Here is a 57160-nt window from a genome sequence, read left to right on the forward strand (position 1 = left end):
TCGGCTCGCGTACCCGGAGGGTCGGCTCGCGTACCCGGAGGGTCGGCTCGCGTACCCGGAGGGTCGGCTCGCGTACCCGGAGGGTCGGCTCGCGTACCCGGAGGGTCGGCTCGCGTACCCGGAGGGTCGGCTCGCGTGATCAGGACCCGATCCCGTGTGATCGGCGACGTGACTCGCGTGATCGGAGGCGGGACTCGCGTGATTGAAGGCGGATCTCATGTGATTGGAGGGGCAATTCGCGTGATTGGAAGGGCCACACGCGTGATTGGAGGGGCATCTTGTGTGATTGAGGGGGTAACTCGGGTGAGTGGTGGGGTTGGTTGGGGTTGGGGGATCGTGGGGTTGGGTCATGCTGTGGCCTCGCGGAGCGAGGGGGCGGGGTGCGCTGGGGTGGCTTGGCCTGCGGAGTTCGGGAGGTGGAGGTCCGCGGATGTCGGACGGGCCGCCGCACCGCGGCCGTGGGCTCGGACCTGCGCCCGGCGTGACTCGAGGTGGCCGTAGCCCTGGGCCGGGCCTGACCAGGCCTCACGTCGGCACGACAGCTCCACGTCCGCGCCCGGCCACGCGCCCGCGGCCAGCAGCACCGCGCCGCGGTGGCGGGCCCGGGCCGACAGCCGCCGCGCCACGGCCGGCTGCAGCGTCTCCGGCTGGACCGCCACCACGTCGACGCCGTCCAGCAACGCCGCCACCACCGCCGGGAGCTCCGGGCCCGGGTGCCGGACCAGCGCCAGCCGGGTCAGGTCCACGCCGTACTCGGCCGCCGCCGCCAGCCCCAGCGACGGCATGCCGACCACGGCCGACCACGACCCGGCGGCGGTGGCCCCGGCCAGCAACGCCAGCAGCAGCGATGTCCCCCCGTGGACCGCCACCGTGCTCCCGCGCCGGAGCCCGGCTTCGGGCAGCAGCCCGGCCAGCGCCGGGACGACCGGGAGCACCCTTCCCGTCGCCCTGGCCCGCTCGGCCTTGGCCGCCACCCGGCTCGCCGTGCTGACCCCGGGCAGGGCCGCCAGCCGGGCCACCGGCGGCTCCACCACAGCGGTCACCGCACGCACCTCCCCACCACGGACTGGGCCGGCGGTCGGGCCTCTCCCAAAAACACGACCGACGGCACTGGTTCGCCGCGGGGAAGGCGGCGGTTCTAGGTCGAACAGGTGTTCGACCTAGAACCAGTCAACCGCGAACCACCCGGGGTGTCAAGTCACCCACTCGTGGGGTGATCCGGCCTGGCAGCAGCCCGGCCGCGCCGAGGACGAGCGAGCCGGTGCACACGGACGCCACCAGGCCGGCGTGGCCCGCCGCGGTGCGCAACCGGACGGGGAGCCGAAAGCGAGGAGCCCAAAGCCGGATCCGCTCGGACGGCCACCCTGTCTCCGGCAGAAGGAGGCCCGGACAGCTCCACGAGGGCAGCCGGCGGTAATGAAGTTGCCCGCACCCCGGCCGGTCACTAGACACACGAGCGTGGAGCCCACCGACGCCCGCCCCGAAGACGTCCCGGAACTGCTGGTCCTGCAGCGCTGCTGCTGGGTCCAGGAAGCCGTCCTCAACGACACCCTCGACATCCCCGCTCTGCACGAAACCCTCGAAGACGTGCGCGACTGGACGAAGACCTGGTCGGTGTGGGTGCTGCGGGCCGGCCACCGGCTGGTCGGCGCCGTCCGCGCCCGGCTCGACGGCGACACCTGGGAAATCGGCAGGCTGATGGTCGCGCCGGACCTCGCCGGGCGCGGGCTCGGCAGGCGGCTGCTCGCCCACGCCGAAGCGCACGCGCCCGCCGGAACCCGCCGGTTCGCCCTCTTCACCGGCGCCCGCAGCGCCCGCAACATCGCGCTGTACCAACGGGCCGGCTACCGGCTCACCGAGGCACCCGCGGCCCACGGCCACATCCGCGGCGCCGTCTACCTGGAAAAGGCCGTCACGCTGCGCGAAAAACCCGGTCCGGCCGCCTGACGCTGCGGCGTCAGGCTAGATTCCCCGGTGGACTTCGGGGGTGACGATGACCGGACCGCGGAGACGGCCGAAGCTGGCGATCGTCGGTGTGCTGGTGGCGGCGGGCGCGGTGGCCTGCGGGGTGCCCGGCGCCACGGCCGCCGCTCCGGCACCGACGACCATCGGCGCGGAGTGGCGCTCGTTCCGCGCCGACGTCACCGGCATCCGCCCCGGCTCGGACGACCACAGCCTCCTCGTGCAGATCGCGTTGCCCGGCAAGGATCCCGGCTGCGTCCGCGAGCCGCGGATCGAACAGGTCGTGGAGGGCAAGGCCGACATCCGCGCCGACGTCGTCTACTCGACCCGGCCCGCGGCGGGCGGCTGCCAGGACAAGGTGCCCGGCGAGCTGCGGCTGACGACGGCGGGGCCGATCGCGGACCGGACAGTCATCCTCAACGCCGACACCGGCAACGCTTGGCACAAGCTCGGCGCGGGCTGGGGCCACTGCGACAGCCGGGGCTCCTGCGCCCCGCCCGCCGACCACTGCGACCCCGCGTGGATCGGCGCCGCGGTGTCCGCCGCCGGCGCCGAAAGCCCGGGCACCACCCGCGCCTGCGATCCGGCGTGGCTGGTGCTGGACCTGCGGAAGCACCAGGGTGAGCCGCCGTCCCGCACCGCGTTCCGCTGGAGCGGCACCGGGTGGACGGCGTTCGCGCAGCCGCGGTCCGGCGGCTGCGCGGAGATCGTGGCCGCCGACCGGAAGTTCCCGGTCGCGCTCTGCCGGACGCTGCCCGCGCCCGCCTAGCGCGGCAGCTTCTTGACGACCTCGCCGGCCACCGCCTGCACGGCGGCGTCGACCTCCGCCTGCGGCATGGGCGAGTTCGAGAAGAACCCCTTGTCCCAGCCGGACACTTCGACCGTGACGACGTTGGTCCCCTTCAGCACGTGCACCTCGGCGCCGCTGAACGCGCTCTTCGTGACCAGGTGGACGAGCGCCGCCTTGTCGCCGAGGCCGCGCACTTCGGTCGGCGCCATTTCCGGCTTCGTCGGCATGAAGTTGTCGCGCGCCTGCTGCAGCGCGCCTGCTCCGGAGTATTCGACGATCCGGACGCTCATCGTGGCGTCGCGGACGTTCTCGTCCGGTCCCGGCTTGAACCCGCAGCCGATCTGCTTCAGCCCGGGCAGCGGCGAAGACGTGCTGACCGGGCTGGTGCCGGCGAAGCTCGGGAAACCCGCCTTCTCCAGCACCGCCGCCGGGACCTGGCACTCGGGCGGCACCGGCGCCGACGACGGTGCCGCGCCGGTGCTCGCGAAGTAGTCGCTCGCGAAGATGCCGAGCGGGATGCCCGCGCCGAGCAGCACCACGACACCGCCGACGATCCCGAGGACCAGTCCGGTCCGCTTCTTCTTCGGCGGCGGCACCGGCGCGCCGTACCCGGCAGGCGGGTGACCGGCGGGCGGATACCCGGGCGGATATCCAGGCTGCTGTGGATAGCCCTGCTGCGGGTAACCCTGCGGCGGTGGGTACCCGGGCTGCTGCGGATAGCCCGGGTACCCCGGCTGACCTTGGCCGTACGGCGGTTGCTGCATCGAGCCCTCCCTCTCGAAGCGCGGGTCAGTGCGCGAAGTGGCGCGTCCCCGTCAGGTACATCGTGACGCCCGCCTTCTCCGCGGCCGCGATGACCTCGGCGTCGCGGACCGAGCCGCCGGGCTGCACGATCGCCCGGACGCCCGCCTCGACCAGCACTTCCAGGCCGTCCGGGAACGGGAAGAACGCGTCCGACGCACCGACCGAGCCCTTGGCCCGGTCGCCCGCTCGCGCGACCGCGAGCCGCGACGAGTCGACCCGGTTGACCTGGCCCATGCCGACGCCGACGGTCGCGCCGTCGGCGGCCAGCAGGATCGCGTTCGACTTGACCGCGCGCAGCGAACGCCACGCGAACTCGAGGTCGCGCAGCGTCTGTTCGTCGGCCGCGGTGCCGGTGGCGAGCGTCCAGTTCGCCGGGTCGTCGCCCGGGGCGTCGATCGCGTCGGCGGTCTGCAGCAGGACGCCGCCGGAGATCGGGCGGAACTCGATCGGCGACGCCGGGGCCGCGGGCAGCTTCAGCAGGCGGATGTTCTTCTTGCGCTGCAGGATTTCCCGGGCTTCGGCGTCGAAGTCGGGCGCCAGCACGACCTCGGTGAAGACCTCGGCGATCTGCTCGGCGGCCTCGCGGCTGACCGGCCGGTTCGTCGCGATGACGCCGCCGTAGGCCGAAACCGGGTCGCACGCGTGCGCCTTGCGGTGGGCCTCGGCGATGTCCGTGCCGATCGCGATGCCGCACGGGTTCGCGTGCTTGATGATCGCGACGGCGGGCTCGGTGAAGTCGTACGCGGCGCGGCGGGCGGCGTCGGTGTCGACGTAGTTGTTGTAGGACATGGCCTTGCCGTGCAGCTGCTCGGCGTGGGCCAGGCCGGGCCGCTCGCTCTTGTACAGCGCGGCCTTCTGATGCGGGTTCTCGCCGTAGCGCAGGACGTCGGCGCGTTCCCAGGTGGCGCCGAGGAAGTCCGGGAAGCCGGCCTCGGCCGCGTTCTCATCGGGGGCGTACGCGCTGGCGAACCACGAAGCCACAGCCGTGTCGTACGCCGCCGTGTGCGCGTACGCCTGCGCGGCGAGGCGCTTGCGGTCTTCGAACTCGAAGCCGCCTTCGGCGACGCGCTCGAGCACCCAGCCGTAGCGGGCGGGGTCGACGACGACCGCGACGCTGCCGTGGTTCTTCGCCGCCGCGCGGACCATCGCCGGGCCGCCGATGTCGATGTTCTCGACGCAGTCCTCGAAGCTCGCGCCGGACGCGACGGTCTGCGCGAACGGGTACAGGTTCACCACGAGCAGGTCGAACGCCGCGATGTCCAGCTTGCGCAGCTGTTCGACGTGGTCAGGGTTGCCCTGGTCGGCCAGCAGCCCGGCGTGCACGTTCGGGTGCAGCGTCTTCACGCGGCCGTCCAGCGACTCCGGGAAGCCGGTGACCTGCTCGACCGGCGTGACCGGGACGCCCGCGTCGGCGATCGCCTTCGCCGTCCCGCCGGTGGAGACGATCTCGACGCCGGCCGCGTGCAGGCCGGTCGCGAGGTCCAGGAGGCCCGCCTTGTCCGAGACGCCGATCAGCGCCCGGCGGACCGGACGCCGTCCCAGGTCAGTGCTCACGAAATGTCACCTTTCGTCCGTCCACGGTGCAGCCACCGCGGCCGAGTCGCTCGATCGTTTCCACCAGCAGCCTGCGTTCGACGGCCTTGATCCGTTCGTGCAGGACGTTTTCGTCGTCGTCGCTTTCCACGACGACCGCTTCCTGGGCGATGATCGGCCCGGTGTCGACCCCGGCGTCCGCGAAGTGCACGGTCGAGCCGGTGACCTTGACGCCGGCTTCGAGGGCGTCGCGGACCGCGTGCATCCCGGGGAAGGACGGGAGCAGCGCGGGGTGGGTGTTGACCACCGTGAAGCGGCCGAGGAACTCACTCCCGAGGATCTTCATGAACCCGGCCGAGACGACCAGGTCGGGCCGGTACGCCGCGACGGCCTCGGTCAGCGCCTTGTCCCACGCGGCGCGGTCGGGGTGGTCGGCGACGCGGACGGTGAACGACGGGATGCTCAGGCGTTCGGCGCGGGCGAGGGCTTCGATGCCGGTGCGGTCGGCGCCGACGGCGACGACCTTCGCCGGGAAGCCGGACCGCCCGGTGGCGTCCAGCACCGCCTGCAGGAGGGTGCCGGAGCCCGACGCGAGCACGACGAGCTTCACCGGGGTGGGCAGCTCCAACCGTTGAGACAGAGCGGGCTCCTTGCCGCGGGCGGTGCGCAGCCGGGCGCACGGCGCTTCACCAGGTCACGTAAACCCTAACGGTCGCCCTCGGCCGGCTCGACGTCGCCGCAGGTCTCGGTGCCTCCGGTCACAGCGTCGCCGGCTTCGGGAGCCGTTCCGGCCGGTTCTCCGAGGCCGAGTTCGGCGTTGGCCTCGGCTTCGAACTGCGCGTTCTCGGCGGCAACCTGTTCGTCCTCTTCGGACGCCGCTGCGGCGGCTTCGAGCTCCTCGACGGCTTCGGACGCTTCTTCGGGGTCGATGTCGTCCGCGTCCTGGAAGGCTTCGTTCTCTTCGAGCGCTTCGGGCGGCGGCGCGGGCGGCTCGTGCTCGCCGGCGAAGAACGCGACGAACGAACCCGGGATGACGATCCAGCAGAACGCCACGACCGAGGCGACGCCGACGGGCACGCTCACCGGGTCGAACGGGCCGTTGCCGAGCCGTCCGCCGGCCAGCGTGCCCAGCACGACGCAGCCGAGCGCGACCACGGCGCCGGCGACCGCGACCGCGCGGATGCGCTGCGCCGGATCGGCGTCGGTCTTGCGCAGCGACCAGCCGGCCAGCGCGCCGGCCGCCGCGGGCAGCACCAGCAGCGCCGGCCACCACGCCGCGTGGTGCTCCGGCAGGCCGCCGAGCAGCGGGACGGCGGGCACGGCGCCACCGCGGTAACCGAACACGCCGACGCTCAGCGGCCCGATCGAGAACCCGGGCCCGGTGATGAAGGACAGCGCGGCCGTCACGGCGTTCGGCAGGTACAGCAGCGAAAGCAGGAAGAGCCCGAGACTGGTGCCGAGCCCGGGTTCGTAGGTGTCGGACACCGCCGCCCACGACAGGCCGGTCGCGACGGTGAACACCGCGGCACCGCAGGCGACCAGGACGGCGAGGCTCAGCGCGCCGACGCGCAGCCCCCGCCGCGCGAGCGGGTCGAGGCGGTCGGCGACGACGTCCGGCAGCCCGCACGAGCGGGTGATGCCCGCGCACGAGGCCGCGGCGGCGAACAGGCCCGGGACGAGGAACGCCGCGACCGGGTTCGCCGTCACCGCCGAGCCGCGCGCGCAGAGCGCGACGACGAGCCCGGACACCGCGTGCGCGCCCGTGATCGTGATCAGCACCGGCCGGGCCTCGCGGAACGTGCGGCAGCCGAGGCGGCGGGCGGCGCCGGCGGCCGTCCGCGCGGCCACGGCGACCACGCCCAGCGTCGGCAGCAGGGGCAGCATCCCGAGCGGGTGGCCGCCGAGGCCGAGCCGGACCTGGTGCGCGGCGAGCCAGCCGGGCCCGGCGGCCAGCAGCACGCCGGTGGCGGAGAAGGCCGCGTGTCCGGCGGTGAGGGCGATCAGCGCCAGCACGGTCGCGACGGCGGTATAGCCGGTGACCAGCGGACCGATGGCCGCGGCGAGCAGCACCCGCGCCCGGGACGCCGGAGCGGCTGCGACGCCGGCTTCGGGCTCGCCCACCGCTTCACCCGGCGGCTGGGGGTCGTCGGTGAGCACGTCCATGATCCGCACCCTGACATCCGGACTGCTCCGTCCGGGTGAGCCACGCCGCCGCCGGACGCGCCGGCTCACCCGGTCGGGTCACCGAAACGCAAAACACCCGCTGTGACAACCGGTGTCACAGCGGGTGTTCGAGAGCTCGGCGTCAGTTCGACTTGCCGAAGCCGCCGGGCGGCGTGCCCGGGTTCTCCGGCGGCGGCTGCTGGAAGAACTGACCCTGCTGCGGGGCGTACGTCGTGGCCTGCTGCCCCGGCGGCGGGGTGGTCGACGGCGGGTTGGGCGAGCCGTATTGGCCCGGCTGCGAGAACGGCGCCGGCGCCTCACCGCCCGGGGCGACCGGGCCCGGGCCGTGGCCCGGCTGGCCGAACTGCTGGCCGGACTGGCCGTACTGCTGCTGCTGGCCCGGCTGGCCGTACTGGCCGCCGTAGGACGGCGCGGCGGGCTTCGGGGCCGGCGGCTTGATGACGTCGTGCGCGATCAGCAGCGCGCCGACCGCGACCAGCATCTGCAGGATGCCCAGGATCAGGATGACGGTGACGATGCCCGGCGTGGTCTGCATGCCGATCAGCGTGTCCAGGACCTCGAGCGCGCCGAGGACGCTGAACAGCGCCGCGAACGGCAGCGTCCGCGGGCCCTTCGGCAGGGCGTGCATCGCGGCGAGCAGGCCGCCGCCCAGCAGGAACGTCCCGCCGAGGCCGACTTCGCCGTTGTCGGAGAAGCCGAGGAAGTACTGCACGAGGCCGAGGCCGGCGACGACCAGGGCGAGCAGCAGCGGCAGGTTCTGCGGCAGGCCCGCGGCCCCGGAGGGCGCTTGGTGCGAGTGCGGCTGCTGCTGCGCCGGGAAGCCGCTGGACGGCGGTCCGGGGGGCTGCTGGCCGCCACTCTGCTGGGGGTAGCCAGGCCCGCCGCTGGGGAAGGTCATCGGATGCACTCCTGTCGGGTCGACCGGCACTCCGGGCGCGCGGGCACCCGGGGAAAGACGAGGTGGCGTGTGTGCGCAGAACGCTAGCGCACTCCGCGGCCACCAGCCCACCAGACGCACGAATCCCCCGCGCGGTTTCGTTCCGGGACGAGGAAAGGCCGGGCACTCGTCGAGTGCCCGGCCTCACCAGGAGGTACTCCGGGGGATCAGCCCAGGTTGTTGTACAGCTCACGCGCGAGGACGGCGGTCTCGCTCGGGGTCTTGCCGACCTTGACGCCGGCGGCCTCGAGGGCCTCCTTCTTCGCGGCGGCCGTGCCGGAGGAGCCGGAGACGATGGCGCCGGCGTGGCCCATGGTCTTGCCCTCGGGCGCGGTGAAGCCCGCGACGTAGCCGACGACCGGCTTGGTCACGTTCTCCTTGATGTAGGCCGCGGCGCGCTCTTCGGCGTCGCCGCCGATCTCGCCGATCATCACGATGACCTTGGTCTCCGGGTCGGCCTCGAACGCCTCGAGGGCGTCGATGTGCGTGGTGCCGATGATCGGGTCACCGCCGATGCCGACCGCGGTCGAGAAACCGATGTCCCGCAGCTCGTACATCATCTGGTAGGTCAGCGTGCCGGACTTCGACACGAGGCCGATGTGGCCCGGGCCGGTGATGTCGGCCGGGATGATGCCGGCGTTCGACTTGCCCGGGCTGATCACGCCGGGGCAGTTCGGGCCGATGATCCGGGTCTTGTTGCCCTTCGCGACCGCGTGCGCCCAGAAGTACGCCGAGTCGTGCACCGGGATGCCCTCGGTGATGACCACGGCGAGCGGGATCTCGGCGTCGATCGCCTCGAGGACGGCGTCCTTGGCGAACTTCGGCGGCACGAAGATGACCGACACGTCGGCGCCGGTCTCCTTGATGGCCTCTTCGACGGTGCCGAAGACCTTGAGGTCCTTGCCCTCGATGGTGACGGTCTGGCCGGCCTTGCGGGCGTTGACGCCGCCCACGATGTTCGTGCCCGACTTCAGCATCTTGGTGGCGTGCTTCATGCCCTCGGAGCCGGTGAGCCCCTGGACGATGACCTTGCTGTTCTCGTTCAGGAAGATCGACATCTTCACGCACCTGCCGCGGCGAGCTCGGCAGCCTTGTCGGCCGCGTTGTCCATTGTGTCCACCACGGTGACCAGCGGGTGGTTCGCGTCGGCCAGGATCTGGCGACCCTCGACGACGTTGTTGCCGTCCAGGCGGACGACCAGCGGCTTGGTGGCCTCGTCGCCCAGGATCTTCAGGGCCTCGACGATGCCGTTCGCCACCGCGTCGCAGGCGGTGATGCCGCCGAAGACGTTGACGAAGACGCTCTTCACGTCGGTGTCGTTGAGGATGACGTCCAGCCCGGCCGCCATGACCTCGGCCGACGCGCCGCCGCCGATGTCGAGGAAGTTCGCCGGCTTCACGCCGCCGTGCTTCTCACCCGCGTACGCCACGACGTCCAAAGTGGACATGACCAGGCCCGCGCCGTTGCCGATGATGCCGACCTGGCCGTCGAGCTTGACGTAGTTGAGGTTCTTGGCCTTGGCCTTCGCCTCGAGCGGGTTCTCCGCGTCCTTGTCCACCAGTGCCTCGTGGCCCGGCTGGCGGAAGTCGGCGTTCTCGTCGAGGGTGACCTTGCCGTCGAGGGCGATGATCTTGTCCTGCGGGTCGCGGACCAGCGGGTTGACCTCGACCAGGGTGGCGTCCTCGGAGACGAAGGTCTCCCAGAGCTTCACCACGACGTCGGCGGCTTCGTCGATGATGTCGGCCGGGAAGTGGCCGGCCTTCAGGATCTCGAGCGCCTTCGCCTTGTCGACACCGGCGATCGCGTCGACCGGGATCTTCGCGAGGGCGTCGGGCCGCTCGACGGCGAGCTGCTCGATCTCCATGCCGCCCTCGGAGGACGCCATCGCCAGGAACGTGCGGTTCGCGCGGTCCAGCAGGAAGGAGAAGTAGTACTCGGACGCGATGTCCGAGGCTTCGGCCACGAGCACGCGACGCGTGATGTGGCCCTTGATGTCGAGGCCGAGGATGGCTTCCGCCTTCTCCTTAGCCTCGTCCGGCGTCTGGGCCAGCTTGACGCCGCCCGCCTTGCCACGGCCGCCGACCTTCACCTGCGCCTTGACGACGACCTGGTTGCCGATCTGCTCCGCGGCGGTCTTGGCTTCTTCGGGGGTGCTAGCCACCGAGCCCGGCAGAACCGGTACTCCGTGGGCGGCGAAGAGATCCCTCGCCTGGTACTCGTAGAGGTCCACTACTCCAGTCTCCTGACGACACGCCACTGTGGTGGTCCGCATGACCGGACCGCGCTGTCGGACCAGTCGAGGTTAGCGACCTGCGCAGACGCAGGGGACTCCGCACCTGGTGAAGTCGGTCACCGTCCGCGGTCAGACGGTGTTCCCGCAGTGTGAGACCGCCCACCGCGCAACCATTCCACGGTCGTTCCGGGGTCTCCGGGGTCACCGGCGGCGAAGACGCGAACGCCGTTCAAGACCTCGGCGAGCTCCGGCGGCGGTCCGTCGCCGAGCACGCCGACGGCGTCCGGGTCCTCCTGTTCGGCGGTCCGCCGCAGCTGCTCGAGCGTGTCCAGCCGGCCGGCGTGGACGACTTCCATGCCTTCGTCGCGCAGCACGCGGGCCAGCGCGACGGCGGCCGGATCAGGCCGTCCGAACTCGACGAGCAGCACCCGCAGGCGCTCACGGCGCACGGCGTCCCCCGGTGACCGCCACACCGGCGGCGACGAGCAGCGCGGCGGTGGCGGCGAGCGCGACCCAGAACCCGGTGGCCGGGGCGGCGCCGCCGAGCGAGCCGCCGACGAGCGGCAGTTCGCCGGCGTGCAGCGCGGTGAGCAGAGCGGCGCCGGTGAGCAGGGCGGCGGCGGGTTTCGGCCGGGACCGCGTCGCGAGCACGGCCGCGCCGACGACGACCACGGCAGCGGTCAGCAGGCCCCACGACGGCGTGTCGAGTTGGGACCAGAGACCGGCGGCGACGTAGCCGGGAACGGCGTAGACCGGCAGCCCGAACGCGGCGACGGCCAGGACCGCGCCGGCCGCGACGGGGGTCAGGACGTTGCCTTGAGTGCGGCTTTCGTCGGCGTCCTCGCGTTCGACGACCCCGGTGCCGACGGCGGCGAGGGCGGCCAGGGCGGCGAGCACGAGCGCGGCGAAGGTCCAGGCGGCGCCGGCCCCGAGGTCGTAGCCGAAGACCGGGGCGGCGGCGCCCCCGAAGCCGGCGAGGTTGCCGGCCTGGGTGGCGGTCAGCGCGGTGTTGAGGACGGCGGTGCCGGCCAGCACGACCCCGGCCCAGGCGACCCCGAGCACGGGCCGCGCGACGGCGGCGGTCTTCGGGACGAGCACCCCGGCGGCGGGAACGGCGAGCACGACGGCGGCGGCGAAGAGGAACCAGCGGGCAGGACTGTCCGCGGCGGCGCTGACGGGAGCGGTGGCGCCGGGGTTCAGCGCGGTGACGGCGACCTGCGGGGCGAAGGCACCGATGAGCGCGGCGACCGCGGTGGCGAGGCCGAGCAGGCCGGTGGTGAGCCGCCACCAGAAGAGACCGGGGAGGGTGGCGCTGCCGGTCTCGGCCTTGCGGGCGCTTTCGGTGAGCCGGGTTCCCGCGAGGCCGGCGACGGAGGCCGTCGCGACGAGAGCGAGGACGGGTCCCCAGGTGACGTGCAGGTCATCCCGGAACAGCCCGGCGAGCACGGGCGGCGCGGCCACCCCGAAGGCACCGGCGGCGAGCCCGCCGAGGGCGCCCCGGGCCGTCTGTTCGGCCGGCGCGGCGAGCGCGAGAACGGCGGCGAGCGGCAGTGCGGCGGCGAGCAGGAGGTAGCCACCGAGGGCGGGCCAGGGACCTTCGAAGGCGGCGCGGGCGAGGAGGAAGCCGTTGTCGGAGTGGACGGGCGCGGTCAGCAGCCCGGCCCCGGCGACGACGGCGAGCAGCGGGACGAGCAGCCGCCAGCGCCGGCGTTCGGGTTCGTCGTGGCTGCGCAGCGCCCGCCAGGCGACCACCCCGGCGGCCGCGGTGAGCAGCTGCCCGCCGACGAGCAGCCAGAACCCGGCGCCGACGGTGGAGCTGCCGAGGAACCGGTCGGGCAGGTAGAGCTCGGGCCGGATGGTGAGCGGGCCGTTGACGGCGAACTGGAGGTCGAGCACCAGCCGCCCGGGCGCGAGGGCGGCGAGGCCGAGCACGAGGCCGCCGCCGAGCCCGGGTTTCCCGGCGACGGTGAAGGCGATGGCCGCGGCGACGGGGCCGAGCGCGAGGAGGGCGAGCCAGGGCCAGCTGGCGAACCCGGGACCGGCGGAGGGTGAGACGGGGATGACGGCCGCGGCGGTGAGGCAGAGGGCGCCGAGGGTGGCCAGGGCCAGTGCGGCTTTCAGGGCGGTGGATGGAGTTTGGGTGTCGTCGGCCCAGGTCTCGGCCTCTTCGAGGGCTCGCGGCCTGCTGGGGCTCGGGGGCGCGGAGGTGCCGGGTCGGCTGGTGTCGGTGGGGGTTGACGCGGGTTTGGCGGGATTGCCGGATTTGCTGGTGTAGGTCGACGCGGGGTTGCGCGGGGATTCGGTGGAGTTTTCGGGCACGCCGGGTACACGTCCCGCGGCGGGCGCCGGGCTCGTCGCCGCGTCGGATCCGGCGGAAATTCCGGGCGAAAGTTCGGGCTGTGAGGAGCTTCCGGCGCCCGCGGCGGCCGCAGAGCTGTCGGCCGCACCACGCTCGCCACCCGAAGCGGCGGCAGGCCGCGACGAACCACCGGACCGGGCCTCACCCGGACCGTTCGCAGCGCTACCGGATTCGCCCCGCTCTTCACCCGAAGTCGGGGCAGGCCGCGGCGAACCGCCGGACCCACCCTGAGCCGGACCGTTCGCAGCGCTACCGGGCTCGCCCCGCTCTTCACCCGAAGTCGGGGCAGGCCGCGGCGAACCGCCGGACCGAGCCTCACCCGGACTGTCCGCAGAGCCATCGGCCGCACCACGCTCGCCAGCCCCTGCCGCGACCGGGGCAGGGCGGGACCAACCAGCGCGCGCGGGGCTGTCTGCAGCGCCTTCGGCCTCGTTACCCGCACCTTCGGCGGCCGGCACGGGCCGCGTCGGGGGGTCCGCCGGCTCGGTCTGGTGCGAGCCCTCGGGGGCCGCGGTCGGCTCGGCTGGGCTCGGGGCCGGACCTCGGGACTCCGGGTTCTGGCCGGGGCCGGGGGTGCTTCCGGTGGGGGGCTCTGCGCGTGGGGGCATATTGCCCGCGACGCTAGCAAGTTCGGGCCGCCCGGGAGCCGTCGGCGGGCGCGAGTCGTCGGATGCGCTTCAACCCGGCTTCGCAATCCGTTATTCCGGCGCGCGCAGCCCCCGGAGGCCTCGGTTACCCCCTTGCCGGGCTTTCACTACCCCGCATCCGTGTAAGACAAGTCACACCGAACGCCGTAAACCCCCTCTAACTTTCCGTGATTTGCACAGGTGAGCGTCGTGGCGACTCCACCCGATCGGCCGACAGCGGGGGCACGTCTTGCCGACAGCGGTACCCCTTCGTTACTGTCCCGGGGTCCCCATTACAGTCAGGTCACGAAGTAGGACGCCGAGCAAACCACCCCCGAGGTTGGCTCACCGGGTCCCCCCGCCCGCAGTCCTCGACCCGGCTCCCCGACGATGGAAGGCCCTGTCTTGGCTTCACACCGCTCCCCCGGCGGCCAAGCTCCTTCCCCGGCACTGAAGGACGCACTGCAAGGTGCGGTCGTTCGTGTCCGGGGTGCGCACCGCATCGCCCCGCCCTCTTCGGCCCTTCGCGGCCGTGTTGTGGTTGCCGCTGTCGCGGCTGGTGCGTTCGCCGCCGCCGCTGCGGGCTCGACCCTCAAGACGGTCACCGATTCCGACGCCGCCTTCACGCCCCTGGCCAACAGCCAGGACGCCAGCGCTTCGCTGACCGCGGGAGGTGCGGGCTCCGGGGGCGCCCCGGAACTCCTGCCGACCGGCCACACCGTCGACGCCTCCGCCGAGGCCGCCAAGCTCGCCGACAGCGCCTCCGTCACGCAGGCCCGCGAGCAGCGCGAAGCCGACGCCGCCAAGAAGGCCGCCGAAGAAGCCTCTCGTCCCAAGACCTGCCTGCCCGCGCACGGCACCTTCACCTCGGGCTTCGGTGCCCGGTGGGGCACGAGCCACCTCGGCATCGACATCGCCAACGCCATCGGCACGCCGATCTACGCCGCCTCCGACGGCACCGTGATCGAGGCCGGCCCCGCCAGCGGTTTCGGCCTCTGGGTCCGGGTGCAGCTCGACGACGGCACCATCCAGGTCTACGGCCACATGAACAGCTTCTCCGTGAAGGAGGGGCAGAAGGTCAAGTGCGGCCAGCAGATCGCCGAGATCGGCAACCGCGGCCAGAGCACCGGCCCGCACCTGCACTTCGAGGTGTGGCAGAACGGCACCAAGAAGATCGACCCCCGGCCCTGGCTGGCCGCGCGCGGCATCGTCGTCTGATCCACCCGCAGTTCGCCCCCGGCCCGGTGCCACCAGCGCACCCGGCAGCGGAAACCCGGCCGTAGAGCAGGCTCCTGCTCCGGCCGGGACGCCGCGGGCAGCCCTGGCCGGCCGAGGGCGCTGAAGGCACGCGCTCCGCCAAGGCGCTCGTGCGCTGGAACCGGTCACAAGATCAAGGTTCACCACCGCGGGCCCAACACAAACACCCTGATCGGGTACGTCTGCGTGATCCAGCCCAGGCGACCGGACGCCATCGGGCGGTTCCGGCGAGCTGATGGCCGCGCGAGAACCCGGCTCACTTCGGAGGCCGGGCGACACCGCAAGCGCCCCGGGCCAGGCCGACAAGCACCGGACGACCGAAAACTCCGGCAAGTCGGCGGCCACACGGGAACCCGGTTCACTCTGGAGGGCGGCCGACACCGCAGGCGTCCCAGGTCGGACCGAGAACCACCGGACAACCCGAAGCTCCGGCAAGCAGACGGCCGCGCGAGAACCCGGCTCACTCGGGACGCCGGGCAACACCGCAAGCGCCCCACGCCAGGCCGACAAGCGCCGGACGACCGAAAACTCCGGCGAGCAGGCAGCCGCACGAAAGCCCGGCTCACGCTGACAGCCCGACGACACCGCAAGCGCCCCAGGCCGGACCGAGAACTCCCGGGCGACCGAGACCCCTCCCGCGCCGGGAAGAACCGCCCACAGGCGCCTCAGCGCCCGCAACCACCTACCGCTGCCCGCCCGGCAACCGGCGGATGAAGTAGGCCACCGCGACCTGCCACACCGTGCACAGCTCCGCGGGCCGCCGCACCGGCAGCCAGCCCCAGGGCACAGCTGCCCCTGCGCCCCTCGCGGAGCGGACACGTCCGGCACTGCGGGCCCTGGTCGTCCAGCGGCGTCCCCGGCCGCAGGTGACACAACGCCCGTCCGCGCCGAGTTCGTGCTGCCTGAGCAGCGCTCGCCAGGCGGCGGCCAGCCGGCACGCCTCCGCTCCCGCACGCGAAGGAATTCCCGAAGCCCCCGAAGGCTCCCGACCCCGATCCGGAACCGTCGTCCCCAGGACTCCTCGCAGGTATTTCTGTACCCCTTCGGCCAACAGGCCAAACAGCACCGCGTCCACACCACACTACCCCCTCCGTCGAACCTTTGTTCGATCGCAGGGTCAGTTCTACCGGGTGGGTACGACGATTCCGGCGGCGATCGCGGAGATCGCCGCCGGATTCACTCGGACGAGTGGGGCTCGGGTCAGAGCTTCACCATCGGGACGCTGCCGATGAGCATCAGGCGGACCTTGCCCGCCGCGCCGAAGTCGATCGTGGCCGTCGCCCGCGGGCCGACGCCGTCGCAGGAGATCACCGTGCCGAGGCCGTACTTGTCGTGGCTGACGCGGTCGCCGACGTCCAGCTTCAGCGCCACCGTGTCCTTCCAGCCCTTGCCGAACGACGGTGTGCCCGCCGACGTCGGCGAAGCGGACCGGCGGCCGCCCCAAATGGTCGCCGCCCGGGGCGTGCCGCGCGAGCCGGAGCCGAACGAGCCGAAGCCGCCGCTGGACGGCTCGAGCCGCCGCCAGTCGACGAGGTCCGGCGGCAGCTCGTCGAGGAACCGCGAAGCCGGGTTCATCGACGGCTGGCCCCACGCCGAGCGCGTGATCGCGCGCGAGACGTACAACCGCTTCCTCGCCCGCGTGATCGCGACGTACGCCAGCCGCCGTTCCTCGGCCAGCTCGGTCGGGTCGCCCAGCGCCCGCATGTGCGGGAAGACGCCGTCCTCCCAGCCGGTGCAGAACACCACCGGGTACTCCAGGCCCTTCGCGGTGTGCACAGTCATCAGCGTGACCACGCCCGCGCCGCCGTCGCCTTCTTCGCTGCCGTCGGGCGAAGGCACCGAGTCGGCGTCCGCGACCAGCGACACGCGCTCGAGGAACGCCGGCAGCGAACCCGGCGCCGGAACGCCGTCCTCCACGACGAGCTCGGCGTTCTCGTCCGCGACGACCTCGGCGGTGATCTCGGTGAACTCCCGCGCCACGGTGACGAGCTCGTCGAGGTTCTCGACGCGCGTGTGGTCCTGCGGGTCTTCCGACTCCTCGAGTTCGACGCGGTAACCGGTCTTGTCCAGCACGGCTTCCAGGACGTCGTGCACCTCGGCGCCTTCAGAGACCAGCACGCCGAGCTCGTCGAGCATCGCGACGAACCCCTTGATCGCCTTGACCGAGCGCGGGTTCAGCAGCGGCACCTTGTCTTCGGTCGCGTCCCGCAGCGCCTGCGCGAAGGAGATCCGCTCGCGCTCGGCGTGCGTCGCGACGACGGCTTCGGCGCGGTCGCCGATGCCGCGCTTGGGCACGTTCAGCACGCGCCGCAGGCTGACCGTGTCTTCGGGGTTCGCCAGCACCCGCAGGTACGCGATCATGTCGCGGACCTCGCGGCGCTCGTAGAACCGCACGCCGCCGACGACCTTGTAGGGCAGGCCGAGCCGGATGAAGATCTCTTCGAACACGCGGGACTGGTTGTTGGTGCGGTAGAAGACGGCGACGTCGGAGTAGTCGGCTTCGCCCTTCTCCGCCAGCGCGTCGATTTCGCCCGCGACGAACGCGGCTTCGTCGTGGTCGTTGTCCGCGACGTAGCCGACGATCTTTTCGCCGTCGCCCGAATCCGTCCAGAGCCGCTTCGCCCGGCGATTCGGGTTGCGCTCGATGACGGCGTTGGCCGCGGACAGGATCGTCTGCGTCGAGCGGTAGTTCTGTTCCAGCAGGATGGTGTGCGCGTTCGGGAAGTCCCGCTCGAACTCCTCGATGTTGCGGATCGTCGCGCCGCGGAAGGCGTAGATCGACTGGTCCGCGTCACCCACGACGACCAGCTCGGCCGGCTTGATGCCCGCTTCGTTCGGCGCCGTCCCGGCCAGCTCGCGGACCAGCGTGTACTGCGCGTGGTTCGTGTCCTGGTACTCGTCGACGAGGACGTGGCGGAAGCGGCGGCGGTAGTACTCGGCGACGTCCGGGAACGTCTGCAGCAGCGAGACCGTGCGCATGATGAGGTCGTCGAAGTCGAAGGCGTTGGCCTGGTTGAGCCGCCGCTGGTACTCGCCGTAGACCTCGGCGACGCGGCGCTCGAGGTCGTTGCCCGCGTTCGCCGCCGCCGTCTCCGGGTCGGTGAGCTCGTTCTTCAGGTTCGAGATGTGCACGGCGAGCGTGCGGGCGGCGTAGCGCTTCGGGTCGATGTCGAGGTCCCGGGCCACCAGGGTGATCAGCCGCTTGGTGTCGTCGGAGTCGTAGATGGAGAAGCTCGACGACATGTCCAGGGTTTTGGCTTCACGGCGCAGGATCCGGACGCACATCGAGTGGAAGGTCGACACCCACATGGCGTTCGCGCGGCGCCCGACGAGCGCGGCGACGCGCTCGCGCATCTCGGCGGCGGCCTTGTTGGTGAACGTGATCGCCATGATTTCGCCGGGGTGCACCCGGCGCTGGCCGAGCAGGTAGGCGATGCGGCGGGTCAGCACCCGGGTCTTGCCCGATCCCGCGCCCGCCACCACCAGCAGCGGGCCACCGGCGTGGGTGACGGCTTCGCGCTGGGCGGGGTTGAGGTCGTCGAGCAGCTCGGCCTGCCCGCCGGCGGCGGGCTTGCGCACAGGGGTCGCGGCGGGGAGATCGAAGAGGGTGTCCATCGTGTGTCCACGCTACCCCGGGTGGGTGGAAGTGCGGCACAGCGTGCCGACGCAGGCGATCCGGTGTCGGGTGGGCGGGGGCGAATCGGTGGCGGAGAGGGCGTTGCCGGCGCGGGCGGTTCCGTCGCGCGCTGGCGGGCGGCGGCGATTCGGTGACGGAGTAGGGGCTGCCGGGCGGAAGGCTGGCGCGGGCGGTTCCGAGGCGCACGCGGGCGCGGCGGCGGCGGTTCGGCGGCAAAGCGGGCGGGCGGCGTTGGGGCGGACGCCGACGCGGTGGTTCGGTGGCACGTGACCACGCGGCTTCCCAGACGCGGCTACCGCGCCGGGCGTAGGTAGAGGTGTCGCCTGCCGTCCGACGCGGGGCGGGCTCGTGCCGCGGAGTATCGGCTGGCATGGAAGACACCAGTTCCGCCCGCATCCGGGCCGCCGACGCCGATCGTGAGCGCGTCGCCACCGCCGTCCAGACCGCCGGTTCCGAAGGGCGGCTCACCCTCGACGAGGTCGAAGAACGCCTCAGCCGCGTCTACGCCGCGCGGTTCACCGACGAACTCGGTGCGCTCACCGCCGACCTGCCGCGGCCGGCGCCGTCCCCGCCCGGGTTCCCGCTGAGCCGGGCGGCGCTGCGGCGGCATCCCGCGCTGCGCGTCCACCTCGGTGTGGTGGCCGCGGTCGCGGTGCTGCTGGTCGTCCGGTGGGCGGTGCTGGGCGCCGGGTTCTTCTGGCCCGCCTTCCCGCTGTTCTGGCTCGGGGTGAGCCTCTTGGTTCATGCTCGGGTGCGCTCGGTCCGGGAGCGGCCGCGCACCGCTGTGCCATACTGAGCGCATGCGGCACCACGCGAAGCGATTTTTTTACGGGACCCGGACTCCGGCTCCCGTGATCGCGTAGTGCCCGAACCGCCATCACGCCAGCCCCGGAGTCCACGGACCCGGGGCTGTCGCCGTCCCTGGGGCCGGAACCGGGTCTCGAGGAAGAGGTCCCGATGAACGCACACGCGACGAACGCCGACGGCCAGCCCGCCGAGCACACCCCCGCGGGCGACGACATCGCGTCGCTCCGCGAGGAGATCGACCAGCTGGACAAGGAAATCCTGCGGCTGGTCAAACGCCGGGTCGAGGTGTCCAAGACGATCGGCGCCGCGCGGATGGCCGCCGGCGGCACGCGCATCGTCTACAACCGCGAGATGGACGTGCTCGCGCGCTACCGCGAGCTCGGTCCGGACGGCCGGCAGCTCGCCATGGCGCTGCTGAACCTCGGGCGCGGGCGCCTCGGCCGGTAACGGTTGCCCGAATTCCGGGACTTCCCCGAGGCGTTCCCGGCCGCGGTGCGGGCAGACTGGGGTCATGGACTGGCTCGTGAACCTCATCGCCGTCATCGTCGCGCTCGCGAGCGTGCTGGCCGCGCTGGGCCATGTGGGGTATCTGGCGTTGCTCAACAACGCGGCGGGCAAGCGGGCCGGGGGTGCTCCGGTCGCGCAGTACGTCAAGAGCCGGTGGGCCGTGGCCGGCGGTACCACCGCGGCTTCGCTGTTCGCCTGGTTGCTCACGGCCGGGGGACCGACGCTGGACGTTCTCGCGATTGTCGTCGCCGCGGGTAGCGGGGTCGTGGCGACGAAGGCACTGCAGTCCACGCGGGACCGTTACCGCACGGGAGGCTGAAACCCCTGATCAGGGCCGATGGCGCTGCGTGAAACTTCGCAGCGTCACCATCGCCCGTTCAGTCGCGCCCGACCGAGTGAAACCTCTGCAACTTGCAGGTTTGGGGGCGACTTTCGCCACCGGATGCTCCTAGGGTTGGGGTTGTGAGGACCCTTGCGTCTGGGTCGGGCGATGCCCGCAGGACGCGCGGGGGCATCGGCCCCGCGCGCCCCCGGTCGCGTGCGCGTGCATTTGCGCAGGATTCCGAACGAGATTCCGCGCGTGAGGGTGCTCCGTTCGGGTCGTCCCGCCGCCGGTCGGCGTCAGGACCGAACGGCCGGGTGGTCGAACCCGCATGAGCCAGGGCACGGAATTCCACGGACGCGGCACCGCGCCCGCCCATCCGGGGCGGCACCGGCGCGGCGGCGCGGAAAGCTGGACGCCGCCGCTGCCGCAACACCGCCCGGTGCGCCACCACGCGGCCGGCGGGGCACCGGAACCCTTGCGGCACCACACGCCGGTCGTGCCGGTGGAGGGTGGTGTTCCTTCGGCGCGGCAGTACAGCGGGGTCGCACCGGACAGCGGATTCCGCCCGCGACCGCAGTACAGCCCCGGGGCCGACCGTGACGATGGGTTCTCACCGCTGCCGCACCACGGCGGCGGCCCCGCCCCGGCCCACAGCGGCGGGATCGCGCCGGACGGCAGCCAACTCTGGCGCTACTCGGCCGACAGCGCCGAAGGTGCACTGGGCGACAGGGCCCACCCGCTCCGGCGTTATCCCGACAGCCACCTTTCGGCCGACAGCACCGAAGGCCCACGAGGCGACCGGCCCCACACACTCGGGCACTATCCCGGCAGCCCCGCCTTCACCGAAGGCGCACCAGGCGACCAGCCCCACTTACTCCGGCGCTACCCCGGCAGCTCCACCTTCGCCGGCACCACCGAGGCCATCCCCGGCGGCGGATTTCTCCCGCTGCCCAACCCCACCTCGGCCGGCCCGGCGATGGCCGCCCCTCAATTCCTTCGGCACCACGGCGTTCTCGGGGAAGCCCCCGGCCAAGAGGTGGACAGCCGCCCTTTTCGGGGGCTGCTCTCCGATTCCGCCCTCGGCGATCCGCCCGTTTCCGGGCTTCTGCCGCTCCCCCAGCCGCGTGATCCGCGACCCTCGGCGCCGCTCTTCCCCGCCGCGCACGGCAGTCTTACGCTCGGCGAACGCGCCGAAGGCCACGGCGGAGATCTCGCCGAAGACGAAGCCGAGGCGCCCGCCACCGAAAGCCACGCCGAGCAGGCCGCCCGGCGCACCCGCGTCTCGCTGGCCGCTCCCGCTCCACAGTGCGTCGACCTCGACGAGGACGATGTCCGCATCTACTCCGCTCCACCCATCGACGGGCTGGGCGGCTTCACCATCGGCTCGGTTCCCGCGTCCGTGACGCCGCCGAAGACGTGGAAGAAGGCCGCCTGGTTCGCCACCGGTGCTTCCGGTGCCGTCGTCGTCGGGCTGCTGTGCGCCGGCTCCTTCCTCGTCGGGAAGCCGCCGATGGACCAGGCCGTGCAGGGCTCCTGGCCCGGCTACCAGGGCGTGCCGACCGTCGCCGACCCCACCGGGGAGCACCGGCCGCCCACACAGGGCGGGTCCGCCGCCGGGCCGGAGAAGAGCGCGTCGCCGACGGATGACACCGGGACGCCCCAGAGCGGTGGCGGGGCCGGGCCGGTCGACGGCGTGCCTCGCCCGCCCGCCGCCGAGGACACCGGTGCCGCTCCGGAGACCGCGACGACCGGCACCGGCACCACCCGCCCGGCCACCACCACCGCCGCCGTCCCGCGGAAGCCGCCGGTCACGCCCGCCCAGCGCGAAACGCCCGTCAAGTCGCCGTGGTGGTACTCCTTCCCGCCGGACGCCCAGACCATGGGGGACAACTCGGAGAAGTTCTTCAACACCGTCACCACCGACCCGTCCGCGGCGTCGTCGGTGACCACCGGCCGCCTGCACGACCAGGGCCCGCAGGCGCTGGCCAAGCGGTACGCCGGCATCGCCTACTTCGAAGTCAAGAAGGTCAGCATCGACCAGCAGCGCGGCGTCACGATCAACACCGTCGAAGTGACCCACACCGACGGGACCAAGACCGTCGAGGAGCGCACGCTGACCTTCGGCGACGGCGACAAGATCACCGCTGACGGCCAGTAGCCGGACCTGCACGTGCGGTTCGCCCGTTCTGATGCACGTGCGGTGCGCCGAGCGGTTATGCCTGGTCCGGGTGGGTGACATAAGCTGCCGCTCGTCGTGTGGCGACGGCATTCCGGCGACAGAGCCTGGTGATCGCCGCCCGCACAGGGTTACCTGACGACAGCGGAACCGGAAACCGGCCACGAGCCGGCCGTCCGGACCAACGGCACCCCGGCCGAACGGCCGAGTGGCCGCCCCGGCACCCAGAGCGAGGACTTTCGTGCTTGATCGGCAGCGCACACGGCGTGAGACACCCCACGCCGTCCGCGTCGAGGACGTCATCCCGGCCGAGATCCTGGACGGCGTCGCCGACGCCGAACGTGACCATCTCGAGCAGGTCTTCCGTGACCCGCAAAAGTTCCTGCCGGCGCGGACCGAACCGGCCCGCGAGCCGGAGCAGGCCGACGACGCGGGCGAGCCGGAAAGCCGGTTCGCGCGCCGCGCCAAGCTCACCGGGCTCGTCGCCGCGGGCGCGCTCGTCGCCGGTGCGGTGATCGCCGCGCCGATGCTGACCAGCTCGCACCGCGCCGCTTCGCCGTCCGGCGGCCAGTCCACGCCCGCCGGCTTCACCGGTGCGGCGGAGCTCGGCGGCCTCGCCGTCCCGCAGCACCAGGCCGGCGGCAGCGCGCCGGAGCAGCACAGCCCCGCCACGGCGGGCGCGCGCTCCGAGGAGTCGTCGCCGGCCCAGCCGTCGAACGGCACCTCGCGGACCCGGCCGGCGCCCGCGGCGGCCACCTCGGTCCCGGACAAGGCCGCCGACGCGCGCAGCGCGAGCCGCAAGATCCAGGCCGTCAAGGACTTCTACGCCAAGATCGCCCGCGACTCGGCCGGCGCGCTGGCGCTGCTGAGCCCGGCGCTGGCCGACGGCACCGCCGGCGAGCTGGTCCGCACCTGGAGCTCGATGGACGCCATCGACGTCCAGGAGGCCGACACGCAGATCAAGCCGGACGGCTCGATCCTCGCGGTCGCCACGCTGCACCGGCCGGACGGCGCGCTGGTGCGCGTCACCCAGCTGTTCCGGGTGGCCGACACCGGCGGGCTGATCACCGAAGCCGAGCTCGTCTCGGCCCAATACATGTAGCCCACGGCGACCACCCCTTCACCCCTGGTTCAAGTGCCCGTGCCGGATTCGTGTGCGCAGAGTGAGCGCCTAGCCTTGTCACGGGCCGGTCTCGGGAAGACCGGCTCAGAGCCCACGACATGTGCATACGCTCCAGCGAAGCGGCGTGCTCGTGGCCGCGTCACCAGGCACCCGTCCACACGCCCTGGTGAAGCCGGAGCCCAAAGGGAGGTCGCGTGAGCGACGAGGGTCGTCTGGTCGCCGATCGGTACCGCATCGTCGGCCGGATCGGCACGGGCGCGATGGGGGCCGTCTGGCAGGCGCACGACGAGGTCCTGGGCCGCACCGTGGCCATCAAGCAGCTCCTGCTCCAGCCGCACCTGGACGAGCACGACGCCGAGGACGCCCGCCAGCGGACGATGCGCGAGGGCCGGATCGCGGCCCGGCTGCACCACCCCAACGCGATCTCCGTGTTCGACGTCGTCACCGACGACAACGGGCAACCGTGCCTGATCATGGAGTACCTCAACTCCACCAGCCTGGCCGCCGTGCTGCAGGACCGCCGCACGCTGCCGCCGACCGAGGTGGCGCGCATCGGCGCCCAGGTCGCCGCGGCGCTGCGCGAGGCGCACGCCGTCGGGATCGTGCACCGCGACATCAAGCCGGGCAACATCCTGCTCGGCGCCAACGGCGTCGTGAAGATCACCGACTTCGGCATCTCGCGGGCCAAGGACGACGTCACGGTCACCAAGACCGGGATGATCGCCGGCACCCCCGCCTACCTGGCCCCCGAGGTCGCCATCGGCGGCGAGCCCGGGCCGGAGTCCGACGTCTTCTCCCTCGGCTCGACGCTGTACGCGGCGTGCGAAGGCCAGCCGCCGTTCGGGCTGTCCGAGAACACGCTGAGCCTGCTGCACGCGGTCGCGGCCGGGCAGATCAACCCGCCGCGCCAGTCCGGTCCCCTGGCCAGCGTGCTGGCCGTGCTCCTGCACCCGGAGATCGAGCACCGGCCCACCGCCGAGGAGTGCGAAGAGCTGCTCGCGGCCGTCGCGCGCGGCGAGACGCCGCTCGGCGGCCCGGCGGAGGAGACCATGCTGGCCCCCTCGGCCGGCGTCCTCGGCGCGGCCGGTGCCCTCGGCGCCGCCGGTGCCCTCGGTGCGGGGGCCGCCGACCCGAACGCGACGCAGATGTTCGACGAGATCCCCGCGGGCCACTCGGGCACGCTGCTGAGCGGCGCGGCCCCGACGCAGGCCGTGCCGTACTACGACGAGGACGACTACCCGGAAGCCACCGGCTACCCGGAGGACGACTACGACGGGTACGGCCACTACCGCGAGGACGACCACCACGCGGCCGGCGGCGTGCCGCCCGGCCTGGCCGCGACCCGCGCCGTGCCGGTGCCCCCGCACGAGCAGGGCGGGTACGAGGACGACTACGACGATTACGACGACGAGCCCGCGCCGCCGCCGCGGTCGCGCCCGCAGATGAGCCCGGTCGACGACGAGGAAGACCGGCCCGGCGCGTGGAAGCGCCCGGCGATCATCGGCGGGATCGTGGTCGTGGGCTTGGTCGCGCTCGTCGTCTGGCTGCTGAGCCCGAACAACCCGGAGGCGCCGGCCGCGCCGGTGTCCAGCAGCAAGCCGTCGCCCGTCGCGACCTCGCAGACACAGCCGTCCACGACGGAGGACACGTCGTTCAGCACGGCCGACGTGCCGCCTCCGGTGACTGAGGCCACCTCGTCGACGAAGCGGGCGACGACTGCGCGGAGCTCCGAGCCGCAGGAGACCACCACGCCGAAGACGACGCCGAAAACAACACCTCCTTCGGAGTCGACGCCGAAGACGACACCGACCGACACGACGACCGGCGGCGCGTCCTCCAGCGCTGCCGCCGGTGGATGATCGAGGACCGACTTGAGTTCTGAAGGAACCATCGTCGGCGGCCGGTTCCGGCTGGACCAGCCGATCGGCCGCGGTCGCGCGGGCATCGTGTGGCTGGCGTTCGACACGCGGCTGTTCCGCACCGTCGCGATGAAGCGGATGTACCTGCCGGTCGGCGCGGGTGAACGCGCCGAGCAGGCGCGCGCCGCCGCCATGCAGGAGGGCAAGGACGCCGCCCGGATCGAGCACCCGTGCGCGATCAAGGTGTTCGACGTGCTGCCGGACGGCCAGGACGTCTGGCTGGTGATGGAGTACATCCCGTCCCGCAGCATGGCGACGTTCCTCGCCGAGCACGGCAGGCTCACCCCCGACCAGGCGGCGCAGCTGGGCATCCAGCTCGGCAACGCCCTGGCGGCCATCCACGCGGCCGGGTTCGTGCACCGCACCCTTGAGCCGGGCACCGTGCTGCTGGCCGACGACGGCGGCGTGAAGCTCACGGACATCGGCATCAGCGGCGGCGGCCCGAGCCCGGCGTACGTGGCGCCCGAGGTCGCCCGCGGGCTGCCGGGCACGCCCGCGGCGGACGTCTTCTCCCTCGGCGCGACGCTCTACACGTCCGTGGAGGGTGTGCCGCCGTTCGGGGACGACGGCCAGTCGTCCGAACGCCCGCCGCGGAACTCCGGCGTCCTGACCGAGGCGCTGCGCAAGATGCTGCGCACGGACCCGAACACGCGGCCGACCATGGCGGACACCGTCCATTCGCTCAAGGCGATCACCGAGGGCCGCGAGACGGCGTTCATCCCGCCGACCGCGCCCGGGATCCCGCCGCCTCCGCCGCCGCCCTTCAACCCGGGGCTGGCGCCCGCGGGACCGCCGATGCCGCCGTCGGGACCGCAGTTCCAGCAGTCGATGCCGGTCGCCGCGCCCGGCTACTCCGCGGCGGAGGAGACGCAGCGGATGCAGCCGGTGCCGCCGCCGACGCAGTACGCGCGACCACCCGCACCGGGCGCCCGGCCGCAGGCCCAGGAGTGGAACCTGCCGGTGTCGAAGAAGACGCTGATCACCGTGGCCGCGATCCTCGCGGCGGTGCTGGTCGGCATCCTCGTCTCGGAGCTGTTCTTCGTCTAGGCCACCTTGGCGGTCGCCGCGCGCATGGCCGCGAGCAGCGTGCGGACGGCCGGGTGCCCCGAGGCGCGGGACGCCACCGCGGCGTGGATCGCGCGGACCGGCTCGGGGTTGCGGATCCGGCGGACGACGACCCCCGGGTGCTGCGCGCCGAGCCCGAGTTCCGGGATGAGCCCGACGCCGATGCCGGCGGCGACGAACCCCATCGCCGTCTGGTAGTCCTCGGACTCGACGACGACGTTGGGCGCGAACCCGGCGGAGGCGCAGGCGCTGTCCAGGATGTCGCGGCAGACGCCCGGCAGGCCGTCGACGCCCACCCACGGCTCTTCCGCGAACTCCGTCAGGTCCAGCACGCGCTTGCGGGCCAGCGGGTGCGCCTTCGGCAGCACCGCCCGGTACGGGTCGTCCAGCAGGTGCACCAGCTCGACCCCCTTGGCGGGCGGGGTCCTGCGCGGGAACACCGTGATCGCGACGTCGGCGTGGCCCGCTTCGACGTCGGTCATCGGGTCGTCGGGCTCCACGAGCTTGAGGTCGAGGCGGACGCCGGGGTGCTCGCGCCGGACCGCGGCGATGGCGGGCGGGACCAGTGACGCGCCCGCCGTGGCGAAGTAGCGGATCGAGACGCGGCCGATGCGGCCCTCCTTGAGCTCGGTCAGCGCCGCTTCGGCCTTGGCGAGCTCGGCGCTCAGCCGTTCGGCGTGCTCGGACAGCAACGCGCCCGCCGGGGTCGGCCGGACGCCGCGTCCGACGCGTTCGAGGAGTTCGGTGCCCGCCTCTCGTTCCAAGGCGGACAGCTGCTGGCTGATCGCGGACGGCGTGTAGCCGAGGTTGCGCGCCGCGGCGGTGATCGACCCGCTGGTGATGACGGCACGGAGGACCTGCATGCGGCGGACGTCGAGCATGCCGCGATCGTACAGCTGAGCTTAAGTGTTCCTGCAGTTAATTTCGCTTGTCCTTACGTCTGGTCCGGGCGAAGCTGACGTCGGCTGTCGAAGGAGGACTGCGGGTGGGCGAGACGAAGACCCTGCTCAGGATCGGTGCGCTGGCGCTGATGTGGGGTTCGAGCTTCTTCTGGATCAAGCTGGGGCTGGGCATGTTTTCGCCGGTGCAGCTGGTGCTGGCGCGGCTGGTGCTCGGCGCCGCCATGCTGCTGGTGCTGTGCCGCCTGCAGCGGGCGCGGCTGCCGAGGGACCGCCGGATGTGGGGACACCTGGCGGTCGCGGCGTTCTTCCACAACGCGCTGCCGTTCCTGCTGTTCGCGATCGGCGAGACGACGGTCGATTCGGGGATCACCGGCGTGCTCAACTCGACGACGCCGCTGTGGGTGCTGCTCGCGGCGCCGCTGATGGGGACGTCGTCGCGGATGACCGGCGCCCGGCTCGCGGGCCTGCTCATCGGGCTCGCCGGGATCCTGCTGATCTTCGCGCCGTGGCAGGCGTCGGGCCTGCTGAGCTGGGGCGCACTGGCGTGCCTCGCGGCGGCGGCGAGCTACGGCTTCGCGTTCGTCTACGAGGGCAAGTACCTGTCGGACGCCTCCTTGTCGCCGTACGCGACTTCGGCGGGTCAGATGCTGCTGGCCAGCGGGATGCTGGTGCTGGTCCTGCCGGCCGGCGGGTTGACGCCGGTGCACGTGTCCACCGGGCCGCTGCTCGCGGTGCTGGTACTGGGCATCGGGTCGACCGGCATCGCGTTCGCGCTGAACTACCAGCTGCTGGCGAGCGAAGGCGCGGTGGCCGCGTCCGTGGTCGGCTACCTGCTGCCGGTGGTTTCGGTGCTGCTGGGTGCGGTGTTCCTCGGCGAGCAGCTGCACCTGCGGGTGATCGCGGGCATGGTGGTCGTGCTCGGCGGCGTGGCGCTGACGCGCCTCCAGAAGCCGGAGCGAGGGGCTCTGGACGTGGCCGGTGACCAGGCGGATGGGCTTGGTGACGACACCGCCGGCAGCACGCCCCGGCCTCTCGCTCCTCTGGCGGACTGAGCCGTCGCGGGGGCGGCCGCGGAATGAACGATCTGGTTAGTACGGTGCTGGGTCCGGTTAACTGTCTGGTTCGTTAACCGGTCCGGCGCCAATGAACGATCTGGTTCGTTTGCGGCTTCTCGTTATCTCCCCGCACTGATGGCACCGACGTAACGGATCTACTGACGAATCCGACTCCCGTCTCGCCCGTCTTCCGCATCAAAGTGGTGAACCTGAGCCGCCGTGCTGCCATGGATCTCCGGTTCGACGCTCATCTCGTGACACCCGTTGGTGCCAAGGGGGGCGCCATCAAGCGCCGAACTCCTCTCGAGTGCGGTAACGCGCCGCTGTTGCTTCCCCGCCGCGATCGATCCGACGCCGACTACGACAACGCCTATCGTCTGCGCATCAAAACCGACATCCGGCAACTGCTGTCGGACAACCCGGCGTCCTTCATCAGGCTGCAGGTATTCGCGCGCCACGAAGTTTCCGGCATGGGGAAGATGTTCGAGCGGCGCTACTACGACCCGGGTTCCGAGATCGTCACCGGCAGCTACGCGCACGGAAAAGACCTGACCGTCGTTCCCGAAGGCCGTCAGACGAGGCGGCGGTCGGAGGCCCAGCGGGAGAGCTCGTAGCGGTTCGACAGCTGGGTTTTCCGCAGGACGCTCGACACGTGCGTCTCCACCGTCTTCACCGAGATGAACAGCTCCGACGCGATTTCCTTGTACGCGTACCCGCGGGCCAGCAGCCGCAGGACGTCCCGCTCGCGGGGGGTCAGCAGGTCCAGCTCGGGGTCGTTGATCGGCGCGGAACCGGGGCGGTCGGCGAAAGCGTCCAGGACGAACCCGGCCAGCCGCGGCGAGAACACCGCGTCGCCGTCCGCGACGCGGACCACCGCGCGGACCAGTTCCTTCGACGAGATCGTCTTCGTCACGTAGCCGCGGGCGCCCGCGCGGATGACCGCGATGACGTCCTCCGCCGCGTCGGACACCGACAGGGCCAGGAACACCACGTCCGGCAGCTCCGGACGGACCCGGCGCAGCACCTCGGCGCCGCCGCCGTCGGGCATGTGGACGTCGAGGAGGACCACCTGCGGCTTCGTGCGGGCGATGCCGGCGACGGCCTCCGCCACCGATCCGGCCTCGCCGACCACGCGGACCTCGTCGGTGATCGAGTCGAGCTCGGTGCGCACCCCGGCGCGGAACAGCGCGTGGTCGTCGACGAGGAACACCTTGACCGGTTCACGCTGGTTGTCCGTCACGTCGTCGAGCATAGCCGCCTCACGCCGCTCCCTTGCCCGCTTTCACCGGCATGGCGAGCTGCACCTCGGTGCCCTCGCCGGGTGCCGTCCGGACCTTGCACGTGCCGCCGTGGCGGGTCATCCGGCCGCGGATCGAGTCGGCGAGGCCGTGGCGGTCGTCGGGGACGAGGTCGGGGTCGAAGCCCTTGCCGCGGTCGCGGACGAACACCGTCACCGACGTCGGCTCGACCTCGGCGTAGACGCTGACCTCCTCGACGCCGGCGTGCTTGGCGGCGTTGACGATGGCTTCGCGCGCGGCCTGGACCAGCGCGACCAGCGATTCGTCCAGCTCGGCGTCGCCGACGACGACCTGGCCGACCGAAATCGCGAAGGTGTCCTCGACCTCGCCGCACGCCGTCGCGAGCGCTTCGGACAGCTGGCCGGTGGCTTCCTCGATGTTCTCGGCGGGCTTGCCGTAGCCGTTCGGGCCGTAGAGCCACCCGCGCAGCTCGCGTTCCTGGCTGCGGGCCAGCCGCGCGACCTCGCGGGGCTGTTCGCTCTGCTTCTGGATCAGGGCGAGCGTCTGCAGCACGGAGTCGTGCAGGTGGGCGGCGATCTCGGCGCGTTCGTCGGTGCGGATGCGGGCCTTGCGCTCGTCGGAGAGGTCGCGGACCAGCCGCAGCCAGAACGGCACGGTCAGCACGGCGACCCCGATCAGCGTCGCGAGGACCGCGATCAGCGCGAACTGGACCTGGTCGAGGGTGCCGCTGCGCAGCACGACGACGGTGATGCCGGTGATCACCAGCGCGACGCCGGCGACGATCCGGATGGCGGCCGACCAGCCGCCCCCGCCGAGGAGCGCCCCCGCGAATCCGTCCTTGGCACCGGCCCGCCAGCGCCGGCGCTGCGACTCGTCGGCCTCCCGCCAGACGACCGCGAGACCGATCATGGCGACGGCCAGCGGCACCGCGACCCAGCCGCTGATGAACCCGGTGAGCGTCCCGCTGGCGACGGCGAGGCCGACGCCCAGCGCGATGAGGCCGAACGCCTGCTGGCGCTCCTTCGGGGTCGGCGCCTCGGTGGCTTCCTCGGACCGCTGCTGGACGAACACCCAGAGGAGGCCGTAGGCGAGCAGCCCGGCGCCGTTGAGCGCGGCCAGCAGCGCGAACGCCGTCCGCACCCAGAGGACCGGCACGCCGAGGTGGTCGGCGAGCCCACCGGCGACACCGGCGATGGCCCGCCCGGACCGGCGCCGGAACATCTTGGGCGCGGCCGGATCCGTGGTGGCGATCGCCTGCTCGGCGGTGACGTGGTCGAGGGACTCCTGCACGCCGTCCATGGTCACACGCACCGCTGTCCGGTTCCATCGGGGAAACCCCTGATCCACCCGGGGGTCAGCGGCGCGTTCCGGCCACCGGCACCCACCGTGGCAACGCCCGCAGCACGCGAGTTCCGGCCCCAGTCACGCGAGTTCCGTCCGGCAGGGGCTGCCACCCCCGGCCGTATTCGCGCCACCGCCCCGGTTCCCCTCGGGGAAACCTCAGGGACCATCCCGGATGTCCCGCCGCCGCCGGTGAAGCATGCTTCTCGGTATGAGTGGTGCGAGCGAGAAGCCGGGGGTCCTGAACGGCTTCGAGGAGACCGTCAAGGACTTCTGGGTCAGCCGGCCCCGGCGGCCGCACGCCGGGCGGAAGGTGGCCGGGGTGGCCGCCGCCATCGGGCAGCGGTACGGCCTCGATCCCGTCGTCGTGCGGATCGCGCTGGTGGTCACGACCGTCTTCGGCGGCTTCGGCGTTCCCTTCTACCTGCTGGGGTGGCTGTTCCTGCCCGGGGAGAGCGACGAGGTCTCCGGCTTCGAAAGCCTCATCGGACGCGGCCGGTCTTCGGTGTCGCCCGCGTTCGCCGTGGTCCTCGTGGTCCTCACCGTCGTCAGCGCCGGGGGCTCGGTCACCGGGTCGTGGTTCGACGGCGGCGGGCTCATCAGCTGCGCCCTCGTCGCCGCCGCGCTCTACCTGCTGCACCGCAGCCGCGGCCACGAGAACCGTCCCGCGCCGGTCACCGCGCGGAAGTCGTCACCGGCCTTCACCGGAAACGGAGCCTTCACCATGACCGAGACCGCCGAGGCGCCTTCGCCGGCGCGCGGCTGGGACCCCCTCGCCGCCGACCCGGCCGGCTGGGATCTGCCCGACGCCCCGCCCGCCCCGGACCCGCGGCCCACGCCGCCGCGTCCGTCCTTCCAGGCGCCGCAGCGGCGGCACCGGTCGAAGGTCGGCTCGGCGACGTTCGCGCTCGCCGTGGTGACCGCCGGGGCCGGGGTGCTGGCGGCCCTCAACGGCGCCGGCTGGTTCTCCGCGCAGCACGTCGTCGGCCTGGTCCTCGGCGTGGTCGGGATCGGCCTGGTGGCCGGCGCGTTCGCCGGCGGCGGGCGTGGCCTGATCGGGCTCGCGGTACCCCTGGCCATCGCCGGGATGGTGCTGACGAGCGCACCGTTCCACGACATCGACCTCCGCGGCGGTCTCGGTGATCTCCGGGAGACGCCGCAGGCGGTGGGCGACCTGAAGCCGGTCTACCAGCACGCGGCGGGCGACATCCGGCTCGACCTGACCGAGCTGCCCGAGGGCGCGCCGTACTCGACGACCGTGTCGAACGGCGCGGGCGACACCACGGTGGTCGTGCCGGCGAACGCGGACGTCACCTACGACTGCCACACCGGCGCCGGCGAGGCGTCCTGCTTCGGGCACTCGAGCGACGGGGTCAGCCAGCCGGCCCTGACCGGGACGGACACCGGCGCCGACGGCGCCGGCGGCCAGAAGATCACCCTGAAGGTTTCGAACAGCGTGGGCAACGTGGAGGTGCGACGTGGCTGAGCAGAACCCCTACGCCTACGACAACCCGGACAGCGCCCCGCCCGCCCGGCGCGGCGGAGTGGACGCCTTCACCCTGATCGTCGGCGTCGCGACGCTGCTGGTTTCGGCCTACGTCCTCTCGGACGGCGCGAGCTGGCTGCCCTCGTTCGACTTCCGCTGGGTCATCGCCGGCGGAGCGGTGTTCGTGGGGCTGCTGCTCCTGGCCGCGTCGTTCGGCAGCAAGCGGCGCCGCTGACCCGGCGCACCACCGAAGACCCTCGAGGCCCCGGATCCCACGCCGGGGCCTCGAGCCTTGTCCACACCGGACTCATTCCCACTCGATGGTGCCCGGCGGCTTGGACGTCACGTCCAGCACGACCCGGTTGACCTCCGCCACCTCGTTGGTGATGCGCGTGGAAATCCGCTCCAGGACCTCGTACGGCAGGCGCGTCCAGTCCGCGGTCATCGCGTCCTCCGAGGACACCGGGCGCAGCACCACCGGGTGGCCGTACGTCCGGCCGTCGCCCTGGACGCCGACGCTGCGGACGTCGGCCAGCAGCACCACCGGGCACTGCCAGATGTCGCGGTCCAGCCCGGCCGCGGTCAGCTCCTCGCGGGCGATGAGGTCGGCCGCCCGCAGGGTGTCCAGCCGCTCCTGGTCGACCGCGCCGATGATCCGGATGCCCAGGCCGGGGCCGGGGAACGGCTGGCGGTGCACGATCGTCTCGGGCAGCCCCAGCTCCACGCCGACCCGGCGGACCTCGTCCTTGAACAGCAGCCGCAGCGGCTCGACCAGCTCGAACTGCAGGTCGTCCGGCAGGCCGCCGACGTTGTGGTGGCTCTTGATGTTCGCCGTGCCCTCGCCGCCGCCGGACTCGACGACGTCCGGGTAGAGCGTGCCCTGGACCAGGAACTTGTAGTCGCCCTGGGCCTTGAGGTCGCGCTCGGCCTGTTCGAAGACGCGGATGAACTCCCGGCCGATGATCTTGCGCTTCTGCTCCGGGTCGGTGACGCCGGCGAGCGCGTCCAGGAACCGCTCGCGCGCATCGATGGTGACCAGGTTGACCCCGGTGGCGGAGACGAAGTCCTGCTCGACCTGGGTGCGCTCGCCGGCCCGCAGCAGGCCGTGGTCGACGAACACGCAGGTCAGCCTGTCCCCGATCGCGCGCTGGACCAGCGCCGCCGCGACGGCGGAGTCGACGCCGCCGGACAGGCCGCAGATCGCCCGGCCGTCGCCGATCTGGTCGCTGATCCGCTTGACCTGCTCCTCGACGATCGACGACGTCGTCCACTGCGGCTCGATGCCGGCGATGTCGCGCAGGAACCGGCGCAGCACCTCCTGGCCGTGCGGCGAGTGCGCCACCTCCGGGTGGTACTGGACACCGGCGAAGCGGCGCTGGACGTCTTCGAAGCCGGCGACCGCGGCGCCGTCGGAAGACGCGGTGACGACCGCGCCTTCGGGCGCCTTGGTGACGCTGTCGTTGTGGCTCATCCAGGCGGGCTGGTGCGCGGGCAGGCCGGCGTGCAGGACACCGCCGTCACCGGTGACGCGGACCTCGGTGCGGCCGAACTCGCGGACCCCGGTCGGCTCGACGACCCCGCCGAGCGCGCTGGCCAGCAGCTGGTGGCCATAGCAGATGCCGAACATCGGCACGCCCGCTTCGGTGAGCTTCGGGTCCATGCCCGGCGCGCCTTCGGCGTACACGCTCGAAGGGCCGCCGGAGAGGATGATGGCCGAGGGGTTCTTCGCGAGGATCTCTTCGGTGGACGCGCTGTGCGGCACAACCTCCGAGTAGATCTGTGCCTCGCGGACGCGCCGGGCGATCAGCTGCGCGTACTGCGCCCCGAAGTCCACGACGAGAACCGGACCGGTGGGGTTGGGCACCTGACGACCTCCTGGCGACGTTGGGTTGACCTCCATCGTCCCAGGTGGGCCCGGTCACCCGGGATTCAGGGCCGTCCCTGTCCGCGATCGGGCCTACGGTGCGCGGTATGGCCGTGAACTGGACCAAGGAACTGACCGACCAGCTCGACTTCCACTGGAAGGTGCACACCCGCCCGCGGCTCGACGGGCTGACCGACGAGGAGTACCGCTGGGAGCCGGTCGCGGGCTGCTGGACCGTCCGGCCCCGGAAGTCGGACGACGAGCCCGGCAGCGGCGAGTTCACGATCGGCTGGGCCTACCCCGAGCCGGTGCCCCCGCCGGTCACGACGATCGCATGGCGGCTCGCCCACGTGCTGGTCGGCGTGCTCGGGATGCGCACGGCGTCGCACTTCGGCGGCCCGCCGATGACCTACGACGACTACCCGTACCCGGGGACGGCCGCGGAGGCGCTGTCCCGGCTCGACGAGTACTACGCCCGGTGGATCGCCGGGGTGGCTTCACTGGACGAAGCCGCCTTGGCGCGGCCGTGCGGCCCGGCGGAGGGCCCGTACGCGAAGTACCCGATGGCGACGCTGGTGCTGCACATCCACCGCGAGGTGATCCACCACTGCGCCGAGGTCCTACTGCTGCGCGACCTGTACCGGAGCCGGTAGCAGCAGGAAGCCCAGCGCCAGGCCGAGCAGGGCGGGCAGGCCGTGGTTGTCGTGCACGACCGTGTCGACCACGGCCAGCACCGGGACCGCGAACGCCATGACCCGGAACTGGACCGGCAGGACCACGCCGTAGCGGCGCGAAGCCGCCATCACCACGGCCGCGAGGGCGCAGATCAGGCCGGCGGTGCACATCGAGTTGCCCGCGCCGACCGGGTTGAGCCAGACGTAGCTGACGAACTGGCCGAACAGGCCGCAGCCGAAGTAGAGCAGCAGCCACTTCGGCCGGCCGAAGACGCGCTCGGCGAGCGTGCCGAACACCGCCAGCCAGACCAGGTTCGAGACCAGGCCGAACGCCTGCGCGTCCTGGAAGAACATGCCGGTGACCAGCCGGTACCACTCGCCGGCGTCGATGCGGGCCGCGTCGCGGTGCACCGCGTCGTAGAGCGGCGGGTGCACCAGCTGCGCGATCCCGCAGGCCAGCGTCACCGCGAAGACCACGGCGGTGAGGTAGGGGCGGCGGCGCACCGGGGCCAGCGCCGCGAAGGGGTTGCGGGATGCGGTGGGCGTGGTCATGACCGAAAATCTAGGCGCGCCGCCGCCGTCGCACCCCCGACGTTTGTCACGAACCTCCACGGGAAGGCCCCAGTATGCGAGCGACAGTCATCCACGGTGCCGGTGACGTGCGGGTCGAGACCGTCCCGGACCCGAAGCTGGTGGAGCCCACCGACGTCATCCTGCGGGTCGTGCGGTCCTGCATCTGCGGCAGCGACCTCTGGCCGTACGCCGACATGGCGCCGAGCGAGCACGGCCGCCGGATCGGGCACGAGTTCCTCGGCGTCGTCGAGGATGCCGGTGCCGACGTCGGTACCGTCACCAAGGGCGACCTCGTCATCGCCCCCTTCGTGTGGTCGGACAACACCTGCGTGTTCTGCCGCGAAGGACTGCAGACGTCCTGCCTGCACGGCGGTTTCTGGGGCGCGAAGGGCGTCGACGGCGGCCAGGGCGAGGCCGTGCGCGTGCCGCAGGCCGACGGCACGCTCGTCAAGGTGCCGCCCACCGAGGACGACGCACTGCTGGCGTCGCTGCTGACGCTGTCGGACGTCTTCCCGACCGGCCACCACGCCGCGACGAAGGCGCGCGTCACGAAGGGTCAGAACGTCACCGTGATCGGCGACGGCGCCGTGGGCCTTTCCGCCGTGCTCGCCGCGAAGCGCCTCGGCGCCGAGCGGATCGTCCTCATGGGACGCCACCGGTCGCGGACCGACCTCGGCCGCGAGTTCGGCGCGACCGACGTCGTCGCCGAGCGCGGCGAGGAGGGCATCGCGAAGGTGCGCGAGCTGACGAACGGCGAGGGCACGCACGCCGTCCTCGAGTGCGTCGGCACGAAAGCCGCCTTCGAGATGGCCGTCGGGGCCGTGCGCCCGGGCGGCGCGGTCAGCCGCGTCGGCGTCCCGCAGTACGAAGAGGGCCCGATCGGCCCGGCGCTGTTCCGGCGCAACATCACCGTCACCGGCGGGGTCGCGCCCGCCCGGCACTACATCCCCGAGCTGCTGCCGGACGTCCTCGACGGCAAGTACCAGCCCGGAAAGGTCTTCGACCGGACCATCGACGTCGAAGGCGTACCGGACGGCTACCGCGCGATGGCGGACCGCGAAGCGCTCAAGGTGCTCATCAAGCCGTGACCCGTCCGGGTGGGTGTCACCCTGCCGGGCACCTCGCCCGATTACGTTGGTGCGCATGGACATGATCACCCCCGAGCCGCGCCCCGCCTGGATCGCCGGCCGCCCCGAACCGGGCGCCACCACGCTCGTCGTGCACCACCCGTACGACGGCAGCGAGGTCGCCACGGTCGCCGTGCCGGGGCCGGACCAGGTCGAGCGCGCGGTCGCCGCCGCCGCGTCGGTCGCCAAGGAGTTCCGGCGCAGCCCCGCCCACCTGCGTGCGGGCGCGCTCGAGCACGTCTCCCGGGTGCTCGCCGCGCGGGCCGAGGAGATCGCCGAGGTGATCACCGCCGAGAACGGCAAGCCGCTCAAGTGGGCCGAGGCGGAGGTCAAGCGCGCGGTGTCGGTGTTCCGCATCGCCGCCGAGGAGGCCCGCCGCTTCACCGGTGAGGTCCAGCGCCTCGACACCGACCCGGCGGGCGAGGCGCGGCTGGCGCTGACCCGCCGCGTCCCGCGCGGGCCGGTGCTCGGCATCGCGCCGTTCAACTTCCCGCTCAACCTGGTGGCGCACAAGGTCGCGCCGTCGCTGGCGATCGGCGCGCCGATCATCGTCAAGCCCGCGCCGCGGACGCCGTTGTCGGCTTTGATCCTCGGCGAGATCCTGGCCGAGACCGACCTGCCGGAGGGCGCGTTTTCCGTGCTGCCGCTGGGGAACGAAGAGACGCAAGCGCTCGTCGCCGACCCCCGGCTGCCCGTCGTGTCGTTCACCGGCTCCGGCCCGGTCGGCTGGTCGCTCAAGGACGCCGCGCCGCGCAAGCACGTCGTGCTCGAACTCGGCGGCAACGCGGCCGCCGTCGTGCTGCGCGACTGGCCCGACCCCGAGGGCGCCGCGCACCGGATCGCCACCTTCGGCAACTACCAGGCCGGCCAGTCCTGCATCGCGGTGCAGCGGGTGATCGTGGACGCCGCCGTGGCCGAGGAGTTCGTGCCCGCGCTGCTGGAAGCCGTCGAGGCACAGCGGACCGGCGACCCGTACGACCGCAACACCGACGTCGGCCCGGTGGTCGACGAAGCCGCCGCCGAGCGGATCGTCGCGTGGATCGACGAGGCCGTCGCGGCGGGCGCGAAGGTGCTCACCGGTGGCACCCGCGAGGGCGCGACCGTCGCCCCGACGCTGCTGACCGACGTCCCGGCGGGTACCAAGGCCTGGGACGAGGAGATCTTCGGGCCGGTGCTCGCGGTGTCCGTTGTGGACGGTGTGGACGACGCTTTCCGTGCGGTCAACGACTCGGCGTACGGGCTGCAGGCGGGCGTCTTCACCACCGACGTCCAGCTGGCCTTCCACGCGTCGGCCGAGCTGGAGGTCGGCGGCGTGATCATCGGCGACGTCCCGTCCTACCGCGCCGACCAGATGCCCTACGGCGGTGTCAAGGGCTCCGGCGTCGGCCGCGAAGGCGTGCTGGCGGCGATGCACGACCTGACCGAAGAGCGCGTCACGGTCTTCACCGGCATCGACCTCTAACCGACGACACCCTGCCCGAACCGGAAGACGTTCTGCGGGTCGTACTTCTGCGAAACGTCCTGCAGCCGCTTGGCGTTGTCGCCGTAGTAGGCGGTCTTCCAGTCGGGCAGGGCGGGGTCGATGTAGTTGACGTACCCGCCGCCCGCGCCGGCCGCGGCCAGCCCCGCGACGACGTCGCCGACCGCCTGCGTGACCTTCGCCCGGGTCTTCGCCGTCGCCGGCGCGTAGACCTGCACGCTGGCCAGCGCGTCGCGGTGCCAGAACGCGGTGGCGTCCTTGGCCGGCCCCGCCACCGCGCCGCCGAGGCCGTCGATGAGCAGGTCCATGCCCGGCTTGCCGTCGGCGGCCGCGACGACCTTCCCGGCGTCGACCGGGGTGGTGATCATCCGCGACGACGCGACGAACGACTGGCGGTCCGAGCTGCCCTCGAAGTACTTCATGGCGCCGGGGTAGTCGAAGGTCTTCACCGTGCGCTGCGTCGGCCGGACCCCGGCGTTGGTGGTCAGGTTGTTCAGCAGCGTGTTCAGCCCGGCGGTGCCCCCGACGTAGCAGCCGCCGACCCGGCACTGCACCGGCGAGCCGCCCGAGAGCACCAGGTTCGCCCACAGCTCCGGCGGCATCGCCGAAATCCACTGCTGCCATGCGGCGAGCACACCGCTCGCGGACCCGGCCGGGAAGCGCAGCGAGAACACCGTCAGCTCCTCCGGCGCCGGGTCGGTGTCGAAGGTGAACTCGGTGACGACGCCGAAGTTGCCGCCGCCCCCGCCGCGCAGCGCCCAGAACAGGTCCGGCTCGGAAGCCGCGGACGCCGTCAGCGCGCGACCGTCGGCCACGACGACCTGCGCGGAACTCAGGTGGTCGCAGGTCAGGCCGTACTTGCGGGCGAGCACGCCGATGCCGCCGCCGAGGGTCAGCCCGGCGATGCCGACCGTCGGGCAGGTTCCGGCGGGCAGGACGCGCCCGGCCTGCGCCAGCGCGGCGTAGACGTCCTTCAGCTTCGCGCCGGCGCCGATCACCGCCTTGCCGCCCTGGACGTCGATCTTGTTCAGCCCGGCCACGTCGATGACGAGACCGCCGCCGGGCACGGAGTACCCGGCGTAGCTGTGCCCGCCGCTGCGCGCGGCGATGGTGACGCGCCCGGCCGCGGTCCGCAGGCAGGTCTGGACGTCCTGCACGGAGGACGTGGTCGCGACCGCGACCGGGTTGTTGCCGTCGAAGAGCGGGTTGAAGCCGCGCTTGGCGGTGTCGTAGCCGTCGCTGCCCGGGCGCAGCAGGCCGCCGGCCAGCTGGCTGCGCAGGTCGTCCCAGTTCGGCGGCGCGGTGGGCAGCCTGCTGGCGGGCGGTGTGGACGCCGTGGTCGCCGGGGCGGTCGACGCGACCGGGGCCGAAGGGGTCTCCGGCCCGCACGCGGCGGCCACGGCCCCGGCGGCCGAGACGCCCGCGATCCGCAGGAACGCCCTCCGGGGGACGCCGGGCCGCCCCTGGTCGTGCTCACTGTCCACAGCGGACTCCTCGGTGCCGGGAACGACCAGTGTAGAGCGGCCGCAAAACGCTCACCGGGCGGAGCGAGCCGGTCACGCCCAGGCCGGGATCCGGGGCACGTCCCCGTCCAGCGCGCTGCCGTCGGAGCGCCCGCTGAGCCAGGCCAGCAGCGCCCCCGCCGACCCGCGGACGGTCGTCTTCGGGGCCGCGCCCATCGTCCATTCGAACCCGCCGGCGACCAGGTGCAGGGCGGGCAGGTGGGCCCCGCGCGAGGTGACGGCGTGCTGGACGACGTCCTCGGTGAGCGGGCCGAGCAGCGCCAGCACGCGGTCGAGGTCGTAGCCGCGGTCGAGGTCGGCGAGGTGGATGGTCAGTTCGGACAGCCGCATCCGCGCCACGACGGCCCCGGTGACGGGCGCGCCCTGCCGGTTGCGGGCCTCCCGCGCCCAGGCGTCGTCCGGCATCGCGGCGGCGTAGCGCTCGAACCGCCCGGCGGAGGCGACGAAGTCGGCGAGCAGCTCGGCGGCGGCCTGCTGGGAGCCGGTCTCGATGTCCCGCTCCCGCGCTTCGGCACTCGGGTACATCGGCGTCTCGGCACCGGTGTTCGCCCAGGTCAGCAGGTTGCACAGGCCATCGGCGTTGCGGGCGACGTGCGCGAGGACGTGCGCACGCGACCACCCGGGGAGCGCACTGGGCGCGCGCAACTCGGGTTCGCCGAGGCCACCGATGGCCAGCGCCCATTCGTCGTCGAGCTTCCGGATGCCGTCGAGCAGCGCGTGTGCCTTCTCGGGTGCCGTCACGGCCCCGAGTCTAGGAGGAACGGCGCAGCGCATGTTCCGGCTTTCGAGCCGACGGGCGGCGGTGGGCGTTTCCCGGCGCGGTCACCGAGCCGGGCGTGGGTGCGGGTCCCAAGCGCCCCAATGTGGCCTTGGTTGCGTTGAATCGGCACTGCGGCGCGAAGCGCCTCCGTTGAGGGTGGTGGTGGGGGCATGGATGGAGCGCCCAAGGCGGCCTTCGGTGCGTCAGACGCAACCAAGGCCGCCTTGGGGCGCTTGAGCCGGGCCGTTGTCGACGAAACTCAGACACGCGACGCTGGGAGGAACGGCCTACGAGGATCGGCGCAGCGCGGCGGGAGCTTCGGCGGGGACGGCCGGGTTCTTCGGCGCGATCGGCTCCAGCCGCACGTACCCGGCGTCCTGGGCCGGCCGCAGGTCCTCCTCGCCCTTGTTGGGCCAGAACGAGAACGCGCGCTCGGCCTGGGCGGTGATCGTCAGGGACGGGTTCACGCCCAGGTTGGCCGTGATCGCCGCGCCGTCCACCACCGACAGGCCCGGGTAGCCGAACACGCGGTGGTACGGGTCGATCACGCCCTCCGCCGCCGTCGCCCCGATCGGGACGCCGCCGATGAAGTGGGCCGTCAGCGGGATGTCGAAGATCTCGCCCCACGTGCCGCCCGCGATGCCGCCGATGCGGTCGGCCGTGCGCTCGTTGGCCTCGTGGCCGGCCGGGATGAAGCTCGGGTTCGGCTGGCCGTGGCCCTGCTTCGACGTGTACTTGCGGCGGCCGAACAGCCCGGGCCGAGTGTACGTCGTGATCGAGTTGTCCAGGCTCTGCATCACCAGCAGGATCACCGTGCGCTCGCTCCAGCGGTAGCCGTTGAGCAGCTTCGCCGCCTGGATCGGGTGCTTGACCATGAAGCTGACGGCCTGCCGCCAGCGCGGCACCGGCGAAGCGCCGTCCGTGGCGATCGTCTGCAGCAGGCTCATCGCGTTGCTGCCCTTGCCGTAGCGGACCGGCTCGATGTGGGTGTTCTCGTCCGGGTGGATGGACGACGTGATCGCGACGCCGCGGCTGAAGTTCCGGCTCTCGTCGACCTCGGTCCGGGCGGCACCGATGATCGCCTCGGAGTTCGTGCGGGTCAGCTCACCGAGGCGGCCGGACAGCCGGGGCAGCGTGCCGGTGTCCTTCAGCTTGTGCAGCAGGTTCTGCGTGCCCCACGTCCCGGCGGCGAAGACGACCTTCTCGGCCGTGATCGTCGTCCGGAACTTCTTGGAGGTCGTCCCGGTCTTCTTCAGGTCGACTTCGTACCCGCCTTCGACGGGCCGCACGGACGTCACCGTCGTCAGCGGGATGACCTTCGCCCCGTCCTGCTCGGCGAGGTACAGGTAGTTCTTGACCAGCGTGTTCTTCGCCCCGACGCGGCAGCCGGTCATGCACGAGCCGCACTCGGTGCAGCCGACGCGCTCGGGGCCGGCGCCGCCGAAGTACGGGTCCTTCGCCCGCTCACCGGGCTTGCCGAAGTACACCCCGACCGGCGTCGGGTGGAAGGAATCGGCCACCCCCATGTCCTTCGCGACGTCGCGCATCACGACGTCCGACGGCGTGAGCGTCGGGTTGGTGACGACCCCCAGCATCCGGCTCGCCTGGTCGTAGTGCGGCGCGAGCTCGGCCTCCCAGTCGGTGATGTGCGCCCACTGCCGGTCGCGGTAGAACGGCTTGAGCGGCCGGTACAGCGTGTTCGCGTAAACGAGCGAGCCGCCGCCGACGCCGGCGCCCGCCAGCACCATGACGTCGTTGAGCATGTGGATGCGCTGGATGCCGTAGCAGCCGACCTGCGGCGCCCACAGGTAGCGCTTGAGGTCCCACGACGTCTTCGCGAACTCGTCGTCGGCGAACCGGCGGCCCGCCTCGACGACGGCCACCCGGTAGCCCTTCTCGGTGAGCCGCAGCGCCGCGACGCTGCCGCCGAACCCCGACCCCACCACGACGACGTCGTAGTCGGGGCCACCCGCACTGGTGGTGTTACTGGCAGTCACACCTTGAGCGTAACTCCGGCTCCGCGTTCTGACCAGAGGTAAGTTACTCGTCGGTTATGGTTGTCCGACGACAACAGTGGGTAATCTCAACAGTGGTCGATGTCCACGTCGGCGAATCACCGCCGGTCGGGGCACAAGGGCGGGAGTCACCACGATGAGCCCACGAACGCTCACCGGTTGGCGCAAGTCGAGCCACAGCCACTTCGAAGAGAACGCCTGCGTCGAGATCGGCGGCGGCCCCGGCGTGGTCGGGGTCCGGGACACCAAACAGGCGGTGCCCCGGCCGGTCCTCGTCTACTCCGCGGCCGCTTTCGCCGCGTTCCTCCGCCACCTCACCGCCGGACGGTGAGGCCCACCCGCTGGAACTCCTTGAGGTCCGAGTAACCCGTCTTCGCCATCGCGCGGCGGAGCGCCCCGAAGAGGTTCACCACGCCTTCCGCGTCCGACGACGGCCCGAACAGCAGGGTCTTGAGGTCGACGGCGTAGTCGGGGCCCGCCGCCACGCGTGAGCGCGGCAGCGACGGGTGCGCCGCGGCCGCCGTCCAGTACAGGCCCTGACCGGGCGCGTCGGAGGCGGCGGCCAGCGGCGAGCCGAGCATGACGGCGTCGGCGCCGCACGCGATGGCCTTCGCGATGTCACCCGAGGTCGTCATGCCGCCGTCCGCGAGCACGTGCACGTACCGGCCGCCGGTCTCGTCGAGGTAGTCGCGGCGGGCGGCCGCGGCGTCGATGATCGCGGTGGCCATCGGGACGCCGATGCCGAGCACGCGGTCGGTGCTCGTCACCCCCGGCGTGTAGCCGTGGCCGACGATGACGCCGGCCGCGCCGGTGCGCATGAGGTGCATCGCCGTGCGGTAGTCGCTGACGCCGCCGGCGATGACGGGGACGTCGAGGCGGCCGATGAACTCCTTGAGGTTCAGCGGCTCGGCGTCGCGCTGGACGTGCTCGGCGGAGATGATCGTGCCCTGCACGACGAGGATCTCGACGCCGGCCGCGACCAGGTCGGGGGTCAGCTCGGCGGCGTGCTGCGGGCTGACGCGCGCGGCCACGGTGACGCCGGATTCGCGAACGGTCTTGATCGCCTCGCTCAGCAGGTCCAGCCGGATCGGCGCGGCGTGCAGCTCCTGCAGCACCCGGCCGACCGCGGTCGGGTCTTCGAGGTCCTCGGCCGCACGGACCAGCTGGAAGATGGCGTCCTCGACGTTCGCGTGGCGGGCCCAGAGCCCTTCGGCGTTGAGCACGCCCAGCCCGCCCAGCTCGCCGACGGCGACCGCGGTGCCGGGCGAGACGATCGCGTCGGTCGGGTGCGTGACGAGCGGCAGGTCGAAGCGGTAGGCGTCGATCTGCCACGCGGTGGACACCACCGCGGACGAACGCGTGCGCCGCGAAGGCACGATCTCCACGTCGTCGAGGTCATACGCCCGCCGCGCGGTGCGGCCCATCCCGATCTCGACCAGGTCCCGCACGTGAAGCCTCCTCGAACGACGACGATCTGCCGTGCCCCATTGTCGCTAGGCCGCGTGGGTGACCCGCGCACGGGGGTCTACACGCGCACGAAGACGGCGACCGGCGCCAGCACCGCGCCCAGCGCGAGGGCGAGCCAGGTCGCCACCGGCGGGTAGACGTGGAGCCGCACCGCGCCGAAGTACACCGCGCCCAGCGCCAGCAGGCTGGCGACGATCAGCAGGACCGGCCGGACCACGCCCGGCCGCAGGTCGACCACACCGCCGCCGGCCTGGAGGTAGGCGATGGCGCCGTCCGCCGTGGAGATGTCGAGCGCGACCGGCTGGCCCGCCGGGAGGTCGAGACCGGGGTCGACGGCGGTGACGTGGTAGCGCCGGCCGGCCGCGCCGACGTCGATCGTCTGGCTGACGGCGTCTTCGTTCCCGCCGACCGGCAGCTCGCCCCGCTCGTGGAAGAGCACGTACCCCTCGACGCGGTACGTCGGCGCGTCCCGGCCGGCCAGCACCTGGCACATCAGGCACACGACGCCGCCGAGGGCGAGAGACAGCAGGGCCACGGCCGTGAAGAAGGCCTTGCGCAGCAACCGGCCGATCGTCATGCGTCACAGTGCACACCACGACGGCCACGCAAGGCGATAGACCGATCACGCTACGCACGCTAGGTCACGGTGACACAGCGAGAAGCCCGCACTTCGGACGCTTCCGGAGTGCGGGCCTCGCTGCCGGCGGTAGTCAGCGGGTCGTGTAGTTCGGGGCCTCGACGGTCATCGTGATGTCGTGCGGGTGGCTTTCCTTGAGCCCGGCCGCGGTGATCCGGACGAGCTGCGCCTCCTGCAGCTGCGCGATCGTCTCGGCGCCCGCGTAGCCCATGCCCGCGCGCAGGCCGCCGACGAGCTGGTGCACGACGTTGGCCAGCGGGCCGCGGAACGGGATCCGGCCCTCGATGCCCTCCGGGACCAGCTTGTCCTCGTTCAGCACGTCGTCCTGGGCGTAGCGGTCCTTCGAGTAGGACTTGCCCTGGCCGCGTGACTGCATCGCGCCCAGCGAGCCCATGCCGCGGTAGACCTTGAACTGCTTGCCGTTGACCAGGATCAGGTCGCCCGGCGACTCGGCGGTGCCGGCGAGCAGGCTGCCCAGCATCACCGTGGACGCGCCGGCCGCGATGGCCTTCGCGATGTCGCCGGAGTACTGGATGCCGCCGTCGCCGATCACCGGGATGCCCGCCGGGCGCGCGGCCTGGTCGGCCTCGTAGATCGCCGAGATCTGCGGCACACCGACACCGGCGACGATCCGGGTGGTGCAGATGGAGCCCGGGCCGACGCCGACCTTGATGCCGTCCGCGCCCGCGTCGACCAGCGCCTGCGCGCCGGCCCGGGTCGCGACGTTGCCGCCGACGATGTCGACCGACTCGCCCAGCTCCTTCTTCAGCAGCGAGACCGTGTCCACGACCGCGCGGGAGTGCCCGTGCGCGGTGTCGACCATCAGCACGTCGACGCCGGCTTCGGCGAGCGTCATCGCGCGCTTGTGGCCGTCGACGCCCACGCCGACCGCGGCGCCGACGATCAGCCGGCCGTCCGGGTCCTTCGTCGCCTTCGGGTACTGCTCGGTCTTCACGAAGTCCTTGACCGTGATCAGGCCGCGGAGCTTGCCCGCGCCGTCGACGATCGGCAGCTTCTCGATCTTGTGCCGGCGCAGCAGGCCGAGCGCGGCGTCCGCCGAGACGCCGACCTGGGCGGTGACCAGCGGCGCCTTCGTCATGACCTCGGACACCGGGCGGCTGTGGTCGACCTCGAACCGCATGTCGCGGTTGGTGATGATGCCCACCAGCGTCCCGGCCGCGTCGGTGACCGGCACGCCGGAGATGCGGAACTTCGCGCACAGGGCGTCGACCTCGGCCAGCGTCGCGTCGGGCGCGCAGGTGACCGGGTCGGTGACCATGCCGGCCTCGGACCGCTTGACGACCTCGACCGCGGCGGCCTGCTCGTCGATCGGCAGGTTGCGCTGGAGGACCCCGATGCCGCCCTGGCGGGCCATGGCGATGGCCATCCGGGCTTCGGTGACGGTGTCCATCGCCGCGGACACCAGCGGGATGCCGAGGGTGATGTTCCGGGTCAGCCGGGAACTCGTGTCGACGGTGCTCGGCACGACGTCCGATTCGGCCGGCAGCAGCAGCACGTCGTCGAAGGTCAGGCCGAGCATGGCGAACTTGGCCGGAACGGGGGCGGTGATGCCGTCGCTGGTCATAGCGGGTGAAGGGCCTTCCTGGCGCGGGATGGGCGTGTCGCTGTGTTTTCGGATCAAGATCAACGGCGACTCGGAGCCTTCCCCTCATGATATCCGCCGCTCGCCGCGCGCCCCGGGCGGTGGGCGGGCCGGCGGGGCCGCCCGGTACCGTGCAGGCCGTGGCGCACGATGTCCTGCCTCCAGACCCGTTCGCGGACGACCCGGACGACCCGGCCCGCGCATTCGGAGACCCCGAGGACCGGCTGGACGAGCCGATCAGCGACTCCGAACGCACCGAACTACTGGCCGATCTCTCGGATCTGGCCGTCTACCAGGCCCTGCTCGAACCCCGTGGTGTCCGCGGGATCGTCGTCGACTGCGGCGAGTGCGACGAACCGCACTACCACGACTGGCACCTGCTGCGGGCCAGCCTCGAGCAGCTGCTGGCCGACGGGCGGATGCGCCCGCACGAGCCGGCCTACGACCCCAACCCCGGCGACTACGTGAGCTGGGACTACTGCCGCGGTTTCGCGGACGGCGTAACCGCCAACGAAAGCGCCTACTGAGCGCTCCCCACAGACCGGAAAAGCCCTGGTGAGTTTCCTCACCAGGGCTTTTCCGTGCCGGTCTTGAGTCCTTCGTACCGCTCTTACGTCGTCTCGCTGACGCCCTGCGGAGCACCGCCCGCGGACTCACTGCGCGGCGTGCCCGGGTCGTTGCCGGTGGCGCCGGTGGTGGTCGGCGGCGGCGGGGTCGTCGTGGGCGGCGGGGTCGACGTCGGCGGCGGAGGTGTCGGCGTCGGGGTCGCGCTGCCCGGGAGGCTCGTGGTGCCGCTGCCGCTGCCCGGGAGGGACGACGCGGAGCCGGCCGGCGGGGCCTGGCTGGTCGGCGCGCCCGGCGACGCCGGCGGCACCGAGGTCTGGATGGGGCCCTGGACCGGCGCTTCCGGGTTCTGCAGCTGCGCGGCGAGCTGCCGGTGCTGCTCCATCAGCTGGTCGCGGTTCTCCTCGTCGGTGACCTGCGACAGGGCGGCCTGGGCGTCCTGGAGGGCCTGGCGGGCGACGTCGAGGTTGCCGCCGGCGATGGCGAGGTTGGCCTTTTCGAGGTCGAGCTTCGCTGTCGCGGCCGCCTCGACGGAACGGGTGTGGTCGGAGTACAGCACCTTGGCGAGGCCCCACAGGGTGTCGCCCGGTTGCGCGGAGCGCGCGGCCAGCCCGGTGCCCGTGAACGCGATCGCCAGCACGGCGGCGGCGACGGCGACCGGGACGAGCAGCCTGCGGCGGCGTCCGCTCGAAGCGTGCCGCTTCGCGAGCGCGGCGGTGCTGACGGTGCGCACGGCCGTGTCGACGTCGACGAGCTCGGCCAGCGGCTCGCTGTCGATGTCTCTTCGCCACGCCACCAGCAACGCGTTGAGCTCCTGGTCGCCGAGACCGTCGGCCAGCGCCGGGTCGGACCCGCCGAGCGCGTCGAGCAGCGCGTCGTCGGCTTGCACCGCCGACAGGTCGGCGGCGAACTCCGCCTCCGACGCCGTCAGGCCACTGCCGAAGACGTCGTCCGGCTCGAATCTCTCGTGACCGGTCACTCAGATCACCTCCTCTGCGGCCAGGACCTTTCTCAGCCGCGCGAGGGCGCGGTGCTGGGCGACGCGGACGGCGCCCGGGGTGGAGCCGACCGCGTCCGCGGTCTCCTCCGCCGACAGGCCGACGACCACGCGCAGCACCACGATCTCCCGCTGCTTGTCCGGCAGCACCTGCAACAACTGGGACATCCGCTCGTTCAGCTCACCTTGCAGCGCCCGCTGCTCGGGGCCGACCCCGCCTTCGACCTCATCGGGGATCTCGGCCACCGGCTCGGCGCGGTTGCGCGCCGCCGCGCGGTGCGCGTCGGCGACCTTGTGCTGGGCGATCCCGTAGACGAAGGCCAGGAACGGGCGGCCTTGATCGCGGTACGAGGGCAATGCCGTTAGCACCGCGAGACACACCTCCTGCGCAACGTCGTCCGCCGAAGCGAACGATCGCTCCTGCCTGCCAACCCGGGCGCGGCAATACCGCACTACCAGTGGACGGATAGCAGCCAGCAGCCGCTCCACTGCCTGGGGATCTCCCTCGACAGCAGCGGCGACCGGTTCATCCAGTCCATCCCCCACATTGGCCATCGCAGACAACAGTCCCAGTGTTACGTGTAGGTGTGCAGAGAACCCGGTTCGTGGTCGCCTCCACCGCGCACCGGTGACCGCTACCGTACCGTCGGCCCGCTCCGTACCGGCGCGCGCGGTGCGCCCGGGCGCGCCGCGACAGCGGGACCGCGGAAGTACGGGTCGTCCTGCACACCCGCGGTCGAGGTCGCCGATTCAACGAGCGAACCCGGCTGCGGGTACGAGATCCGCCGCGGGGGCGCGGCGGTGGGGCGGGATTCCGCCACGTCGAACGCCGGACTGTGGTGGGGACCACACAGGTGCGGGCCAGGGCGGGTGCGCCCTGGCCCGTCGTCACCTGGGAACCGGCCGTGTCAGGAACGGGGAGAGCGACAGGTCAGCTGACCAGGCCGCGGCGGAAGCCGTGCGCCACGGCCTGCGCGCGGTCGCGCACGCCGAGCTTGCGGAACAGCCGCCGGGCGTGGGTCTTGACCGTGTCCTCGGACAGGTAGAGCTCGCGGCCGATCTGGCCGTTGCTCTTGCCCTGGCTCATCCCGCGGAGCACCTGAAGCTCGCGCTCGGTCAGCTGGACGCCCGGGTCGGACGGCTGACGGGGCGCGGGCACCGAGGTGCTCGCCAGGGTGTGGGCCAGCGCGGCGACCAGCTCCGGCCGGGACGCGTCCCAGCGGAGGTAGCCGCGGGCACCGCCGGCGATCGCGGCAGCGATGCTGCCCGCGTCGTCCGGGGCGCCGAAGACGATGACGTTCGCCTGGGGGTTGGCCGAGACGAGCCGCCGGGTGGCTTCGACACCAGTCGGGACCGCGCGCTGCGTCCCGACAAGCACGACGTCGACGGGCTGACGGGAGTACCGGGCCAGCAGCTCGTCACCGTGCGCTACGCAGTCGATGCGACTGACCCCAGGGACCGCGGACATCACTCGGGTGAGCCCTTCACGGACACTGCGTCGGTCGTCGCAGATCAAGACCGTCGTCACGGGGTTTCCTTCCTGCAGCCGGGTGACATTCCTCTTCCCCTATCGGACGCTTTAGCCCGAACCTTGACACGATCCGGTGGCTTTTTTTGAACTTTCTTAGCCCGGATGCCGGAACACCCCATTCCGACGGCTCAACCACCCGGGACGGGGACCCATGGCGATTCCCCCGCAACCCTCCTCCCGCAAGGATCTGCGCTTCGTAACACTGCGTGCAACACCTGCGCCAGTCTGAATCGATACTCCTCGGCGTGTCCTGGGCGCAGGTCGGCCGCGACGAGCGCCGCCGGCCAAGAAAGTGAAAGGAGTTCGCATTCCTCCGCCTGCGCCATTGCATTTCCGACAAGGTCGTCCGAAATCTGCCGGTGATCAGGCTCTCCGGCCGCGAGCAGGGCCACGGCCAGCACAATCCCGGATTTCACGATGTGCCGCTGAGCACCCCGCGCTCGCGCGGTTTCCCGGGCGCGCTCGGCGTGCGGCACAGCGTCGGCGCCCTGACCTGCGGCGAGCTCGATTTCGGCGCCCACCCACCCGCCCCGGACGGTGGCCCGCCACCGATCGTCCTCGGCGGCGGCCCGCGCGGCGAGCCGCCGGGCGGCGCCGAGCCGCCCGAGGGCGAGGTTGTCGGCGGCCAGGCCGAGCAGGGCGTCGGCCCTCGCACCGGCGGCGTCGAGACCGTCCGGATCGGGCTCGGACGTTCGGGCGGCAGCTTTCGCGAAGGCCTCCCCGTCGAGGGCGCGGGCCTGCCGGTGGCCGCCCAGCTGCCGCCGGTGGGAGGCGAGGGTGCTCGCGGCGAGGGACGCCATGACGGGGTCGCGCTCCTGCCGGAGGACGTCGAGGAGGGTAGCGGCGGCGGCGTAGCGGCCTTGGGCCCCGAGGACGACGGCGGCGAGCAGGCGTTCCCGCGGGCTGCCGGAACCGCGCAGGGCGGCGGGGTCGGGGAGCGGATCACTCCCGAACGCGGCGGCCCTGAGGGCGGGTTCGTGCACCTGTCCTTTGTAGTGGGTGGGTCCGACAAAAAACATGATCGAAGTGCCGCCACGCCCCAGAAGTCATGCCCCACCCATCCCTGGGGGCTGACCCCGGTCCAGTCTATCGGCGGGCTCCGACAGAACCGGCGAATCGAGGCTTGGGCGGCGGAGCTGTCCACATCACGGCCGTGGTGTGGACAGCGGCCGGGCTGTGGACAGCCACCGGCCAATCGCTCGACCGCCGCTGCCGCCGGGTCCCGCGCACGGACGCCTTCGGACGGCCCTGCCTGGCGGTTCACCGCGGGCCCGCGGGTGAGCGCCTCCCGGAGGTCCTGCCTTGGCGGTCACCAGCTGGTCCCGCGCCCGGACGGCCCTGGCCTCCGTGGCTCATCCACAACGCCCGCGCACGCACGCCCATGCTTCAGCAGTTCACCCGCCGGGACTGCGCACGACCGCCTTCCGGATCGCCTCGGCGGGTCAACAGCTGGTCCCGCGCCCGGATGGCTCGGCTGCGGCAGGGTGGCCGACCGGTGGCCCGGCTGTGGACAGAGGCCGCACGATGGACAGCCACCGGCCAACCGCTCAACCTCCGGCTACCGCCGCGCGCCGACCAGGACGTGCTCTATCCGGTCCGCCGCCGTAGGCAGATCCGTCAGCAGCTCCACCTTGTCCGGCAGCGTCGCCGGGTCCCACCCCGGGCCGCACGCGAACAGCCGGCTGCGCTGGCGGCCGCGGGACACCCTGGCGAACAGCCGCTCGTCCGCGACCCCGCGGCCGTTGGCCCACAGCACCACCGCCGCCGGGGCGCTGCGGCGGACCGCCACCGCCAGCACCTCCGCCGGCAGGGGCACCCCGAACAGCTGCGCGCCGATCCGGCGGCCGGCCAGGGAGGCGGCCAGTGCGTACATCGGCATCGAGTCGCGCTCGTCGGGGACGCAGCCGAGGAGGACCGGGCGGGTGTTGCGGGGCTCGTCCAGCACCGGGGTGGCCCGGACCAGGGCCGCGAACACGCACTCCGCCAGCAGGTACTCGACCTCCGCTCCCGCGCTCGCGCCGCGCCAGCGTGCTCCCAGCGCCGACAGCACCGGCTCGATCACGCCCGTCCACGCCGGGAGGACGCCCAGCTCGGCGATCGTGTCCGCGAGCATGCGCTGGACCGCGCCGACGTCCATCGCCAGTGCCGCGGTGCTCAGGCGGCGAGCCAGGCGGGAGCGGACCTCCAGGCCGTCGTCGGCCGCCGCGGCGTCGGCCGGTTCCGAAGGCTCCTCCGGCTGGCGTGGCCCGGTTCGCGGGATCTGCTCGAGGGCGTAGCGCGCCGCCTCGGCCGTCGACGCGCCGCTCAGCAGCGCGCGCTGCATCAGTTCGAGGCGGCCGATGTCGGAGCTGCCGTAGCGGCGGTGGCGGCCGTCGGTGTGGCGGCTGGGACCCAGTCCGTAGCGGCGGTCCCAGGTTCGGAGGGTGGACGGCGCGACCCCGAGCCGGCGGGCGACCGAGGCCACCGGCAGGGTGGGTTCTTCGGTGCCCGACCCAGCTCCCACGAGGCTCAATATCCAGGCAGCCGCCGCCATCGGCAACCGGAGGCGAAAGCGCTGCTCACACATCCGGGGGATGCCTAACGGCTGAATCGACCCGAATCGCTTGAACAACTATTGGCGCGCTTCTAACGTTACCGCCGTTGCACCGAATGGAGTATCGGCACCACAGCAGAGCAGCTAGCGGCATCGACCGGATGACGGAGGCGGTCAGGATGGCAGACACGCGCAGGCTCCCAGGACCCAACGCCGACATGTGGGACTGGCAGCTCGAAGGGTCGTGCCGGGGGATGGACAGCGCGTCCTTCTTTCACCCGGACGGCGAGCGCGGCCCGGCGCGGGCACGACGGGAGGCCAGAGCGAAAGCCGTCTGCCTGAGCTGCCCGGTCTTGGAGATGTGCCGCAGCCACGCGCTGGCGGTGCACGAGCCGTACGGCATCTGGGGCGGGCTCTCGGAGTCCGAACGGGAGCACATCATCAAATCGGACAAACGCTCGCTCAGCATGTCTCGCGGCTGAGCGAACCACAGACATCGGAGGGCGGCACCGGGTGGGGTGCCGCCCTCCGTGCCGTCCAGGAGCGGGGCACTTCAAGTGAAAGTGCCCCGAGCACGGACGAGAACGGGGCGGCGCTCCCTCCAGGAGTGCCGCCCCGCTTCGCGTACTGCGTCAGTGCGAGTGGCCGTGGCCCGCCGCGGCGGGCTCTTCCTCGGCCGGCTTCTCGACGATCGACGACTCCGTCGTCAGCACGAGCCGCGCGATCGAGGCGGCGTTCGCCACCGCGGACCGGGTCACCTTGACCGGGTCGACGATGCCGGCGGCCAGCAGGTCGGTGAGCTCGCCGGTGGCCGCGTTGAAGCCCTGGCCCCAGCCCTGCTCCTGCACCTTGTTGACGATGACCGCGCCCTCGTGGCCCGCGTTGGTCGCGATCCAGAACAGCGGCGCCACCAGCGCGTCCTTGACGATCCGGACACCGGTGGCTTCGTCACCGGTGAGGCCCAGGCCGCCCTCGAGCTCCTTGACCGCGTGGACCAGCGCCGAACCACCGCCGGGCAGGATGCCCTCCTCGACGGCCGCCTTGGTCGAAGCCACGGCGTCCTCGATGCGGTGCTTGCGCTCGTTCAGCTCGGTCTCGGTGGCCGCGCCGACCTTGATGACCGCGACGCCGCCGCCCAGCTTCGCGAGGCGCTCCTGCAGCTTCTCGCGGTCCCAGTCGGAGTCGGTCGTCTCGATCTCCTTGCGGATCTGCGCGACCCGCCCGGCGATGGCGTCCTTGGAGCCGTCACCGTCGACGATCGTGGTGTCGTCCTTGGTGACGACGATGCGGCGGGCCTTGCCCAGCGCACCGAGGTCGACGTCGGACAGCTTGCGGCCGATCTCCGCGGAGATGACCTCGCCACCGGTGACGACCGCGAGGTCGTCCAGGAACGCCTTGCGGCGGTCGCCGAAGAACGGCGCCTTGACCGCGACGGCGGTGATCGTCTTGCGCAGCGAGTTCACCACGAGGGTGGACAGCGCCTCGCCGTCGACGTCCTCGGCGATGATCAGCAGCGGCTTCTTGGCCTCGACGACCTTCTCGAGCACCGGCAGCAGCTCGGCCAGCGACGAGACCTTCTCGCGGACGAGCAGGATGTAGGCGTCCTCGAGGATCGCCTTCTGCTCCTCCGGGTTGGTCGCGAAGTGCGCCGAGAGGAAGCCCTTGTCGAACTGGACGCCCTCGGTGATCACCAGCTCGGTCGCCAGGGTCGACGACTCCTCGATGGTGATGACGCCGTCCTCGCCGACCTTCTCGACGGCTTCGCCGAGCAGGGCGCCGATGTTGGCGTCACGCGAGGTCACGGTGCCGACCTGGGCGATGCTTTCGCGGCCCTTGACCGGGGTGGCCTTGCTCTTGAGGACCTCGATGACCTTCTCCGCGGCCGCCTCGATGCCGCGGCCGATCGAGGTCGGGTTCGCGCCGGCCGCGACGTTGCGCAGGCCGACCTTCACCAGCGACTGCGCGAGCACGGTCGCGGTGGTGGTGCCGTCGCCGGCGACGTCGTTGGTCTTGGTGGCGACGCTCTTGGCGAGCTGTGCGCCGAGGTTCTCGAACGGGTCGGCGAGCTCGATCTCACGGGCGACGGTCACGCCGTCGAGGGTGATGGTCGGGCCGCCGAACTTCTTGTCGAGCACGACGTGGCGACCGCGCGGGCCGAGGGTGACCTTGACCGCGTCGGCGAGCTTGTTCACCCCGCGCTCCAGCGCGCGACGAGCGTCCTCGTCGAAACTGATCTGCTTGGGCATAGCGTGTTCCGCTTACCTTTCTTTGAACGCAAGAACGCCCCGCTCCCCGGCTTGCTGCGGGGCCCGGGGCGTCATGCGCTGCGAGCGGACGTCAGTTGATGACGGCCAGCACGTCGCGGGCGGACAGGATGAGGTAGTCCTCGCCGTTGTACTTGACCTCGGTGCCACCGTACTTGGAGTAGATGACGACGTCGCCGACGTTCACGTCGAGCGGGACGCGGTTGCCCTTGTCGTCGATGCGGCCCGGGCCCACGGCCAGAACCTTGCCCTCCTGGGGCTTCTCCTTGGCGGTGTCGGGGATGACGAGGCCGGAAGCGGTCGTCTCCTCGGCCTCGCTCGTCTGGACAACGATCTTGTCCTCGAGCGGCTTGATGTTCACGCTCACCGGGTTGACCTCCACGGTCGTCGAAAGCGTTGGCAGGATGTGGTTACGGCTCTACCACCCCCGCCGTCGCGGGTGCCGGGGCTGTTCGGGCCGTGCGATTAGCACTCTATCCACGCGAGTGCCAATCGTGCAAGGAGGGTCCACCGGACGAGCGGCCGAGCCCCCGGCAACCGGCTGACCGGCGGTTTCGGCCCGGCAGACGCCCGTCAGCAGGTCGGCCCTACCCACGGCGTGAGTTTCTGGTTAGGTTCTCACCTCTGGCACCTGCACCTTGGGGGTTCATGCCCATGCCCGTCCCGAGAACAGCCGCCGTAGCGGCCGCCGTGGCGCTGATCATCGGCCTCGCCGCCCCGGCCCACGCCGACACCACCAGCCAACGCCAACGCGACTTCGCCGCCGCCGCGGCCGAGTTCGGTGTTCCGGAGAACATCCTCCTCGGCGTCTCCTACCTGGAGTCGCGCTGGGACACCAACGCCGGCACGCCCTCAACGTCCGCCGGCTACGGCCCGATGCACCTCACCGACCTGCGGGAAGCCGGCGCGGCGACCAGCCACCACGACGAAGGCACCGAAGACCCGCGTGGGGACGACGCCCGCCCGGCGCGGCACCCGCAGGCCGGGCCCGCCGCCCCGCCGCCCGCGCTGCAGACCGTCGACGAGGCCGCGCGGCTGCTCCACACCGATGCGGGAACGCTGCGAACCGATCCGGCGCAGAACATCCGCGGCGGCGCCGCCCTGCTCGCGAAGTACCACACCGGCGACTGGTACGAGGCCGTCGCGAAGTACAGCGGGTCCACCGGGGACGCCGCGCAGACCTTCGCCGACGAAGTCTTCGACACCGTCAAGAGCGGCATCGCCCGGACCACCGACGACGGCCAGCAGGTCACCCTGAGCGCGTCGCCGGACCTCGTCGTCCCGCAGCACGCCGACCGGACCCCGCCCGGCGTGGAGTGCCCGCGCCGGGTCACCTGCGAGTCGGTGCCCGCGCCCTACCAGGAGCTGCCGGGCAACGACTACGGCAACCACGACCTCGCGAACCGGCCCGAGAGCCAGCGGATCGACCACATCGTCATCCACGACACCGAGGGCTACTGGGACAGCGTCCTCAAGCTCGCCCAGGACCCGACGTACGTCAGCTGGCACTACACCATCCGCTCCAGCGACGGCCTGATCGCGCAGCACGTGCCGACCAAGGACGTCGCCTGGCACGCCGGCAACTGGTACGTCAACGCGAAGTCGATCGGCATCGAGCACGAAGGCTTCGCCGCGAAGGGAACCTGGTACACCGAGGCCATGTACCGCTCGAGCGCGAAGCTCGTCGGCTACCTCGCGCGCAAGTACGGCATCCCGCTCGACCGCGCGCACATCATCGGCCACGACAACGTGCCGGGCACGGTCCCGTCGACGATCAAGGGCATGCACTGGGACCCGGGCCCGTACTGGGACTGGTCGCACTACTTCGACCTGCTGGGCGCGCCGCTCGGCGGGTTCGGCCTGCCCGGCTCGTCGCTGGTCACCATCGACCCGGACTTCGCGAAGAACCAGCCGGTGTTCACCGGGTGCGACAGCCCCGGGACGCCGTGCGCGCCGCGCGGCTCGGAGGCCGTCGTGCTGCACTCGGAGCCGAGTGACTCCGCGCCGCTGCTGAAGGACGCCGGCCTGCACCCCGACGGCTCCGCGTCCACGATGGACGTCTCGGACGTCGGCAGCCGCGTCGCGACCGGGCAGCGGTACGCCGTCGCCGAAGTCCGGGGCGACTGGACGGCGATCTGGTACCTCGGCCAGAAGGGCTGGTTCCACAACCCGCGCGGCGCGAAGGTCGCGAAGCCCGCGATCGGCTGGGTCGTGACGCCGAAGCCGGGTCTGGCGACGGTGCCGGTCTACGGCCGCGCGTACCCGGAACCGGAGGCCTACCCGGCGAACGTGCCGGTGCAGGCCATCACGCCGCTGCCGTACACACTGGGCGCCGGCCAGCAGTACTCGTCCGCCGGCACGGTCGGGTCGGAGTACTACTACGCCGTCACGTTCGACCTCGCCGACCACGTCGTGGTCAAGGGCAAGCTGAAGTACGTGCAGATCCAGTTCGGGCACCGGATCGCGTTCGTCAAGGCGGACGACGTCCGGATCGCACCGGCGTTCTAGGCCGGGCGGAGGTCGCGCTCACGCGTCGAGCGCGACCTTCACCCCGGCCGCCCGCTCGGTGTTGCGGCGCGTCTTCGCCCAGCCGTTGCGCCCGCGGACCAGCCGGAACAACGCGCGCCACGACGTCACGTAGAACGTGTAGATGTAGGCGGCGTAGGCGAACCCCATCCCGATGCCGCGCAGGACGTTCTTGCTGCGCAGGCACTTCAGCTGGTAGATCGGGCCCCAGACCAGGAACGGCAGCAGCCCGAACGAGCCGTAGATGGCGAACAGGATCCAGGCGCCGCCGGTGAACCACGTCCACATCTGCGCCGGGTCACCCGCCGTGCCGATGACCAGCAGCACGAACGGGATCGGGTACAGCAGCGAGCCCAGCAGCTGCAGCCACGGCTGGGCCAGGTAGTACATCATTTCCGCCGCGCCGAGCGTGCTGACGTGCGGGGAATCCCAGATCCGCCGCAGGTACCGGGCGCACTGCATGGTGCCCTGGCCCCAGCGCGTGCGCTGCACGAGGAACCGCCGCAGGCTGTACAGGCCTTCCTGCGCGACGTGGGAATCCGGGGTGAACCCGGTGCGCCAGCCCGCGGTCAGCAGGTGGACGCCGAGTTCGAAGTCCTCCAGCAGCGAGCCGCGCCACGGCTCGCCGGCGTCGCCCGCGATCGAGTCCAGCGCGGTGAGGCGGGTGAACTGGCCGTTGCCGCCCATGGAGATCGTGCCGGTGAACCCGCGCGAGGTCTGGATCGCCGCGATCGC

51 protein-coding genes (1 of these 51 cut by a window edge) are annotated in these 57160 nt (G+C 72.2%); 21 read left to right on the forward strand and 30 right to left on the reverse strand.

The window, feature by feature from the left end; translation table 11 throughout:
* Window positions 1-347: 347 nt before the first annotated feature.
* Window positions 348-1043 carry a hypothetical protein gene (locus tag ACLJPY_RS48305; protein WP_410597751.1) on the reverse strand — a complete coding sequence of 232 codons (696 nt, stop codon included), beginning with the start codon at window positions 1041-1043 and terminating at the stop codon, window positions 348-350.
* 415 nt (window positions 1044-1458) lie between these two features.
* On the opposite strand from ACLJPY_RS48305, the gene ACLJPY_RS48310 reads away from it, so the two are divergent.
* A complete protein-coding gene (locus ACLJPY_RS48310; RefSeq protein WP_410597752.1) occupies window positions 1459-1947 on the forward strand; it encodes a GNAT family N-acetyltransferase in 489 nt (162 codons plus the stop codon).
* Between the two features lie 46 nt (window positions 1948-1993).
* Window positions 1994-2731, forward strand: a complete 738-nt coding sequence (locus tag ACLJPY_RS48315; protein ID WP_410597753.1) for a hypothetical protein — start codon at window positions 1994-1996, stop codon at window positions 2729-2731.
* Here ACLJPY_RS48315 and ACLJPY_RS48320 read toward each other — a convergent pair.
* The 9 genes from ACLJPY_RS48320 to ACLJPY_RS48360 form a co-directional block, all read right to left on the reverse strand.
* On the reverse strand, window positions 2728-3516 hold the full coding sequence (locus ACLJPY_RS48320; RefSeq protein WP_410597754.1) for a hypothetical protein: 789 nt from the start codon (window positions 3514-3516) through the stop codon (window positions 2728-2730). The two genes, ACLJPY_RS48315 and ACLJPY_RS48320, sit on opposite strands and share 4 nt — an antisense overlap.
* 25 nt (window positions 3517-3541) lie before the next feature.
* Complete coding sequence (gene purH, locus ACLJPY_RS48325; protein ID WP_410597755.1) at window positions 3542-5110, reverse strand: bifunctional phosphoribosylaminoimidazolecarboxamide formyltransferase/IMP cyclohydrolase; 1569 nt, start codon at window positions 5108-5110, stop codon at window positions 3542-3544.
* Window positions 5100-5717: a phosphoribosylglycinamide formyltransferase gene (gene purN / locus ACLJPY_RS48330; protein WP_410597756.1), complete on the reverse strand. Its 618-nt coding sequence runs from the start codon at window positions 5715-5717 to the stop codon at window positions 5100-5102. Before purN ends, purH begins: the two co-directional genes overlap by 11 nt.
* 77 nt (window positions 5718-5794) lie before the next feature.
* The gene (locus ACLJPY_RS48335) at window positions 5795-7261 is read right to left on the reverse strand and encodes a DUF6350 family protein (RefSeq protein WP_410597757.1); all 1467 of its coding nucleotides are present in this window, start codon (window positions 7259-7261) and stop codon (window positions 5795-5797) included.
* A gap of 133 nt (window positions 7262-7394) precedes the next feature.
* On the reverse strand, window positions 7395-8171 hold the full coding sequence (locus ACLJPY_RS48340; protein WP_410597758.1) for a DUF5336 domain-containing protein: 777 nt from the start codon (window positions 8169-8171) through the stop codon (window positions 7395-7397).
* A 206-nt stretch (window positions 8172-8377) separates the two neighbouring features.
* Window positions 8378-9268: a succinate--CoA ligase subunit alpha gene (gene sucD, locus ACLJPY_RS48345; RefSeq protein WP_410597759.1), complete on the reverse strand. Its 891-nt coding sequence runs from the start codon at window positions 9266-9268 to the stop codon at window positions 8378-8380.
* A 2-nt stretch (window positions 9269-9270) separates the two neighbouring features.
* Window positions 9271-10440, reverse strand: coding sequence for an ADP-forming succinate--CoA ligase subunit beta (sucC, locus tag ACLJPY_RS48350; RefSeq protein WP_410597760.1), 1170 nt, complete (start codon window positions 10438-10440; stop codon window positions 9271-9273).
* 119 nt (window positions 10441-10559) lie between these two features.
* Entirely contained in the window at window positions 10560-10892 is a 333-nt protein-coding gene (locus ACLJPY_RS48355; RefSeq protein ID WP_410597761.1) for a hypothetical protein, read from the reverse strand.
* Complete coding sequence (locus ACLJPY_RS48360; RefSeq protein ID WP_410597762.1) at window positions 10882-12762, reverse strand: hypothetical protein; 1881 nt, start codon at window positions 12760-12762, stop codon at window positions 10882-10884. Before ACLJPY_RS48360 ends, ACLJPY_RS48355 begins: the two co-directional genes overlap by 11 nt.
* Window positions 12763-13965: 1203 nt before the next feature.
* Here ACLJPY_RS48360 and ACLJPY_RS48365 point away from each other — a divergent pair.
* Window positions 13966-14646, forward strand: coding sequence for a M23 family metallopeptidase (locus ACLJPY_RS48365; RefSeq protein ID WP_410597763.1), 681 nt, complete (start codon window positions 13966-13968; stop codon window positions 14644-14646).
* A 1239-nt stretch (window positions 14647-15885) separates the two neighbouring features.
* Here ACLJPY_RS48365 and pcrA read toward each other — a convergent pair.
* Entirely contained in the window at window positions 15886-18300 is a 2415-nt protein-coding gene (pcrA, locus tag ACLJPY_RS48370; protein ID WP_410597764.1) for a DNA helicase PcrA, read from the reverse strand.
* A 392-nt stretch (window positions 18301-18692) separates the two neighbouring features.
* On the opposite strand from pcrA, the gene ACLJPY_RS48375 reads away from it, so the two are divergent.
* The 7 genes from ACLJPY_RS48375 to ACLJPY_RS48405 all read left to right on the forward strand — a co-directional run bounded on the left by ACLJPY_RS48375 (window position 18693) and on the right by ACLJPY_RS48405 (window position 26226).
* Window positions 18693-19118, forward strand: a complete 426-nt coding sequence (locus tag ACLJPY_RS48375) for a DUF1707 domain-containing protein (protein WP_410597765.1) — start codon at window positions 18693-18695, stop codon at window positions 19116-19118.
* Between the two features lie 161 nt (window positions 19119-19279).
* Window positions 19280-19576 carry a chorismate mutase gene (locus ACLJPY_RS48380; protein ID WP_410597766.1) on the forward strand — a complete coding sequence of 99 codons (297 nt, stop codon included), beginning with the start codon at window positions 19280-19282 and terminating at the stop codon, window positions 19574-19576.
* A gap of 64 nt (window positions 19577-19640) precedes the next feature.
* On the forward strand, window positions 19641-19955 hold the full coding sequence (locus ACLJPY_RS48385; RefSeq protein WP_410597767.1) for a hypothetical protein: 315 nt from the start codon (window positions 19641-19643) through the stop codon (window positions 19953-19955).
* A gap of 334 nt (window positions 19956-20289) precedes the next feature.
* Window positions 20290-22119: a hypothetical protein gene (locus ACLJPY_RS48390; RefSeq protein WP_410597768.1), complete on the forward strand. Its 1830-nt coding sequence runs from the start codon at window positions 20290-20292 to the stop codon at window positions 22117-22119.
* Window positions 22120-22378: 259 nt separating this feature from the next.
* Complete coding sequence (locus ACLJPY_RS48395) at window positions 22379-23239, forward strand: hypothetical protein (RefSeq protein WP_410597769.1); 861 nt, start codon at window positions 22379-22381, stop codon at window positions 23237-23239.
* 215 nt (window positions 23240-23454) lie between these two features.
* Complete coding sequence (locus ACLJPY_RS48400) at window positions 23455-25119, forward strand: protein kinase domain-containing protein (RefSeq protein WP_410597770.1); 1665 nt, start codon at window positions 23455-23457, stop codon at window positions 25117-25119.
* A 12-nt stretch (window positions 25120-25131) separates the two neighbouring features.
* The gene (locus ACLJPY_RS48405; RefSeq protein WP_410597771.1) at window positions 25132-26226 is read left to right on the forward strand and encodes a serine/threonine-protein kinase; all 1095 of its coding nucleotides are present in this window, start codon (window positions 25132-25134) and stop codon (window positions 26224-26226) included.
* Here the strand turns inward: ACLJPY_RS48405 and ACLJPY_RS48410 are convergent.
* Window positions 26223-27125 (reverse strand): LysR family transcriptional regulator, encoded by a 903-nt coding sequence (locus ACLJPY_RS48410; RefSeq protein ID WP_410597772.1) that lies wholly within the window; start codon window positions 27123-27125, stop codon window positions 26223-26225. The two genes, ACLJPY_RS48405 and ACLJPY_RS48410, sit on opposite strands and share 4 nt — an antisense overlap.
* Window positions 27126-27229: 104 nt before the next feature.
* Here ACLJPY_RS48410 and ACLJPY_RS48415 point away from each other — a divergent pair, with 104 nt between their 5' ends.
* Window positions 27230-28198 carry a DMT family transporter gene (locus tag ACLJPY_RS48415; protein ID WP_410597773.1) on the forward strand — a complete coding sequence of 323 codons (969 nt, stop codon included), beginning with the start codon at window positions 27230-27232 and terminating at the stop codon, window positions 28196-28198.
* Window positions 28199-28404: 206 nt separating this feature from the next.
* Window positions 28405-28815, forward strand: a complete 411-nt coding sequence (locus ACLJPY_RS48420) for a hypothetical protein (RefSeq protein WP_410597774.1) — start codon at window positions 28405-28407, stop codon at window positions 28813-28815.
* On the opposite strand, the gene ACLJPY_RS48425 is transcribed toward ACLJPY_RS48420, so the two are convergent.
* Both ACLJPY_RS48425 and ACLJPY_RS48430 read right to left on the reverse strand, forming a co-directional pair.
* A complete protein-coding gene (locus tag ACLJPY_RS48425; protein ID WP_103342484.1) occupies window positions 28773-29453 on the reverse strand; it encodes a response regulator in 681 nt (226 codons plus the stop codon). The two genes, ACLJPY_RS48420 and ACLJPY_RS48425, sit on opposite strands and share 43 nt — an antisense overlap.
* Window positions 29454-29460: 7 nt before the next feature.
* Window positions 29461-30765, reverse strand: coding sequence for a PspC domain-containing protein (locus tag ACLJPY_RS48430; protein ID WP_410597794.1), 1305 nt, complete (start codon window positions 30763-30765; stop codon window positions 29461-29463).
* A 247-nt stretch (window positions 30766-31012) separates the two neighbouring features.
* On the opposite strand from ACLJPY_RS48430, the gene ACLJPY_RS48435 reads away from it, so the two are divergent.
* Both ACLJPY_RS48435 and ACLJPY_RS48440 read left to right on the forward strand, forming a co-directional pair.
* Complete coding sequence (locus ACLJPY_RS48435; RefSeq protein WP_410597775.1) at window positions 31013-32287, forward strand: PspC domain-containing protein; 1275 nt, start codon at window positions 31013-31015, stop codon at window positions 32285-32287.
* The gene (locus ACLJPY_RS48440; RefSeq protein ID WP_410597776.1) at window positions 32280-32522 is read left to right on the forward strand and encodes a hypothetical protein; all 243 of its coding nucleotides are present in this window, start codon (window positions 32280-32282) and stop codon (window positions 32520-32522) included. The genes ACLJPY_RS48435 and ACLJPY_RS48440 overlap by 8 nt, the downstream gene beginning before the upstream one ends.
* Window positions 32523-32594: 72 nt before the next feature.
* On the opposite strand, the gene guaA is transcribed toward ACLJPY_RS48440, so the two are convergent.
* Window positions 32595-34151, reverse strand: a complete 1557-nt coding sequence (gene guaA / locus ACLJPY_RS48445) for a glutamine-hydrolyzing GMP synthase (RefSeq protein WP_410597777.1) — start codon at window positions 34149-34151, stop codon at window positions 32595-32597.
* A gap of 107 nt (window positions 34152-34258) precedes the next feature.
* Between guaA and ACLJPY_RS48450 the strand changes: the two genes are divergently transcribed.
* Window positions 34259-34804, forward strand: a complete 546-nt coding sequence (locus ACLJPY_RS48450) for a DinB family protein (protein WP_410597778.1) — start codon at window positions 34259-34261, stop codon at window positions 34802-34804.
* Here ACLJPY_RS48450 and ACLJPY_RS48455 read toward each other — a convergent pair.
* Window positions 34772-35377 carry a rhomboid family intramembrane serine protease gene (locus ACLJPY_RS48455; protein WP_410597779.1) on the reverse strand — a complete coding sequence of 202 codons (606 nt, stop codon included), beginning with the start codon at window positions 35375-35377 and terminating at the stop codon, window positions 34772-34774. The genes ACLJPY_RS48450 and ACLJPY_RS48455 overlap by 33 nt on opposite strands.
* Window positions 35378-35451: 74 nt before the next feature.
* On the opposite strand from ACLJPY_RS48455, the gene ACLJPY_RS48460 reads away from it, so the two are divergent.
* Together ACLJPY_RS48460 and ACLJPY_RS48465 are read left to right on the forward strand one after the other, a co-directional pair.
* Window positions 35452-36486 carry a zinc-binding dehydrogenase gene (locus ACLJPY_RS48460; protein WP_410597780.1) on the forward strand — a complete coding sequence of 345 codons (1035 nt, stop codon included), beginning with the start codon at window positions 35452-35454 and terminating at the stop codon, window positions 36484-36486.
* 55 nt (window positions 36487-36541) lie between these two features.
* On the forward strand, window positions 36542-37987 hold the full coding sequence (locus ACLJPY_RS48465) for an aldehyde dehydrogenase family protein (RefSeq protein ID WP_410597781.1): 1446 nt from the start codon (window positions 36542-36544) through the stop codon (window positions 37985-37987).
* On the opposite strand, the gene ACLJPY_RS48470 is transcribed toward ACLJPY_RS48465, so the two are convergent.
* The 3 genes from ACLJPY_RS48470 to ACLJPY_RS48480 form a co-directional block, all read right to left on the reverse strand.
* The gene (locus ACLJPY_RS48470; RefSeq protein WP_410597782.1) at window positions 37984-39489 is read right to left on the reverse strand and encodes an FAD-binding oxidoreductase; all 1506 of its coding nucleotides are present in this window, start codon (window positions 39487-39489) and stop codon (window positions 37984-37986) included. The two genes, ACLJPY_RS48465 and ACLJPY_RS48470, sit on opposite strands and share 4 nt — an antisense overlap.
* 72 nt (window positions 39490-39561) lie before the next feature.
* On the reverse strand, window positions 39562-40269 hold the full coding sequence (locus tag ACLJPY_RS48475; RefSeq protein ID WP_410597783.1) for a maleylpyruvate isomerase N-terminal domain-containing protein: 708 nt from the start codon (window positions 40267-40269) through the stop codon (window positions 39562-39564).
* Between the two features lie 306 nt (window positions 40270-40575).
* Complete coding sequence (locus ACLJPY_RS48480; RefSeq protein ID WP_410597784.1) at window positions 40576-42285, reverse strand: FAD-dependent oxidoreductase; 1710 nt, start codon at window positions 42283-42285, stop codon at window positions 40576-40578.
* Between the two features lie 154 nt (window positions 42286-42439).
* On the opposite strand from ACLJPY_RS48480, the gene ACLJPY_RS48485 reads away from it, so the two are divergent.
* A complete protein-coding gene (locus tag ACLJPY_RS48485) occupies window positions 42440-42634 on the forward strand; it encodes a DUF397 domain-containing protein (RefSeq protein ID WP_410597785.1) in 195 nt (64 codons plus the stop codon).
* Here ACLJPY_RS48485 and ACLJPY_RS48490 read toward each other — a convergent pair.
* The 3 genes from ACLJPY_RS48490 to guaB form a co-directional block, all read right to left on the reverse strand.
* Window positions 42618-43751 carry a GuaB3 family IMP dehydrogenase-related protein gene (locus ACLJPY_RS48490; RefSeq protein WP_410569291.1) on the reverse strand — a complete coding sequence of 378 codons (1134 nt, stop codon included), beginning with the start codon at window positions 43749-43751 and terminating at the stop codon, window positions 42618-42620. The genes ACLJPY_RS48485 and ACLJPY_RS48490 overlap by 17 nt on opposite strands.
* A gap of 77 nt (window positions 43752-43828) precedes the next feature.
* The gene (locus tag ACLJPY_RS48495) at window positions 43829-44347 is read right to left on the reverse strand and encodes a hypothetical protein (protein WP_410597786.1); all 519 of its coding nucleotides are present in this window, start codon (window positions 44345-44347) and stop codon (window positions 43829-43831) included.
* 133 nt (window positions 44348-44480) lie between these two features.
* Window positions 44481-45992: an IMP dehydrogenase gene (gene guaB, locus ACLJPY_RS48500; protein WP_410597787.1), complete on the reverse strand. Its 1512-nt coding sequence runs from the start codon at window positions 45990-45992 to the stop codon at window positions 44481-44483.
* A 149-nt stretch (window positions 45993-46141) separates the two neighbouring features.
* Between guaB and ACLJPY_RS48505 the strand changes: the two genes are divergently transcribed.
* The gene (locus ACLJPY_RS48505) at window positions 46142-46537 is read left to right on the forward strand and encodes a DUF5319 domain-containing protein (protein ID WP_003073549.1); all 396 of its coding nucleotides are present in this window, start codon (window positions 46142-46144) and stop codon (window positions 46535-46537) included.
* Between the two features lie 83 nt (window positions 46538-46620).
* Here ACLJPY_RS48505 and ACLJPY_RS48510 read toward each other — a convergent pair whose 3' ends face one another.
* From ACLJPY_RS48510 to ACLJPY_RS48530, 5 genes are all read right to left on the reverse strand, one after another.
* Window positions 46621-47553, reverse strand: coding sequence for an anti-sigma-D factor RsdA (locus ACLJPY_RS48510; protein WP_410597788.1), 933 nt, complete (start codon window positions 47551-47553; stop codon window positions 46621-46623).
* Window positions 47554-48126 (reverse strand): sigma-70 family RNA polymerase sigma factor, encoded by a 573-nt coding sequence (locus ACLJPY_RS48515; RefSeq protein WP_026468912.1) that lies wholly within the window; start codon window positions 48124-48126, stop codon window positions 47554-47556. It abuts the gene before it with no gap.
* A 376-nt stretch (window positions 48127-48502) separates the two neighbouring features.
* Complete coding sequence (locus ACLJPY_RS48520) at window positions 48503-49099, reverse strand: response regulator transcription factor (protein ID WP_003073605.1); 597 nt, start codon at window positions 49097-49099, stop codon at window positions 48503-48505.
* Between the two features lie 131 nt (window positions 49100-49230).
* Window positions 49231-50085 (reverse strand): hypothetical protein, encoded by an 855-nt coding sequence (locus tag ACLJPY_RS48525; protein WP_410597789.1) that lies wholly within the window; start codon window positions 50083-50085, stop codon window positions 49231-49233.
* Between the two features lie 575 nt (window positions 50086-50660).
* Window positions 50661-51566 carry a MerR family transcriptional regulator gene (locus ACLJPY_RS48530; protein ID WP_410597795.1) on the reverse strand — a complete coding sequence of 302 codons (906 nt, stop codon included), beginning with the start codon at window positions 51564-51566 and terminating at the stop codon, window positions 50661-50663.
* 230 nt (window positions 51567-51796) lie between these two features.
* Between ACLJPY_RS48530 and ACLJPY_RS48535 the strand changes: the two genes are divergently transcribed.
* Complete coding sequence (locus ACLJPY_RS48535; protein ID WP_410597790.1) at window positions 51797-52117, forward strand: WhiB family transcriptional regulator; 321 nt, start codon at window positions 51797-51799, stop codon at window positions 52115-52117.
* Window positions 52118-52267: 150 nt separating this feature from the next.
* Here ACLJPY_RS48535 and groL read toward each other — a convergent pair whose 3' ends face one another.
* Window positions 52268-53881, reverse strand: a complete 1614-nt coding sequence (gene groL / locus ACLJPY_RS48540) for a chaperonin GroEL (RefSeq protein ID WP_410597791.1) — start codon at window positions 53879-53881, stop codon at window positions 52268-52270.
* 91 nt (window positions 53882-53972) lie between these two features.
* Window positions 53973-54266, reverse strand: coding sequence for a co-chaperone GroES (gene groES, locus ACLJPY_RS48545; protein WP_004559922.1), 294 nt, complete (start codon window positions 54264-54266; stop codon window positions 53973-53975).
* Between the two features lie 281 nt (window positions 54267-54547).
* On the opposite strand from groES, the gene ACLJPY_RS48550 reads away from it, so the two are divergent.
* A complete protein-coding gene (locus ACLJPY_RS48550; protein ID WP_410597792.1) occupies window positions 54548-56407 on the forward strand; it encodes an N-acetylmuramoyl-L-alanine amidase in 1860 nt (619 codons plus the stop codon).
* Window positions 56408-56425: 18 nt separating this feature from the next.
* Here the strand turns inward: ACLJPY_RS48550 and ACLJPY_RS48555 are convergent, their stop codons facing one another.
* Window positions 56426-57160, reverse strand: the 3' portion of a protein-coding gene (locus ACLJPY_RS48555; protein ID WP_410597793.1) for a glycosyltransferase family 2 protein. Its footprint extends 642 nt past the window's final position; 735 of the gene's 1377 nt are visible here — the last part of the coding sequence; the start codon falls outside the window, past its right edge; the stop codon is at window positions 56426-56428.

It is taken from the genome of Amycolatopsis sp. lyj-23, assembly GCF_046549135.1.
Lineage (GTDB): Bacteria > Actinomycetota > Actinomycetes > Mycobacteriales > Pseudonocardiaceae > Amycolatopsis.

What these genes read in the sequence shown, in the direction of transcription:
- ACLJPY_RS48315 (WP_410597753.1), top strand. Translation starts at nt 1,994, where the DNA reads ATGACCGGACCGCGGAGACGGCCGAAGCTGGCGATCGTCGGTGTGCTG.
- ACLJPY_RS48320 (WP_410597754.1), bottom strand. Translation starts at nt 3,516, where the DNA reads ATGCAGCAACCGCCGTACGGCCAAGGTCAGCCGGGGTACCCGGGCTAT.
- ACLJPY_RS48340 (WP_410597758.1), bottom strand. Translation starts at nt 8,171, where the DNA reads ATGACCTTCCCCAGCGGCGGGCCTGGCTACCCCCAGCAGAGTGGCGGC.
- sucD (WP_410597759.1), bottom strand. Translation starts at nt 9,268, where the DNA reads ATGTCGATCTTCCTGAACGAGAACAGCAAGGTCATCGTCCAGGGGCTC.
- pcrA (WP_410597764.1), bottom strand. Translation starts at nt 18,300, where the DNA reads ATGGACACCCTCTTCGATCTCCCCGCCGCGACCCCTGTGCGCAAGCCC.
- ACLJPY_RS48375 (WP_410597765.1), top strand. Translation starts at nt 18,693, where the DNA reads ATGGAAGACACCAGTTCCGCCCGCATCCGGGCCGCCGACGCCGATCGT.
- ACLJPY_RS48380 (WP_410597766.1), top strand. Translation starts at nt 19,280, where the DNA reads ATGAACGCACACGCGACGAACGCCGACGGCCAGCCCGCCGAGCACACC.
- ACLJPY_RS48385 (WP_410597767.1), top strand. Translation starts at nt 19,641, where the DNA reads ATGGACTGGCTCGTGAACCTCATCGCCGTCATCGTCGCGCTCGCGAGC.
- ACLJPY_RS48390 (WP_410597768.1), top strand. Translation starts at nt 20,290, where the DNA reads ATGAGCCAGGGCACGGAATTCCACGGACGCGGCACCGCGCCCGCCCAT.
- ACLJPY_RS48410 (WP_410597772.1), bottom strand. Translation starts at nt 27,125, where the DNA reads ATGCTCGACGTCCGCCGCATGCAGGTCCTCCGTGCCGTCATCACCAGC.
- ACLJPY_RS48425 (WP_103342484.1), bottom strand. Translation starts at nt 29,453, where the DNA reads ATGCTCGACGACGTGACGGACAACCAGCGTGAACCGGTCAAGGTGTTC.
- ACLJPY_RS48435 (WP_410597775.1), top strand. Translation starts at nt 31,013, where the DNA reads ATGAGTGGTGCGAGCGAGAAGCCGGGGGTCCTGAACGGCTTCGAGGAG.
- ACLJPY_RS48450 (WP_410597778.1), top strand. Translation starts at nt 34,259, where the DNA reads ATGGCCGTGAACTGGACCAAGGAACTGACCGACCAGCTCGACTTCCAC.
- ACLJPY_RS48455 (WP_410597779.1), bottom strand. Translation starts at nt 35,377, where the DNA reads ATGACCACGCCCACCGCATCCCGCAACCCCTTCGCGGCGCTGGCCCCG.
- ACLJPY_RS48460 (WP_410597780.1), top strand. Translation starts at nt 35,452, where the DNA reads ATGCGAGCGACAGTCATCCACGGTGCCGGTGACGTGCGGGTCGAGACC.
- ACLJPY_RS48465 (WP_410597781.1), top strand. Translation starts at nt 36,542, where the DNA reads ATGGACATGATCACCCCCGAGCCGCGCCCCGCCTGGATCGCCGGCCGC.
- ACLJPY_RS48485 (WP_410597785.1), top strand. Translation starts at nt 42,440, where the DNA reads ATGAGCCCACGAACGCTCACCGGTTGGCGCAAGTCGAGCCACAGCCAC.
- ACLJPY_RS48495 (WP_410597786.1), bottom strand. Translation starts at nt 44,347, where the DNA reads ATGACGATCGGCCGGTTGCTGCGCAAGGCCTTCTTCACGGCCGTGGCC.
- guaB (WP_410597787.1), bottom strand. Translation starts at nt 45,992, where the DNA reads ATGACCAGCGACGGCATCACCGCCCCCGTTCCGGCCAAGTTCGCCATG.
- ACLJPY_RS48515 (WP_026468912.1), bottom strand. Translation starts at nt 48,126, where the DNA reads ATGGCCAATGTGGGGGATGGACTGGATGAACCGGTCGCCGCTGCTGTC.
- ACLJPY_RS48535 (WP_410597790.1), top strand. Translation starts at nt 51,797, where the DNA reads ATGACGGAGGCGGTCAGGATGGCAGACACGCGCAGGCTCCCAGGACCC.
- groL (WP_410597791.1), bottom strand. Translation starts at nt 53,881, where the DNA reads ATGCCCAAGCAGATCAGTTTCGACGAGGACGCTCGTCGCGCGCTGGAG.
- ACLJPY_RS48550 (WP_410597792.1), top strand. Translation starts at nt 54,548, where the DNA reads ATGCCCATGCCCGTCCCGAGAACAGCCGCCGTAGCGGCCGCCGTGGCG.